Raw genomic sequence first — 55,976 nt, forward strand, 5'->3', positions numbered from 1 at the left:
GAAGACCGAACACGTGACGGACGCGGCCGCCCGAGTCCCCAACGTTTACTGACTGGAAGGGCGGTAAACGCGCGGACGTGGCACGCGCCTGGGCAATCGTCCGTTACGCGACAGGCGCACCCATTGCTGCAGCGCGAGCAGTCCGCCGATGGATTCGATGGTGGCGGCAGGCACCCACATGATCAGACCGCCGATCATCTGCCCCGTCAGCACATTCATGGTGAATGCGCGCCCGCAAATCTCGAAGATCGGATACAGATCGGTTTTCGAGAAGGTGACGAAGGCGCCCGCCACGATCTGCGGCACCATCGTGATCGCCGGCGAAAGAACGCGCATGCCCGGCGCCATCCGTCCCGGCGGACGCGGGCGGTGGTCAAGGATGATCGCCCAGTACGCCAGACCACTCACGATCATCGACCAGTTCATGGCGCGATAAATCCGCCAGTCGAGCATCGCCAGTGTCTGTACGGACGGAATCAGCCACACTAGGATCAGCGCGACAAACACGCCCGTGACGAGACCCGGATGCATCACCACATGAAGCAGCCCGCGCCACGCCCGCGAACGGGCAAGCGGACGCAGCCAGCGCGCGCGCAGACGCATTCCAAGACCTGCGCGCAGCACGGTCGCCGGATAGGCGGCAGCGATCAGTAACGGCGCCAGATGATGCAGCAGCACCTGCTGGATGCGGTGCATGAAAAACTCATGCTCCGCGAAGTAATCGAAGTAGCTGTGCAACGAGGCATAGATGATGACCATGCCCACCCAGAACGTGGCCTGCCGGGCAACCGGCACGCGCAGGCGGCGCGTACCGCGCACGTAAAGGACGCAGGTCAGCACGAAGGTCAGCAGGAACACCCATGAGAATTCCCAGGGCACGATCCATTTCAGGAACACTTCAACCTCCCTCCCCCCGTCGCGCGACGGCTCGTATCGCTACTGACCAGGACGACGCGCGCGGCGTTGACGACGCCATCCGAACAAAAGCCCGACCAGCGCCACCAGCACGGGAACCAGAACGATATTGATGAACTTCAGGCGCAGTCCGAGTGCGTCGATCTCCGCATTCAACTGATGCTGCACCTCACGCAGTTCTTTGCCGATGGCGAGCTTGCGCTGCAGATACTGCTCCACCTCGCGGCGCTGCTCGGCCGTGGCATTGGCTGCGCTGGACGTGCCCTTGCCCGGCTGCAATTCACTCAGGCGCCGCTGGGTTTCGTACAGCTCGCTTTCCAGCTCGCGCTTCTTGACCAGGAACTTGCGATCAGCCGCCGCCTGCAAGGCGCGCACCTTCGTGAAGGGGCGCTGCGAACTGGCGCGGCCGCGAATGGACAGGAGCGCCGACGAACCACTGAGGTTGTCCACCAGGTTGGCGATGAAGTCGCCATTGTTGGCGAACGCCGTCATCTGCTGCTGTCCGAGCAACGGCTGCACTTCCACCCAGAGGCGGTCGGTGAGCAGATCGGTATCGGCCACCAGCACCACCTCGCCGGGCGCGGCGGCCTGATCCAGATGCCCCTTCCCCTGACGCTCGGGAAACGCCGAGTGGAACGTGTCGCGCAGGCGCGCTGCAAGAATGTAGCGCTCGCGGGTCGGCGCGTAGTCGGCAAGAAGCGCCGATGGATCGCTGCTGGCCTCACGCACGCGATCCGCCGCAACCAGCGTGGCGTCGTCGGAGGTCTGCACCAGCGGCAACATCTGCGCGTGCGTGGTGGGCGCCAGCTCGAAGTGACCGGACGTCGAGAAGTTGAGGCGCTGCAGGCTGGCCGTCACCACATCGTCGTGGTTGAGATCCTGCGCGGACAGGCCCAGCATCGCCGGATGGCTGAGGCTGTTGCCGTTGAGTTCGATAGTCAGCGACTGCGACCGGTCCAGCACCACCTTGGTGGGGTCGTACACCACACCCCAGGCATCGAACAGGCGACGCAGATCGGAATCGTGGTCGTCGATCACGCCGTGCGTGTCCACCAGCGGCGAGGTATCCATTTCAGCGTCGGGATCGACGAACACCACAAGGTGACCGCCACGCAACACGAACTGATCCAGCGCGTACTGCGCATCCACTGGCAGATGCTTGGGATGAATCAGCAGCAATACCTTGAGGCGGTCATCAATTCGGGTGAGCCCCGAAGGGTCGATCATCTTCACGTCGGCCAATTGTTCCAGCTGCCGCATGATCGTCCACGGCTGCTCGCCCAGCACCACGTTGCCGTCGATCGGCAACGAGCTGATGACGCCGATGGTGGGCTTGCTGGGTGAGCTCAGCTCATACAGCAGTTTGGCGATGTCGTATTCGACAAACGCCTCGCGCCCCAGATCGAAGAAGGGAATGGCCTGCGTGGTCACGGAGTCCCCCGTGCCTGCCGTACCGACCAGACCGAAGAACACGCGCTCGCCGTTGCTGCCACCGTTGACGGGCATGAGACCGTAACTTTCAGCCGCATCTTCGTCGTCGGAATACGGCACCGGATCAATCACGCGCAGGCGAATGCGGCCATGTCCGCGCACCGCGATTTCGCGCAGCATTTCGTGCACGCGCTGCTCGTAGCTGCGCAGCTGCGCAAGGTCGCGGGTGGCGTGTTCGGAGAAATACAGGGTCAGGGTCAGCGGTCGCTGCAACCCATCCACGATGCCTGTGGTGCCGGGCGTCAGCGTGTAGATCTTGTCGGCCGTGAGGTCGATGCGTGCCGTACGCAGCGTGCGCGCACTCAAGGCAATCACCAGCAGGAAAGCCGCCGCGATGACCACCAGTATCAGCCGCAGAACGAAGGGACGACTGATGTGAAAGTGCCGCGGATTCATCAGCGGCTCCTTTTCAGGTCAATCAGCACGATGCCGGCGGCAAGCCACGCAACGATGCTGGCCACGAAGTACGTGACATCCCGCAGATCCAGTACCCCGCGTGCAATGGATGCCGCATGACGGGTAATGCTCAGCTGGCCGAGCGCGCCAATCACCCTGCCCGGCAACGCGTCCTGGAAGAAGTCCAGCACTTGCGGCTGGCCGGCAAGCAGCAGCAGGAAGCACACCGCCGCGGTGAGAATGAACGCGACAATCTGGCTGCGCGTGGCCGCGGACATACAGGCACCGATGGCCAGGAAGCAGCCGGACATCAGCCAGCTGCCAAGGTAGCTGGCGAAGATCACGCCATTGTCCGGATCGCCCAGATAGTTGACGGTGATCCAGATCGGAAAGGTGAGCATCAACGCAAACCCGAGGAACACCCACGCCGCAAGAAACTTGGCGATCATCGCCTGGGTGATGGTGATGGGAAGCGTCAGCATCAATTCAATGGTGCCCGAGCTTCGCTCTTCGGCCCACATCGGCATCGACACCGCAGGCACCAGCACAAGATAAAGCCACGGGTGCACATCAAAGAACGGTTGCAGGTCGGCCAGTCCGCGGTCGTAGAAATCGCCTGCGTAGAAGGTGAGCAAGCCGGCAAGCACCAGGAAGATCACGAGAAACACGTACGCCACGGGCGTGACGAAGTAACTCAGCAGTTCGCGGCGGGCGACAGCGAAAATCGCGTTCATGCGGACGCCCCCTGACCATGGGACGTGGTGATGTGACGAAACACTTCGTCCAGGCGGCCACGCTCAAGCTGGATTTCCGACACTTCCAGGTTCTGCGTCCGCAACAGGTTCTGCACGTCTTCCAGAATGGGCCGTCCTTCACGCGGAAACACGGTGACACGGCCATCCAGCGGGTCCACTTCCACCGAGGCCACCTGCGGGATGCGGGCCAGCATTTCGCGCGACACACCACTGCCAGCGGCACTGAAGGACACGGCGCCGTGATAGCGCGAGCGCTTTTCCAGTTCTGCCGGAGTGGCATCGGCCAGCAGACGGCCGTTGGCGATGATGGCCACGCGGTTGCACAGGGCGTGCACCTCTTCCAGCAGATGCGTTGAGATGAGAATGGTGCGATCACGCGCCATGGCGTCGATCAGCATGCGTACGGAATGTTTCTGGTTGGGATCCAGGCCATCGGTAGGCTCGTCCAGCATGAGCACCGGCGGGTTGTGCAGGATCGCCTGCGCCAGGCCCACGCGACGGCGCAGGCCCTTGGACAACTGACCGATGGGCTGGTCCAGCACCTCGTCCAGTTGCAGCCGTGAAATCACTTCTTCGAATCGCCGATAGCCCTTGTCGCCCCCCACGCTGCGCACGCGCGCAATGAAGGTGAGGAACTCGCGCACCGTCATTTCCACGTAGCCCGGCGCACCTTCCGGCAGATAGCCCAGCGCCTTGCGTGCGGCCAGCGGCTCGCGGCGCACGTCGTGACCGCATACGCGAGCGGTGCCGGAAGTCGGCGCGAGAAACCCCGCGATCATGCGCATCGCGGTGGACTTGCCCGCGCCATTGGGTCCCAGAAGCCCCAGCACCTGGCCAGGCTCCGCACGAAGCGTCAGTGAGTCCACCGCCGTGAGCGGGCCATAACAGCGCGTGAGTTTCTCGGTTTCGATCATGGCCTGCTGTCACATGGGGCGCCGGAGAATGTAACCCATCGGGGTGAACACGGCGCATCCGCACCACGGGCGAAGCAAAAAAAACCCGCCGTTTCCGGCGGGTTTTCTTAATCACCCGAAGGTGAAGATCACTGAGCGGCGGTGGACGCAGCAGCCGGGGTCGGCGCCGTACCTGCAGCGGCCGGAGCGGCTGCCGTGCCCGACGATGCCGGGGCATCTTCCAGCGACGGCTGCTTCACGCCAGCTTCCTGCTCCGGCGTCTGCGCCGGGAGGTTGTTGCCCGAAAGCGGCAGGTAGATCTCGAACTTCTGCTCGTCGTAACCCTCAACCGTACCGTGGTTGTTGGTCGGAGCCTTGACCTGGATGTCGTACGGACGGTTCACGAGGTCATCGAACTTGTAGCCGTGGGTCTGTGCGTAAGCGGCAAGCATCAGACGGGTCTGCGGGAGACCGGCGCCGGTGCCATTCCACTCTGCCTTCAGAGCCTTGCCACCGAAGGCGAGCACAGCCTTGACGTTGCCATCGACAACGACGCGACCAAACTTGTCCTTGCTACCCGGAGCGGCCGTGTCGGTCGCCTGAGCCGGATTGGCGGCGGTCGAAGCCTCTGCCGGAGCGGCCGGATCAAGCGACGGCGGAATAGCGGCAGCAAGCTGCACGTCCTGGCCGTTGATCTTCAGCGTGGCGCTGTCGATTTCGGCAGCAACGTCGAACGTGTAGTTCTGGTCGCCCCAGTTCGTGGTGAACGTGATGCGCGGGCTGACGACGTTCACGCCGAGCTTCTTGGCAGCAGCCTGGATTTCAGCCATGGCCTTGTCCGACGCGGTGTCCACGTCGTCAAGCGTGCGCGGAGCCGTGGTCGACACGAACAGGATCGGCTTCGCCGGCTGATCGGCCATGACCGGGACCAGCTTGCTGTAGTCGACGTTCGGGATCGACGCCATCATGTTCTGCAGGTTGCCCAGGCTGAACTGGATCAGCGAGTCCGGATCACCATGGATGTACAGGTCCGAGAAACGGTTGATCAGGTTGAAGCCGTAGGCGACGTCATAGGACCAGGTGACCTTGGTCAGCTTCTGGCCGCGACCGCTGCGCTCCATGTTGATCGTGAACTTCTTGTCCGAACCGCGCCAGCCGTTGGTGATGTTCCAGACGATGGTGCCCTTGCCGGCATCGGAAACCGAGGTGAAGGCCGGGTCGATCGAGGCGATTTCAAATTCGCCGTTGCCGACTTTCTTGTCTTCGCTGGTCCAGGCAATCTTCGAGCCCACGCCGTATGCATTGCCCGAGAGCTCGAACTGGATCTTCGGGTCGAACGAGCGCATCGCGGTGTAATCCGGGAAGCGGCGGAAGTTGCTGAAAACGTCGTAAACCTGACGGAGGTCCTTGCTGATCAACATCGAGCGCTCGACGTGACCGGAGGAAGGCATGGCCAATCCCACAACGACGCCGAGCACGGCGACGATGACGATGGCAACAATAAGTTCTAACAGACGCGTCATTCCACGGTTCTCCGAACGTCTTCTAAACGGGCGCCCCGAATGGCGACAAAGCCTTCCGGAAAAGCCCCTGATGAATCGGCCCGTAACGTGGCATCGTCCGTGCCGAAAGGACGGATGGTACTTGCTCGCGCACGGGAACGCTATTGGGTAGAGGCACTGGATTTGCGATTGATCGCAATGGCCTCTTGCCGCAGCGCAACGCGGTTTTTGACCCCCGCCGCGCGCAGGCGAAGTCAGACGATACCCAGTTCCAGTGCCTTCAGGACCGCGCGGGTACGGTCCCGGACGCCCAGCTTGGAGAGGATATTGGACACGTGGTTCTTCACGGTGCCCTCCGCCACGCGCAGCGAATTGGCGATTTCCTTGTTGCTGTAGCCGCCGGAAAGCAGGCGCAGGATCTCAGTCTCACGCTCGGTGAGCGGATCAGGCTGTTCCAGACTGGTGAACTGGTTCTGGATCCGGCCCACCCCGGCCAGCAGCCGCTGGGTCACCATGGGTGCGACCAGCGAGCCGCCTGCGGAAACCGTACGCACGGCTTCGACCAGTTGCTCCAGCGATACGTCTTTCAGCAGATAGCCGCGCGCGCCCGCCTTCAGGCCGGACAACACCAGCTGATCGTCGTCGAAGGTGGTCAGGATGATGGTGGGCGGCAGCTCATTGCGGGCGCCCAGGGCCTGAAGCACCTCAAGGCCGCTCATGTTCGGCATGCGCAGGTCCAGCAGCACCACGTCCGGGCGGACCTGCGGAATGGTCTGCACCGCCTGGGCGCCGTCGGCGCATTCGGCAATGACGCGGATGTCGCCCGCCAGGTCGAGCAGCGAGCGGATGCCCTGGCGGACCAGATTCTGGTCGTCAACGAGACAGACAGAGATCATTGCGAATCCTCAGCGTTAGCGCGGCATTGTGGCATGGGGGATGTCATGTCGATTCGGGAAGGCTGGTGTCCAACGCAGGGCGCGCAGGCGCGTGCGCCAGGGCCTGTTCTTCGCCGAGCGGCAAGCGGGCGGTCAGCGAGAATCCGCCGGCCGGGTCAGAGCTGAAATCAACGGTTCCGCCAAATTCGGCCAGGCGCTCGCGCATGCCCGTGAGGCCGTTGCCCGGGCGGAAATGCCCGGCGCCCCGCCCGTCGTCCCGCGCGTGCATGCACAACTCGTCCGGGCCGGTGTGGCGGAAGGTCAGCCAGAGGTGGCTGGCACCGGAATGGCGAACGGTATTGGTCAGTATTTCCTGTACACAGCGCAGCAACATCTGGGCGCGGCGGGGGTCTTCGACGCCAAAACGCGGCGGCAGCGACAGAATCACTTTAAGCCCCGGCACGCCTTCCATGAGGCTGCGCAGAGCCTGGGTCAGGTCGATGGCGTCGTCCTGGCGGAGTTCGCTTACCACCTCGCGGACGTCGGCAAGCAACTGCTTGGCCGTGGATTGCGCCTTGCGCACGTGTGAACCCGCCGCCTCGTTGGTGAGGTGGCTGGCCACTTCCAGGTTGAGAGTGAGTGCCGTCAGGTGGTGACCCACCAGGTCGTGAAGATCACGCGCGATGCGCATGCGCTCGGCGATGCGGGTCGATTCGGCCAGCAACGCGCGGGTGGCGCGCAATTCCGAATTGAGCCGGCGCTGTTCCTCGCGCTCTTCGGCCTGCTGACTGGCCACGGCCGAGGTGATGAAGCTCAGCGTGGAGAAGCTGCAATACAGGCACGACTGCATGAGCGCTGCCATGCCCCACCCCGGCAGCCACTGGAGCGTGGCGCCAAAAATGGGAATGAGGGCCGCATGGGCCAGCAGCATCCAGACAATGCCAATGGGCACACTGACCAGCCATGGGGTGATGGTGGCCACGATCACCAGCAACAGGGCAGCCAGGCCGCTGAGGCTCAGCCAGCCCACGGCCAGCGCAGAGGCCGTCAGAAAAATGAGGGCGGCCAGCTTGACGCTGCCTGCCATCGGCGCCCCGAGCTTTCGGGTCAGCAGCCAATAGACGATACCGAACGCCAGATAGCAGACCGTCCAGGTCAGCAGGGCGCCGTCGCTGATCTGACTGCCCCGCTGCATGGACAGCGGCATGCCGATGCACAGGTAGACGAAGTAGGTGCCATACCGGAGCAGGCGCGTGTGATTGAAGTGAGGCCAGGGCATGCGGCCATCATAGGGGTTGTGCGGCCCGCCACCATCTGACTGAAGTCACGGCCGGGCTCGCCCAAGCACGCGCTTTTACAAGTGTTTTACAAGTTGACCTGCTGTCATGCGTGGTGCCGCGTGCCATAATGCCGCGCATACGAAGGGCCGGTCTGCGGTCTTCCCTCGAAACGTTCATCTGCGGAGCAACGAATGGCCCTTGCCATCCGCGACGTGCGCGAGCACGACCTGGATGCCGTGCTGGCGCTCAACAACGCCGCCGGCACCGGCATTCTCGCCACCGACATCGCCCGACTGCACCACCTTTTCGATAACGCCCATTATTTCCGCGTCGCCGAGCTCGACGGCGCCATTGCAGGGTTCCTGATTGCCCTGCGCCCCGATGCAAACTACTCAAGCCCCAATTTCCGCTGGTTCCAGGCGCATTACGAAAGCTTCGTCTATATCGACCGCATCGTGATCGGTGCCGGATACCAGGGGCACGGGCTGGGTCGTGTGTTCTATTGCGATGTACAAAGCTATGCCGAGGTACGAGTGCCGCTTCTGACGTGTGAAGTTTTTCTTGAGCCGCGCGACGACATGGTCGTGCTTTTCCACGGCACCCTGGGTTTCCAGGAAGTTGGCCAGCAGCAAATGGGCGAAACCGGCCCGAAGGTGAGCCTGCTCGCCAAGGAGCTTCCCAGCTTCCCGTTCGTGCGCGAGCGTTATCTGGATAACGGCGGCCTGCCCGACGTGCCGTGGCTCGCCGAGCGTCACCGCCCCTGTAATGATCCGGCCCGGGAGACGCGCGCATGAACGCCCGCGCTGATTCCCTGGAAGCCGCCTGCGACCTGCGTTTCGGCCAGGTAGGCATTGCCTGCGTGCGCGTGCGTCGCCCGGACGCTGCTGCCCTGTGCGACGAACTGGAACGCCGCGTGCGTTCGGCGCCGCAGATGTTCACGCGCGCCGCGGTGGTGCTTGATCTGAGCCACCTGGCCACCCTGCCCGACGACGGCATGGTTGATGCGCTGCTGGAAGCGGTGCGCAGCGCGGGCATGCTGCCGGTGGGCCTGGCTTACGGCACCAGCGATATCGAGCAGCTGGCCGAACGGATGGGCCTGCCGCTCATCGCCAAGTTCCGCGCCGCTTATGAACCGGCGCAAGGCGATGCTCCGCCGCCTCCGGTGGCCGTGGCCCCGGTGCGCAAGCAGGCTCCGGCTCCCGAATCCATTCACGACGACTACGCCCCGCCGGCCGCGCACACCGCGCAGCATCACACCGGTAATGCCGTTCGTTCAGGCCAACAGATTTACGCTCGGGACCGCGACCTGGTTGTGACCGCTGCCATTGCCAATGGCGCGGAAGTGATCGCTGACGGTTCCATCCACATTTACGGCGGCCTGCGCGGACGCGCCATGGCCGGTGCACAAGGCGACGAGACGGCACGCATTTTCTGCTCGGATTTCCGCGCGGAACTGGTGGCCATCGCCGGGCACTACCGTGTATTTGAAGACATGCCCAAAGAATTTGAAGGCCAGGCCGTGCAATGCTGGCTCGACAATGGAAAACTGCTGATCGCACGGCTCTGAGCGCCTGCATCACACTCGCGGAGATATCCACTTGACTGAAATCATCGTCGTCACTTCCGGCAAGGGCGGAGTCGGCAAGACCACCACCAGCGCATCGCTGGCTACCGGTCTTGCCATGTCCGGAAAAAAAGTCGCCGTCATCGACTTCGACGTCGGCCTGCGCAACCTCGACCTGATCATGGGCTGCGAGCGGCGGGTCGTTTACGACTTCGTCAACGTCGTCCACTCCGAGGCCACGCTCAAGCAGGCGCTGATCAAGGACAAGCGCCACGAAAATCTGCACGTGCTCGCCGCGTCGCAGACCCGTGACAAGGACGCCCTCACCCTGGAAGGCGTGGAAAAGGTCCTGGACGAACTGACGAAGGAAGGCTTCGACTTTGTCGTGTGCGATTCCCCGGCCGGCATCGAGAAGGGCGCGCATCTGGCGATGTACTTCGCCGATCACGCCGTGGTCGTGGTGAACCCGGAAGTGTCCTCGGTGCGCGATTCCGATCGCATCCTGGGCCTGCTGGCCAGCAAGACCCGCCACGCCGAACGCGGTGACACGCCGGTCAAGCAGCATCTGCTGCTCACCCGCTACAACCCCGTGCGCGTGGAAGCTGGCGAAATGCTCAGCGTGAAGGACGTCGAAGACATTCTCGGCATCCCGGTCGTGGGCGTCATTCCAGAGTCGGAAAATGTGCTCGCGGCATCCAACGCTGGCGTGCCGGTCATTCTCGACGACAACTCGAATGCCGGTCATGCATACAAGGACACGGTGGCACGCATTCTTGGTGAAGAACGTCCCCTGCGCTTTACCGAAGTGCAGAAGAAGGGCTTTCTCAAGCGCGTATTTGGAGGCTGAGCATGGGTATCCTCGATTTCCTGCGACGCAAACCTGAGCCCAGTGCCGGCGTGGCGCGTGAGCGCCTGCGCATCATCGTGGCTCAGGAACGTTCGACCCGCGGCGGCCCGGATTATCTTCCGCTGCTGCGCAACGAACTGCTTGAAGTGATCCGCAAGTACGTCAACGTCGACGTCGAGGCCGTGAACATCAGCCTCGATCGCGACAGCGGTCATGAAGTACTGGAACTGTCGGTCGCCCTGCCCGACATCAAGCCGGCAGCACCGTAAGGTCTGACGGCATGAGTTCGCCCGATACCCCGGGGCAGGCATCGGCCCCACCTGAGGGCGACGGCGTCCTTCTGATTGGCGATATCGGCTTTGAAGCGCCCCGCGCGCTTCTGGCCGACTTCGGCCTCACGCTGATCGAAACCGCTCCGGGGCAATCCATCCCCGGCAGCTATTGGGGCGATTCAGAGGCCGGCATCATCGGCACCGATGTTTACGCACGGGCCGACACACCTGTCCATTCCCTGTTGCACGAGTCCTGCCATTTGCTGGTGTTGCCCGCCGACAGGCGCGCAGCCGTCCATACGGACGCCACCGACTCCATCGAAGAAGAAGACGCCACCTGCTATCTCCAGATCGTGCTGGGTGACCGGCTGCCCGGCGTCGGGCGCGGCAGGATCATGGAGGACATGGACCGCTGGGGCTACACGTTCCGGCTGGGCTCCACGCGCGCGTGGTTCGAGCACGACGCCAGCGAGGCGCGTGCGTTCCTTGAGGCACGCGCCCTACCCGTCTGAGCCTCAGCCCGGCTCCTGAAGCTCCGCTTCGGAGGTGGTGCGCGCCATGCTGACGGCCTTGTGCCGGGCCACGGCACGACGATCCAGATGGGCGTACCAGAGCCATCCGGCCAGTCCGACAAGGCACAGTCCCGTCGCACCAAACGCGAGCGTCGCCATGTTCAGCGACAGAAGGGGCGACAGCACCCCTGCTACCAGCGCGGTGGCCATCAGGCTGCCAAACGCCTGCACCGACGACACCGCGCCACGCTGTTCCGGAAAGCGGTCCAGCAGAAGCAGCGTCAGCGTAGGGAAGGCCATCTGGATGCCCAGGCCATACAGCGCCAGCGGCAAGGTGGACCACGGCACCATCGGCCGGGGCAATGCATACGCCAACACGATGTTGAGTGCGCACGAGCTCAGCATGAACACGTATCCGATAGCCACCGTGCGAGCGGCGGTCAGGCGGCCAGCCACCCGACCCGACAGATACGCACCCGCCACCATGCCCACCACCACCGGCACGAACAGCCACGGAAAGCCCTGCGCACCCAGTCCCAGCAGGTCGCGGATCAACCGGGGCGCCGAAGCGATATAGAGGAACAGCCCCGCGAAGTTGATCGAGCTGGCCACGGCCAGCGGCCAGAACGGCAGATCTTTCGCGATGCGCAGATAACCGGCCATCAGCGGACGAGGCCGGAATACCGTGCGCCGCTCCTTCGGATGGGACTCCACCAGCAGACGCGCCACGGCAATCGTCAGCAACACGGTAAACGCGGCCAGCGCCCAGAAAATGCCGCGCCAGCCGTCGATCACCAGCAGCCACGCGCCCACGATGGGTGCGATGGCCGGCGCGATGCCGAAGATCATCATCACCTTGGACATCATGCGCTGGGCATCTTCGTTGTTCATCGTGTCGCGCACCACGGCACGCCCCACCACGATGCCCGCGCCCGCACACACACCCTGCAATCCGCGGCAGGCCAGCAGGAAACCGTAGTTGGGCGCCATGGCCGCGCCAATGGATGCAGCGGCATAGACGGCCATACCCGTGACGATGATCGGCTTGCGGCCATAGGCATCCGAAAGCGCGCCATGGAAGAGGCTCATCACGGCATAGGACAGCAGGTAGACGCTGATGAGCTGCTGAAGAGCCACTTCGCCCACGCTGAAGTCCCGCCCGATGTCCGGAAAGCCCGGAAAAATGGCGTCAATGGAGAACGGGCCAATCATGGTGAGCGCCGCCAGCAGAAATGGCAGGTGACGCCGCGGATCGCGGGTGTCGGAGGTCATGAGCTGCGCTTGGAGCGGGGGAGTAGCAAGAGTATATCCGCAGGAAACCGCGCATATCGTTTGCGCGAACGCTGCGCCATAATCGGGCCATGGGTTCGCACAGGGCACGCAAGTGACTTACACGGGTTTCCTCGCCGTTGGTGTGGGAGGTGTCGTCGGCTGCTGGCTGCGCTGGTGGCTGGCCGTGATGTTCAACCCCCTCTTTCCGAATGTGCCGCTGGGCACGCTCGCCGCCAACCTGGTCGGCGCCCTCCTGATGGGCGTGACCCTTGGTGTCTTTGAACACTTCCAGGCACTGCCGCTTGAAGCGCGCCTCATGGTCGCTACCGGTTTCCTGGGCGGCCTCACTACGTTCTCCACGTTTTCGGCGGAAACCACCGGCTTGCTGCTCCGGCAGCAGTACCTCTGGTTTGGCGCCAACGTGTGCGCAAACCTCGTCGGTTCCATCACGTTGACGATTGTGGGCCTGATCGTCACCCGGGGAATTTTGCGACACGTGGGCTAAGCAACAGGATCAATCGCAAGCGAGGTCAGACGATGGGTGGTGATTCCCTGAAGGCACGCGCGCAATCCCTGCTGGAACATGCTGGCATCCGCCTCGGCGGCGACCGGCCCACTGACCTGATCATCCATGACGAGCGCACCTATGCCCGCGTGTTTGCGCATGGGTCGATGGGCCTGGGTGAGGCATACATGGATGGATGGTGGGACGTGGACGATCTGCCCGGGTTTTTCGCTCGCGTGCTCGACTCTCACATAGACGACTCCCTGCGCACACTGGACACCCTGATCGCGCACCTTAAGGCACGCCTTCTCAACATGCAGCGCGGCGAGCACGCGTGGGATGTGGGGCGCCAGCACTACGACCTCGGCAATGATCTTTTCGAGGCGATGCTGGGCAAGCGTATGGTGTATTCGTGCGGATACTGGGCCAGCGCAAACAATCTGGATGATGCCCAGGAAGCCAAGCTCGATCTCATATGCAGGAAACTGGCCCTGAAGCCCGGGCAGCGCGTGCTGGACATCGGCTGCGGCTGGGGGGAAGCGCTGAAGTACGCGGCAGAAAAATACGGCGTGAGCGGCGTGGGAGTGACCATCTCCCAGGAACAGGCCACCTATGCGCAGGAACTGTGTCGCGGCCTGCCCATCGACATCCGCCTGCAAGACTACCGGCAGATCGACGAACGTTTCGACGCCATCATGTCCATCGGCATGTTCGAGCACGTGGGCTTCCGCAACTACCGCACCTGGTTTGAGGTAGCCCGGCGCTGCCTCCCGGTGGACGGGCTGGCGGTGCTGCACAGCATCGGCAGCAACGGCTCGCCAGGAAGGCCCGATCCGTGGATCGAGAAGTACATTTTTCCCAACTCCGTGATTCCATCGTCCAGCCAGGTAACCACCGCACTGGAAAACCTCTTCGTTATCGAGGACTGGCACAACTTCGGCCCCGATTACGACCGCACCCTGATGGCGTGGCTGGCCAACTTCGACAAGGCATGGCCGCAACTCGCCGGCCGGTACGACGAGCGGTTTCGTCGGATGTGGCGCTTTTACCTGGCATGCTCCGCGGGCGTATTCCGCAGCCGGCGCGATCAACTGTGGCAGCTGACGCTGAGCCCGCACGGCGTTCCCGGAGGCTTCCGCGTGCCGCGCTGACATCACGTCGACCTGGTCGCCCGTAGTTTGGGGGCATGCCCGGCGCCTCCCCCGACCTTGTCGACACTGACGTTCCCGCGCGGCTGGACCGCCTGAGCTGGGGTCGCTTCCATACGCTGGTCGTGATCGCACTCGGCATCACGTGGGTGCTGGATGGTCTGGAAGTCACCATCACCGGCTCCATTGCCGGAGCGTTGAAGTCCAGCCCGGTGCTGCATCTGACGGACGCAGAGGTAGGCCTGGCTGCCAGCGTCTATCTGGTGGGTGCCGTGGTGGGCGCGCTGTTTTTCGGCTGGCTCACCGACCGCCTGGGCCGCCGCAGGCTCTTCACCATCACGCTGGGGCTGTATCTGCTCGCGACGGCGGCGACGGCGTTCTCGTTCCACTTCTGGACCTTCGTGTTCTTTCGCGCTTTGACTGGTGCAGGCATCGGTGGCGAATACGCCGCCATCAACTCAGCCATCCAGGAACTCATTCCCGCGCGTTATCGCGGCCATACCGATCTGGTCATCAATGGCAGTTTCTGGATCGGCGCGGCGCTGGGAGCACTCGGTGCCGTCGCCCTGCTGGGCAATCCATGGGTCAGCCCCGAGATCGGCTGGCGGCTGACCTTTGGCGTCGGCGCCGTGATGGGACTGGGCATCCTGCTTCTGCGCCGACATATCCCGGAGAGCCCGCGATGGCTGATGTTGCACGGGCGCGTGGAGGAAGCCGAAGCCATCATGGCGCAGATCGAGGCGCGTACAGGCGCGACGACGCCACCTGCGGATCTGCCGCGACTGCGCCTGCGACGACGCACGCTGCGCATGAATGACCTCGTGCGCACGCTGTTTCGCGACTACCCTCGCCGCACGGTGCTGGGCATGATCCTGATGGCCACGCAGGCATTTTTCTACAACGCGATCTTCTTCACCTACGCGCTGGTGCTGGGACGCTTCTATGGCGTGGCCGACGCCTCCGTGGGCCTGTATCTGCTGCCGTTTGCTGCGGGCAACTTCCTCGGCCCCCTGTTGCTCGGGCGACTCTTCGACACCGTGGGCCGCCGCCCCATGATCGCCCTGACCTACGCGCTGTCTGGCATCCTGCTGGCGGTGACGGCGTGGCTGTTCGTGCATGGCCGGCTCGATGCGCGCACCCAGACCCTCGCGTGGAGCGTGGTGTTCTTCTTCGCCTCCGCTGCCGCCAGCTCTGCCTACCTGACGGTAAGCGAGAGCTTCCCCCTGGAACTGCGCGCTCTGGCCATCGCACTCTTTTATGCCTTTGGCACCGCCCTTGGCGGCGTGGCTGGCCCATGGCTGTTCGGGTCGCTGATCGGCACCGGTGAACGCGCATCCATTGGCTGGGGCTACGCGCTCGGTGCCGTGCTGATGCTGGCTGGCGCCGTGGCGGCGCTGTGGCTGGGCATCGCTGCGGAACGCAAGCCACTGGAAGACGTGGCCAGCCCATTATCGAAGGCGTAAGACCTGACGAAGAGCATGTGGTCACATTTTGATCAGCGCAACGCAAGTCATTGGCCAGGCGGGCGCAACTGAACTTATCCACATGCTTATGCATCCGCTATCCACACCGGGTGTGGATAAACACGGCGTCAGCGCACGAGTTCAGCCCCATCGCACTCCGCCACACCCTGATGAAGATTCACGGGCACCTCCGCGTATACGCCATCCAGATAGTAGGAAAGCTCATTCTCGAACACCGCCGCATGCCCTTGCGCGTAGCGGATGTCGATCCGGTCCTCTTCGACAAATACGCAGTATCCATTGCGGACACCGGTCATGCGCAGCAAGAGCGGCTCACGCCGCTTCACGAATACGGGCGACAGGATGCGCGCGCGCACCTCCACCGCAAACGTATCAGGCAATGTGCGCGACCTGACCTCGTCCACCGTCAGCGCCACCGCACCGTTAGCCATGGGGTACTCAAGCACCGTCAGGCGCTCCGAACAGCCCGCCACCACAAAACCACAACCGCCAATTGCAGCAGCGCGCAACACAGAAAAGGCAACCATCGACTCGTCCTTGAGACAGTGGACAAACGCCCGCGACGCAGCCGTGCGCCGGGTAGCCAGCCGATGCTATGCGCCGTCATCCTCCCATTCTGCGACGTGGGGCACGTTGCGGGAGTTCGTGCCGTTATGCCGCTTCCTGTCGCTCATCGCCCGGCCCGGCTCGAAAGAAGAGGACGATGCGACCATCCGAACGACGAAGGCCGAAGCCTTCTTTCGGCATTGCCCGCGTCTGCAAGCCCAATCCGGTCTACACCCCTGAGACTCCTTTCTGGCAACATCCCCGGGTTAACGACGCGCCGATGCGCGCCTGCCGGATAGCTAAATCCATGAATCTGCAAGCCAATTACGAACAGATCCCGCTCAAGGACTACGCCGAGCGGGCGTATCTCGACTATTCCATGTACGTGGTGCTGGATCGTGCCCTTCCCTTCGTGGGTGACGGCCTGAAGCCCGTGCAGCGGCGCATCATCTACGCGATGAGCGAACTCAGCCTCGCCGCGACCGCCAAGCCGAAGAAATCGGCCCGTACCATCGGTGACGTGATCGGCAAGTTCCACCCCCATGGCGACTCGGCGTGTTACGAGGCCATGGTGCTGATGGCCCAGCCGTTCTCCTATCGCTATCCGCTGGTGGATGGTCATGGCAACTTCGGTTCGCCGGACGATCCGAAGAGTTTCGCGGCCATGCGCTATACCGAGTCGCGCCTTACCCCGATTGCCGAAGTGCTGCTTTCCGAGCTTGGTCACGGCACGGTGGACTGGGTGCCGAATTTCGATGGCACCATGGACGAACCTTCGTGGCTTCCCGCGCGCGTGCCCCATGTGCTTCTGAATGGTTCGATGGGCATCGCGGTCGGCATGGCCACCGATATTCCGCCGCACAACCTGCGCGAAATTGCGAGTGCGTGCATTCGCCTGCTGGAAGATCCCGACGCCACCATCGCCGACCTGTGCGAGCACGTGCGTGGACCGGACTATCCGACAAGTGCGGAAATCATCACGCCGCCGAAGGAACTGATGTCGATGTACCAGACCGGCAACGGCTCGGTACGCGCACGCGCCATCTACGAACGCGACGACGGCAACATCGTGATCACCGCCCTGCCGCATCAGGTGTCTCCGTCGAAAATCCTGGAGCAGATCGCCGCACAGATGCGCGCGAAGAAGCTTCCGATGATCGAAGACCTGCGCGACGAATCCGATCACGAGAACCCCATTCGCCTGGTGCTGGTGCCGCGCTCGAATCGCGTCGATGCCGACGAGATGATGCAGCATCTGTTCGCCACGACCGATCTGGAAAAGAGCTTCCGCGTCAATCTCAACATGATTGGCCTGGATGGTCGTCCGCAGGTCAAGGATCTGAAAACGATCCTCAACGAATGGCTGCGCTTCCGCACCGACACCGTGACGCGTCGCCTCACCCATCGCTTAGGTCGCGTCGAACGCCGTCTGCACATGCTTGAGGCGCTGCGCATCGCGTACCTCAACCTGGACGAAGTCATCCGCATCATCCGCAGTGAAGAAGAGCCCAAGCCGGTTCTCATCGCGCGCTTCCGCCTGTCCGAAGAGCAGGCCGACTACATCCTCGAAACGAAGCTGCGTCAGCTTGCCCGTCTCGAAGAAATGAAGATCAATGGCGAGACCGATCAGCTGGAAGAAGAGCGTGCACGTATCAACGTGCTGCTGAAATCGCCTGCCAAGCTGAAGAGCCTCATCAAGGAAGAACTGCGCAGCGATGCGGAGAAGTTTGGCGACGACCGTCGCTCGCCACTGATCGAGCGTAGCGCGGCGCAGGCGCTGGACGAGAGCGCGCTGGTGGCTTCCGAGCCGGTAACGGTGGTGCTTTCGCAGAAGGGTTGGGTGCGTGCCGGCAAGGGCCACGAGATCGACGGCGAAGCACTTTCCTATCGCGACGGCGACAGCCTGCTGGCCATTTCGCGCGCACGCACCACGCAGCAGATTGCGTTCATTGATTCCACGGGACGCGCGTATTCCACGGCGGCACATACGCTGCCATCGGCGCGCGGCAATGGTGAGCCGCTGACGGGCCGCTTCAGCCCGCCGGCAGGCGCGCGTTTCGATGCGGTGGTCGCTGGCGACAATGACACGCGCATCATTCTGGCCACCGACTTCGGCTACGGCTTTGTCACGCGTTTCGAAGCGCTGACCGGTCGCAACAAGGCCGGCAAGCAGATCATCACGCTGGGCGAGGGTGCGCGCGTGCTGGCACCCACCGCCACACCCGATCCGTCACGCGACCGCATCGTCGTGGTCACCACCGAAGGTCACCTGCTGATGTTCTCGGTGGCTGAGCTGCCGGAACTGGACAAGGGCAAGGGCAACAAGCTCATCGAGATTCCGAAGGCGAAACTGGCGTCGGGCGATGAGCGCGTGGCTGGCGTGGCCGTGGTTACTGAGGGCAAGGGCGAGGTCACGCTTTATGCAGGACAGCGCAAGCTCACCCTCAAGTGGGCTGACCTCGTGGAATACGGCGGCAACCGCGCCACCCGCGGCGGCGTATTGCCGCGTGGCCTGCGTCGCGTCGAACGCATCGAAACCACCGGCTGACGGTGCGTAGAACTATCGCGGCGTCACAGCCGCGATAGTCCCACGGGAAGTCCGGACACGCGGAGCATCTCCGCGTCGTCACGAAGGGCCGGATCAGTCAGCCATGCCAGCGCAAACTCGTGCGCGTCGGCTCCCCAGAACAAGTCCTCCCCCAGTTGCAGCGTCGGCACGCCGAATACGCCGGCCGCCATAGCGTGGTCGAAGTTGGCACGAAGTGTCGCCTTCACCTCCGGTGACGAGAGCGCGGCGTGTAGGTCGGTGATGCCCAGCGAATCGGCCAGCGACGCCAGCGCGTCAGGTGTATCTGCTGCCCGCCCCTGTGCCCATATCCAACTGAAAACAGCATCGGTGGCGGCAATCGTGGTGCCTGCCGCCACGCAAAGGCGCAGCGCTGGCAGCGGATTGAACGGGTGGGCAGGAGGGAATCGCATGGGCTGTCCTGCCTGGCGGGCGCGCCAAAGGGCATAGCGATAGGAAAATTCACGCTTGTGCGGAATTTCGGCAGGTCCGCGAATGTTGAGTTCGTTGAGCAGCGCACCGAACAGAAAGGGACGAAGCGTCACCTCGCGCTCATCGGCCAGCGCCTTGATCCGTGGCCATTGCAGCCATGCAAAAGGCGAAATGAAATCGAAGTACCAGACAGGCGTCACGGAGGTTTCCTTGAGAGAGGAAGGACGCCCGCTACAATGCCTCATTCCCTCGCCAGCCAGCCAGCCCATGCGCGACATCCGCATTCACGTCGACACCCCGCTTACCACCGGCCACGAGCTCATGCTGCCTGCCCAGGCGGGTGAACATGTGGCGCGCGTGCTTCGGCTGGAAGTGGGGCATCCGCTGATCCTGTTTTCCGGCGATGGGTGTGACTACGCTGCCACCATCACCTCCGTGGGCAAGCGCGAAGTCATCGTCAGCGTGGGCGACGCGCGAATGCTGGAGAACGAATCTCCGCTGGCACTCACGCTCGCCCAGGGCGTAGCGCGGGGCGAGAAAATGGATCTCATCGTGCAGAAGGCCACGGAGTTGGGCATCGCGCGCATCGTGCCGCTGATTACCGAGCGGTCGGAGGTGAAGCTGGATGCCGCGCGGGCTGAGAAGCGCCTGCTGCATTGGCGAGCCGTGGCGGCCAGCGCGTGCGAGCAGTCCGGGCGTGCGCGGCTTCCCGTGATCGAAGCGGCGCAGCCGCTGTCTGCCTGGCTGTCGGCTTTACAGGACAGCAACACGGCACGCCTCGCCTTGCTGCCGGAAGGGACGCACCGTCCGGGCGAGCTGGCACTCAGTGGGTCGGCGATGCTGGCCATCGGGCCGGAAGGCGGGTTTGGTGAGCGTGATCGTGCGGCGCTGGCCGCGGCATCCTTCACCGGCCTGCGACTGGGGCCGCGCATCCTGCGCACGGAAACGGCCGGGCTTGCCGCGATTGCGGCGCTACAGGCGCTTTACGGCGATATCTGAAAGGATGAAGCGAGCAGTCCATCGCTCGCAGGCTCCGTCCCGCAGAGTTGCGCTTTTAGGTGAGCGAGCTGGCTCCCGACGATTTACGAAAGCGCCTGCTCAATCCGCAGCATCGTCGCATCGTCCAGCTTCGCCACATGCTCCAGCGCGCCGAGGTTGTCCGCCAGTTGTTCCTTGCGGCTTGCCCCCAGCATTACCGTGGAGACGTTCGGATTCTTCAGGCACCACGCGAGGGCCATCTGGCTCAGCGGAATACCCAGATCCTGCGCAATGGGAGCCAGCTTGCGCACGGCCTTCAGACGCGCGCCATTGTCTTCCAGCATCAGGTCGCGCAACCAGCCGTAATCCGGTTGCGCCATGCGGGAGTCATCGGGAATGCCCTCGTTGTACTTGCCGGTGAGCAGTCCGGACGCCAGCGGCGACCATACCGTCGTGCCCATGCCGTAGCGCTCGTACAGCGACTCGTACTCCACCTCAACGCGCTCGCGGTGCAGGAGGTTGTACTGCGGCTGCTCCATGCTGGGTGCATGCAGATGTGCCGCCTGCGCCACGTCATGCGCCTCGGCGATTTCCTCCGCCGACCACTCACTGGTGCCCCAGTACAGGACCTTGCCCTGGCGGATCAGCGTATCCATCGCCCATACCGTTTCCGCAATCGGCGTTTCCGGGTCGGGACGGTGGCAGAAGTAGAGGTCCAGATAATCCACGCGCAGGCGCGTGAGAGCCTGATGGCAGGCCTCGGTCACATGCTTGCGGGAAAGGCCGCGCTGCGTCGGCGATGGATGCGTCGTGGCACCGAAATATACCTTGCTGGATACGCAGTAGCTGTCGCGCGGAAAACGCAGATCAGCCAGCACGTCACCCATCAGGCGCTCGGCCTCACCAGCGTTGTACGTTTCCGCGTTATCAAAAAAATTGACGCCACGATCATAGGCCAGCGCCATGATCTCGCGCGCATCGGTTCGGCCCACCTGACGCCCGAAGGTGACCCACGCGCCATACGACAGCGCGGACAGCTTGAGGCCGGTACGGCCCAGTCGACGGTATTCCATGGGGCACCCTTCAGCGGATGAAATGGAGAAGAATCGCCAGCACCAACGCGGCGAAGATACCTGCCAGCACGTCGTCGATCATGACACCCATGCCGCCCTTCACGCGCCGGTCCACCCAGCCGATGGGCCAGGGCTTCCAGACATCAAACAGGCGGAACAGGGCAAACCCTGCGACCACGGCCCACCACGGCGCCACAAGCGCAGGCAGCAACGCGATCCACTGGCCGATGAATTCGTCCCAGACCACACTGCGGTGATCCGCCACGCCAAGCGCACGACCGGCGATGTCGCAGACCCAGACGCCAAGCGCGAAGCCCAGCACGATCACAACAAGCCATGCGACCAGGGACAGGTCACGCAACAGCAGCCATGGCGCGATGGCAGCCAGCGATCCGAACGTGCCCTGCGCCTTGGGCGTCAGGCCCGAACCGAAGCCGCACGCGATCCATCCGGCGGGGGTGGCGAGCAGTCGGCGCCGCGCTGCGGCGTCCAGTACGTATTTGCCGGTCATGATGCAAAGTGATCCCAGCCATCGCGCGACGGCTGCAACACCTGGCCATCGGCATTCAGCACGCGCACGCCCTGCCCTTCCACGATGCGGCCGATGCGCGTGGCACCACAGCCCAGCGTCGCCAGATCAGCCGATACCTCGGCCGCCTGGTCGGCGGGCACGGTGAAGCAAAGTTCGTAGTCGTCGCCGCCGGACAAGGCGAACTCAAGCGTCACGGCCTCGTCGAAGTGGCTGAGCAACGCAGAAGAGCGGGGCAGCATCGGTGCGTCGATGTCGGCACCCACGCCGCTGGCCGTGCAGATATGCGCGAGGTCGGCGAGCAAGCCATCCGAGACGTCGATGCACGCCGTGGCAATCCCGCGCAGGGCCTGTCCAGCCGAGACGCGCGGCACAGGACGATTGAGACGCTCGATCAGCGCGGCGTACGGGGTGATGTCCGGTTCATCGAGGCAGCGCAGTCCTGCGGCGGCATCGCCCAGCGTGCCCGTAACCATCACCACATCGCCCACGCGTGCGCCGCTGCGCAGTAACGCTTCGCCGGGCGCCACAAAACCGTGCACCGCCACGCTGACCGTCAACGGCCCGCGCGTGGTGTCACCACCGATCAGCGACAGTCGATAGGACGCCGCCAATTGCGCGAAGCCGTCGGCTAATCCGTCAAAGAACGCCGCGTCGCCCGCAGGCACGGAAAGCGCGAGCAACGCCCACGCGGGCGTGGCACCCATGGCCGCAAGGTCAGAAAGATTGACCGCAAGCGCCTTCCAGCCAATGTCGGCGGGCGACGTGCCCACGGGAAAATGGATGCCTTCGACCAGCGTGTCGATGGCCACCGCGAGCTGACGCCCGGCGGGAACCGCGACGACGGCAGCATCGTCGCCGATGCCAGTGATCACGTCGTCGCGCGGGGTATCGGTGCGCTGGCGGATGCGCCCGATCAGATCGAATTCCATGCGAGCCCTCGGTATGTGGAGTGAGCGCGCTGGCGTCGATGCGCCCGGATCAGGAACGCTTTTCCGCGGTGCGCCAGTGCGTGGCGAGCTTGTCGAGCACGCCATTGACGTAGCTGTGGCCGTGATCGGCACCGAAACGCTTGGTGACTTCCACCGCCTCGTTGATCACCACGCGGTACGGCACGTCGGGACGGAACTTCAGCTCGTACGCACCCAGGCGCAGTGCTGCACGCTCGATGGGGTCGATCTGGTCGACTTCGCGGTCAACGAACGGCTTCATGCCTTCGTCCAGCTCCTTCACGTGACGCTCGACACCACGCAGGAGGTCTTCGAAGTATTCCTCGTCGGCCACTTCCATGTCCTGCTCGTGGCGGAACTGTTCGATAACCTTGCCCATGTTGCTGCCGCTCATCTGCCACGCATACAGCGCCTGGAGGGCACGGCGGCGGGCACGCGAACGGGCGGCGAGATCAATTCCGGAAGGCTTGTTCATGAGCCGAGCTTCGCGTACAGGTTGACCATCTCAAGCGCGACCATGGCAGCGTCGGCTCCCTTGTTGCCGGCCTTGGTACCGGCGCGTTCGATGGCCTGCTCGATGCTGTCGGTCGTCAGCACACCGAAGAGTACGGGCACGCCCGACACGTAGGCAGCCTGAGCCAGACCCTTGGCGGCTTCACCGGCCACGTAGTCGAAATGCGGCGTGGAGCCACGGATGACGGCGCCCAGGCCGATCACGGCGGCATACTTGCCGGACTGCGCGATCTTGTGTGCGGCAAGGCCGATTTCCCACGCGCCTGGCACGCGGATGAGGTCAATGGCGTCGTCGGCCACACCGTGGCGGACGAGGACGTCGCGGGCACCGGCAACCAGCGGGTCGACTACAAAACTGTTGAAGCGGCCGGCAACGATGGCGAAGCGGCCCTTGGGCGTGGCGAAATCGCCTTCGATGATGTTCATGCGTGCATTTCCTTCGATGGCGTCGGCAGCCAGGCGGCCGGGTATTTTACGGGTTTTCGGCCGGGCGCAGGTGAGGCTGCCCGGCGAAGGTGAGAACTGCCTCGTCGCCTTCCACCCTGAGACGGGCCGGAACGCCGAACGGCAGCGTGAACTTGCGGACATCGTGTCCAAACGGCAGCCCCTGGATCACCGGGATGCCGGCCGCCGCAGCGATGCGTTCAAACGCGATATCCAGGTCGTAGCCGTTGTCGTAGGGGCTGAGCCGGTAGCTGGTGAAATCCCCGAGGATCAGGGCCTTCTGGCGCCCCAGCACGCCGGCATACAGCAAGTGGTAGAGCATGCGCTCCACCCGGTAGGGCGGCTCGGCCACGTCTTCCACGAAGAGGATGCCGCCGTCGATGCCGGGGAAATACGGTGACCCCACCATGCCCGACAGCATGGCCAGATTGCCGCCCCAGAGCAGCCCTTCCACATCGACCACCGCGAGTCCGGACGGACTCCACGACGCGCGCCCCTGCGATGCACTGAGGGTTTGCCAGAAATGGTCCATGGTCATCTCATCGACGTCCGGTGCACCAAAGTCCGGCCCCAGCATGGGCCCGCCGAAGGTCACCAGGCCGGACTTCGCGTAAAGCGCACACTGGATCGCCGTGAAGTCGCTGTGCCCGACCAGCGGCACCGGCGACGCGCCGAGGCGCTCGCGCAGTCCGTCGTAGTCCAGCAGCGGCAGCACGGGGTGTGCGCCATAGCCGCCGCGCACGGCCAGCGCGAGATCCGGCAGGGCTTGCGAGGGGTCGGCCAGCGCATTGATGTCGGCCGCCCGCGCTTCGTCGCTGCCGGCAAAGCGCAGATAGCGCCGCTCGAGCACATCCATGCCCGAGACCCGGTGTCCCGATGCCTCCAGCCGGCCGATGCCACGCTGCATGGCCCCGGTATCGTGCGGGTAACCGGAAGGGGCAATCAGGCGAATGTCGCGGGATGGCTGCATCGGAATCCTCAGGCAATAACGAACGGGCGGGACATAGTGGCGCGGGACGCGCGCTCAGCCAACCTGCTCGACCACTTCCAGCCCGAAGCCCGCAATGCCTACCAGCTTGCGCGGGGTACCCATCACGCGCAGACGGCGTGCACCGAGGTCAGCAAGAATCTGCGCACCCAGGCCGTTTTCCCGCCACTCGCGGTGCTGGTCCTTCGGTGCAGGCACCGCCTCGACCTGACCCTTCAGCCGTGCCAGCAATGCATCAGCGGAATCTTCACCAGACAGCAGCACCAGCACCCCGCGACCTTCCTCGTCGATACGACGCAGCGCTTCGGTAACGGTATGCCCCAGGTCCGCACGACGCAGATGCAGTACGTCCGAAAGCGTGTTGCGTACATGCACACGGGTCAGCACGGGTTCGCCGTTGGACACCTCCCCGCGTGTCAGCGCGAAATGCAGATCACGGCGAATGGCATCGCGCCACGCAACGAGGTGAAAGCGGCCAAATTCAGTGTCCACGTCTTCTTCGTGCACGCGCTCTACCGTCTTCTCCGTTTCGAGGCGGTAGTGGATGAGGTCGGCAATGGTGCCGATCTTCAGACCGTGCTTTTGCGCAAACAGCTCAAGCTCCGGGCGACGGGCCATCGAGCCATCGTCGTGAAGAATTTCGATCAGGATGGACGAGGCTTCACCCATGCCTGCCAGCGCCGCCAGATCGCAGCCGGCCTCCGTGTGCCCCGCACGCGTCAGCACACCGCCCGCCTTCGCCGTCAGCGGGAACACGTGGCCCGGCATCACGATGTCCGACGGCCGCGCGTTGGCTGCGACTGCTACCTGCACGGTATGTGCGCGGTCATGCGCGGAAATGCCGGTGGTCACGCCTTCCGCAGCCTCGATCGAGACAGTGAAATTGGTGTGGTACGGCGAATGGTTGTCGTTGACCATCGGACGCAGGCCAAGCTGGCGGGTACGCTGCTCGGTCAGCGTCAGGCACAACAGGCCGCGCGCTTCGCGCACCATGAAATTGATGTCTTCAGGGCGCACCTTCTCGGCGGCCATGATGATGTCGCCTTCGTTCTCGCGGTCTTCATCGTCAAGAATGACGACCATCTTGCCTGCGCGAATGTCTTCGAGGATCTCAGGAATCGTATTGAACGGCATGGAGGTGTTCCAGAAAGGAAAAGCGTGGATCAGACGAACCCGTGCTGCTTGAGAAAGGCTTCATCCAGGCGCGGCGCGTCGCCGGATGCGAGCAGACGCTCCACATACCGGGCCACCACATCCACCTCGATGTTGACTGCATCCCCCGCGCGTCGAGCCACAAATGCCGTGTGTTCCACGGTATGCGGAATAAGGTTCACGCCAAAGCGCGAGCCGGCCACTTCGTTGACCGTGAGGCTGGTGCCATCAATGCAGACGGAGCCCTTGGCTGCGATGTAACGCGCAATGCCCGCAGGCACTTCGAACGTCCAGCGCTGCGAACGCCCGTCAGGCGTCACGGATACAACCTTGCCCACACCATCGACGTGACCGGACACCAGATGGCCGCCCAGACGGTCAGCCAGACGAAGTGCCTTCTCCAGATTCACCGGGTCACCCGGCTTGTGCTTGCCCAGCGTGGTGTGGGCCAGCGTCTCGTTGGAAACGTCGGCGGCAAAGCCGTCCTTGTCGAACGAAATTACCGTGAGGCAAACGCCGGACACAGCAATGCTGTCGCCGAGGGCGACATCGCTCATGTCGAGATTGCCGGTGCCGACCACCAGGCGAACATCGCCGCCCCGGGGTTCCAGCCGCGCAATGCGGCCCACGGTCTGAATGATGCCGGTGAACATCAGTGAACGCCTCCCGCTGGGGAGACGGTGTTGCGATACTGGTTTTTCATGAAACGTTTCCCGCGTTATGCCGTGCGAAAAACGCCCCAAGGCGCGTGGCGACACACCTTCCCTGCAAGGGAAAGCCTGCCGGCCGTCTTCTTTCATCCGGACTTTCGGGTGATTGCCCAAAGGCATCCACCTCAACCGTCGGCTCTGGCATCGGACCAGATCTGCTGACCCATCACCCAGGTGGCAATGGCGCTCGCGGGCTTGTCCCTTGTGAGGACCTACCGCCGGTGGGGAATTTCACCCCGCCCTGAAGACGTTACTTGAGAGCCGGCCTGGATCGACCGACGCTCACAAGGATACCACGTGGGGGTTGGCAGTCCGGGGCTCAAGCCCGGAGCACCTGATCCATGACCCACTGGGTCCGGGCGCCGGTCAGGGCCGTGGACGGGCTGCGCCCCGTGCCGGTGAGCTCGGCCACCACGGCTTCGATCAGGGGTTGCTGGATATGCGCCGGATTCGGAATGGCCCATTCCTGGGCCTGGCCGCCCGCTTCGAGCCGGATGGGCGACTCGCCGAACGTGGCAAACATGATCCGGCCAGCGTCGCCAATGATCTCGGTGCGGTCCTCACGCCGATCCGCGCCGAACGTCCAAAGGCCCGTGCCCAGCACGCCGCTGGCAAACGCGAAGCTCATCGCCACCGTGTCCTCCGCGGCATAGGCACCCAGCTGATTGGAGGTCATGCCGCGCACGTCGACTATCGGCCCCAGCAGGAAATCGAGGATATCCAGCGTGTGACAGCCAATGTCCACAAAGATGCCGCCGCCTGAAATGGCCGGCTGCACCGTCCAGGGCATGTTGGCCGGATCACGGTAGCGGTCTTCCAGCGGGTGATGAAGCATGGTGTTGACGATGCGCGGCTGGCCAATGGCGCCTTCAGCGAGTAGCTGCGCCACCTTGAGGAAACGAGGCAGGCGGCGGCGGTAGTAAGCCACGAATACCGGCACGTCAGCCGCTTCGCCCGCCGCGATGATCTCCTGGCACTGCGCGTGATCGAGCGCCATGGGCTTCTCGATATATACCGGCTTGCCAGCAGCGATGGCCATCAGCGCGTAGTCGCGATGCGATGAAGGCGGCGTTGCCACGTAGATGGCGTTGACCTCGTCATCGGCGATCAGGGCTGCTGCGTCGTCATACCAGCGGGGCACGCCGTGCCGGCGCGCGTAGTCGGCCGCCAACGCGCCATCGCGACGCATCACCGCCACCAGCGAGGAATGATTCACCAGGGAAAATGCAGGACCGCTCTTGACCTCGGTCACGTTGCCGCACCCGATGATGCCCCAGCGTACGTCGCGAAGCGGAATCATCCGCCGGGACGAAGGGTCAGGCGCATGTCATCACCCACCTGCCGGCGCTCTGTCGTGCGCAGCTTCCAGCGGGATGCCATGTCGTCCAGCGGCGGCAGATTGAGCAGCGGGCGGCCGGTGTGACCCAGCAACACAGGCGCGATATACAGAATCATTTCGTCGGCCAGACCGGCAGCAAGCAACGCACCGCACAGCGTGGGGCCGGCTTCGACGTGCACTTCGTTGATGTCGTGACGACCCATCCAGTGCATCACGGCAGCAAGGTCCAGACCATCGCCATCGCGACGGATGGCAGCTCGCTTCACATGTTGAAGGTGCGCAGGTACGGCGACGTCGTCGGCGTGCAGCAGCCACGTGGGCGCGGCATCATCAAGCACATGAGCGCCCGCTGGCGTCTTGAGTTCCCGATCCAGGATCACCCGCATGGGGGCCACGAAGGCATCGTCACCTGGCAAGCGAACCGTCAGGTGCGGATTGTCGGCGAGCACGGTGCCGCTGGCAGACAGAATTGCCGAGCTGCGCGCACGATAACGCTGCACATCAGCACGCGCATCTTCGCCCGTGATCCACTTCGATTCACCGTTCGCCAGCCCGGTACGGCCATCCAGACTCATGGCGAGCTTTACGCGTACCCAGGGCCGATGCCGTTCGATGCGACTGAAGAAGCCGATATTGAGTTCGCGCGCCTGATCGCGCATCAAACCCAGCTGCACGCCAATGCCTGCATCGCGCAGCTTCGCAATCCCAGCGCCATCAACCTGGGGAAACGGATCTTCCGCGGCGATCACCACGCGTCCCACACCTGCTGCAATCAACGCATCCGCACATGGCGGCGTGCGCCCGTGGTGCGCGCAGGGCTCAAGCGTCACGTAGGCGGTTGCGCCCCGGGCGGATTCGCCCGCCTCGCGCAACGCGAACACTTCGGCGTGCGGCTCACCCGCACGCGGATGCCAGCCTGTGCCCAGCACCGTGTCGCCGCGCGCAATGACGCAACCCACGCGGGGGTTGGGCTGGGTGGTGTGAAGGCCGTTGGCCGCAAGGCGCAGTGCGTGCGCCATGTGGACATGATCCAGGGCCGGAAAGAAAGGCCGCGTGGTCACGAGCCTTTCCTGCCCCGCTTCGCGGCGTCCAGCAATGGCAGCTGCAAGCCCTCCGACGCAGGGAGGTCGCGCTCCAGTTTTTCGATTTCCTCGCGGAACGCGTGCACGTCTTCAAAGCGCCGGTAAACCGATGCAAAGCGGACGTAAGCCACCTGGTCGAGTTTCTTCAATTCGCGCATCACCAGTTCACCCACCTGGCGGGAGGGAACTTCGCGATCACCACACCGACGCAGGTCGTTGGTGACGGCGCGCACGGCGACATCCACCGCGTCGCTGATCACCGGGCGCTTCTGCAATGCGCGCTCGAAGCTCACGCGTAGTTTCTGTTCGTCGAACGCTTCGCGCCGGTCGCCGGATTTGACGATGGCGGGAAGTTTGAGTTCCGCGGTTTCGAACGTGTTGAAACGCTCGCCACACTGCGGGCACTCGCGGCGACGGCGCACCGTGCTCCCGTCTTCGGTCAGACGGGAGTCGATGACGCGCGTATCTTCATGCTGGCAAAAAGGACAATGCATGCTCGGGCGTCAGGCCCCGGAGCCTCAGCCGTACACCGGGAAGCGTGCACACTGAGCCGTGACCTTTTCACGCACGGCAGCGATCACGGCCTCATCAGCCGGCGCATCCAGCACGTCGCAGATCCACTGGGTCAGTTCCACCGTATCGGCTTCCTTGTAACCACGCGTGGTGATGGCGGGCGTGCCAACGCGCAGACCGGAGGTGACGAACGGCGAACGCGGATCGTTGGGAACGGCGTTCTTGTTGACGGTGATGTGTGCCTTGCCAAGAGCGGCTTCCGCGTCCTTGCCCGTGACGTCACGACCGATCATGTCGATCAGCATCAGGTGGTTTTCGGTGCCGCCGGAGACAATGCGGTAACCGCGTTCCATGAAGGTCTTCGCCATGACCTTGGCGTTCTTCACGACCTGAGTCTGGTATTCGGTGAACGCAGGCTCAAGCGCTTCCTTGAACGCGACAGCCTTCGCGGCGATCACGTGCATCAGCGGGCCACCCTGAATGCCGGGGAAGACCACGGACTGCAACTTCTTCTCGATCTCTTCGCCAGCACCCTTCGCCACGATGATGCCGCCGCGCGGACCACGCAGCGTCTTGTGCGTGGTGGAGGTCACCACGTGGGCGTGCGGCACCGGGCTCGGGTACACGCCGGCGGCCACGAGACCGGCGATGTGCGCCATGTCCACGAACAGGTAGGCACCGACCTTGTCGGCAATGGCGCGGAAGCGCGCCCAGTCCAGTACCTGCGAATAGGCCGAGAAACCGGCCACGATCATTTTCGGCTTGTGTTCGACGGCAAGCTTCTCGACTTCGTCGTAATCGACCAGGCCGGTGTCCGGCTGGATACCGTACTGAATCGCATTGAAGATCTTGCCGGACAGATTGACCTTGGCGCCGTGGGTCAGGTGACCACCGTGGGCGAGGCTCATGCCCAGGATCGTGTCGCCCGGCTGCAACAGCGCGAAGTACACAGCCTGGTTGGCCTGCGAGCCCGAGTGCGGCTGCACGTTGGCGTAGTCGGCGTCGAACAGCTGCTTCAGGCGGTCAATCGCCAGTTTCTCGGCGATATCCACATATTCGCAGCCGCCGTAGTAACGCTTGCCCGGATAGCCTTCGGCGTACTTGTTGGTCAGGACGGAGCCCTGGGCCTCCATCACACGCGGGCTTGCGTAGTTCTCCGAGGCGATCAGTTCGACGTGATCTTCCTGGCGACGAGCTTCCAGGGAGATGGCCTTGGCCAGTTCGTCGTCGTAACCGGCGATGGTGCAATCCTTCGGGAACATCGAAGACCTCAATCGTGGGATAGGGGAAGACCGAAAGTGTAACGCCCACGGGCCTTTGCGGCCACTGGCGCCGGGGCGGGGCGGTGGCTGCGCCGGAGGGGAGTTAGCAGAGCGCTCCCACCCTGCCTTGAGACTGCCCGGAAGGGCTTTTGAGGGCGCCAGCCCTAATCCGTGTAAGGCGCCGCCTCGCGATGACAGTTGGGCGCGTACGTGGGCATAGCTCTCAATTACGCTTCGCCGCGGGCGCTTCCCGCTCATCCCCACAACCGAAATCCCCTTGAAGGAATATCTATGAATCACATGGATCGTAAGCGCGTGCGCGCCATTTGCGCACTCAGCCTGTGCATCGGCGCCTCCCTGAGCCACGCATCCCCTCCCACGGACCCTGCCCGCATGGTCGAGGACTTCGACGCCCAGGTTGCTGCCCGCGACTCCGGAGCCCGCCTGCGCCGCCCGGCTGCCCAGCCTTCTGACTCGTCCCTCCGCCTCGTCGAGCGCCTGAACAGCCAGGTCCTGCTGTCCGACGGACGGGATGCGACGATCTGGGAAGTGAATGACGGCGGCCGCGAGGGCTTCGCCATTCGTGCCGGCGACACGCTGTCCGTGTCGGTTGCCGAAGAAGATGGTTTGCACGTGACCGGCTACACGCGCGGCAGCCGCCGCGTGGATCACAACACGATCCCCAACGCCCCGGAGCAGTTCATGCCGGAGTACAAGGACGACACCGTTGAAACCGGTGATCAGCAGGGCGACCAGACCGATTCCCAGGACGGCAAGCCACCGGAAGTCCGGGTCGCCGCGCTCGTGCATGATGATGTCGAGCTCTCGGACGAAGCGATCCTTGCCGCGCAGTTCACGCGATGGATCAAGCATATGGAAACCGAGGTCATGCCGGAAGGAAAGGTGTACGTGGAGCTTCGTCGCCGCGTCGCCGGCGTAACCGACTTCACTTACGGGTATGACCGTGCACTGTACGATTGGCGAGACGCTGTCACCAAGATCCTCTCTCCCCAGGAGCCCTTTGGCTACGTGCGCCACCTGTTGCTGGTCAACGGCAAGCACGTCGAGCCGGGCGCCGCAGGATATGCCTTCCTGAAGGGCTATTCGGGCATGGCATCCGTGGCCTACAGCAGCGATGTGGCCGCGCATGAAATTGGCCACATGCTGGGGGGAGTTCATGAGCGCGCCGCACAGCGCGAAGCCGGGCTGCTTCAAAGCTGCGTCACCACCATGTGGAAGGAAGCAGGCAGGCGTGTCCCCTGCTACACGTACAGCGTCGGCAACACCGCCCTGATCCGCGAATACCATCACCTGCCGCCGCTATAGTCTTCACGCTGCGGGATGAAATGGCGCGTCAGCTGACGCGCCATTTCATGACGGGAAAAACGCCCTACGGAAGAAACCTCCCTCCCGAAGGACATGCAGAGGAATAAGCCTGCAAGGAACGGGCGCGACGTTGCGAATACTGGTCAATTGCACGCCGCCCGGCGTGCTGCAACCACGCATGGCAAGGAGACCTCATGCGCACATTCACACGGACACGCTCTCTCATTTTCATCGCTATCGCAGGCATCCTCTCCTGCACCGACGCGCTTGCATCCATGGGCAACGCTACCCTCGAAGCTTTTGATCACGCGGTTGCCTCCGGCCTTCCCGCAAGCGTGGCCATACCGGGCCATGCCACGCGCGCTACGGGCCGCACGATGCCGGAAAACCTCGTCATCCACGAAGAGATCCATGCCGATGTCATTTTCCCTGACGGAACCTCTGCGTTGATGTACAACGCCACGTATGACGCGAAGCCCGCCATCGCCATCCGCTTTGGCGATCACCTGGACATATCGGTTGCGACGGAACACGGTATCGAGCGCACGGGTTTTGACGGAAATTCCGCCGAAATCGAGCACAGCGGCCCAGGCAAAGTGGACACACCGACGCCCGCACCGCGCATGACAACAGCAGCACGCGGCCCGGCGGCGCAGGCTCTGTCACATAACGCAATCATCGACCCGGAGCGGCTGACCTTCAACGTGGTGATCCACGATGACACTGGAATCACGTTCCCGGCGCACGTGCATGCGGACTTTGTCGCATGGTGGGTAGCGGATCTCTCGATGAATATTCTCCGGAACGAGCCCGTCATCCAGAAGCAGCGCCCGCTCATTTACTACCGCGCCAACATTCCCGACCTGACCGACATCGCGTACGGGCACGAGCAGTCGCTGGAAGACTGGACCAGTGCCGTGAGCGCCTATGTGCACCGTTACGACATCCCGCTGTCTCCACTGCACCGTTATGTGCTTCTCGTGAACGACGGCGTGACGAAAGACATCGCCGGCCAGGCATGGGTCCGGGGTTCCGCCGCGATTGCATCCATCGGCATCGGCCGCTACAGCGTCGTGGCGCACGAACTGGGCCACACGCTGGGCGCCACACACGACCACGCTGAAATTCGTCGCGATGGCTGGTGGGCGTGCGAAACCAACATGTACGAACCACCCCTTCTGTGGCGTGCCAACTGCTACCGGTATGCACGCGGCAACGAAGCGGCGATACGCGAGTATGTTTCCACCATGGCCAGCGAACCGGTGGATGAGGACCTGAAACGCGGTGTGCGGATTCATTGACCGGCGCTGACCGGAAGGAACCCACGAACGCATGCGCAATGTCTGCGCACGCGTCACTCACGCCACGGAGCACTTCATGAGTCCTACCCATACGCGGGCCGCCACGGCCGCCGCCATCGCCCTGTTATGGATTACCGGGCCAGTCAGCGCGCACGCGCCCGGAAATCACAACGCCCACGGCAATGCACTCACCCAGGCCGGCGATACCGTCATTGATGCGTTCGATGCCGCCGTCTCGCACGATCTACCCCATACGCTGACTATCCCGCAAAGTGCCCACGACGACCATGCGCGCCAGGCTCCCCTTTCACTGACCGTCATCGCGCCTCTTCCCGTGACAGTAAACCTGCCCGATGGCAGACAGGCTCACATGTATGAGGGCGAGCTTCATGGCGCACCGGTGTCCATCACCCGCTCGCCGGAGCGACTGGATATCACTGAGGTCACTGCGGACGGCGTATCGGTCATCAGTTTCGCCTCAGGGCAGCCGTCGGGCGACTCGTCGCGTTGGCCAGACGTCCGCACGACAACCAGACGACAGGAGGCCAGCGGCCATCCGGACAATCAGGAAAACGAAGAGGACGACGTTCTTGACGACGACACGGTTCCCCCGCCCACCGCCGAGGCCGATATCAGCGAGCCCATCGAGTTCATGCTGGTCATGCACGATGAAATTCGCGCATCGCGGACGCCATTCATTCACGCACGCTACGTGGCGTGGTGGCTGAGTGACCTGAAGAAGAACGTGCTGCCGTACGATCCGGTAGTGCTCTCCTATGTTTCTACGCCCAGCCTGAGCGATGTCCCGTATGGCCATCCGCAAATGCTGTCCGACTGGGGCGCCAGGGTCGGCCAATACCGCGCTGAGCGAGGGCTCCGTCACACGTGGAAGCGGTTCTACATACTTCTGACTGACGGCGATCCGGTCAAGGGAAGACTGGGAGTAGCCATGCCTTCTGCGGGCGTGGCGGCCGCTTCCCTCCAGGCACGCTACCGGACGCTGGCGCACGAAGCGGGGCATCTGCTGGGTGCCACGCACAGGGACGGACTGACCCAATGGGGCTCGTGGCTCTGGCCCTGCCAGACCAACATGCGCTCGCCCGACGCCCCGTTGCTGCATAACTGCTATGTCTACTCACCCGCCAACATGGCGCGTATCGCACGCCATGTGGAGTACATGGGACGTCCACCTGCGGATTGACGCCAGACCTGCGCCGTGCCGGCAGCCACGAAGTCATGGCGGCACGGCACAGGTCGCCTGTTACGGCAGATCCTGAACTTCGCGCACCGGCGAATCGCCGTGCCCATCGGTCACAGCGGGGCCATCAAAGTAATGCGCCGCCATGCGCCCCAGGTTGCCGGTGCTGTACCGGTAGCAATTGGTGCGAAGCAGGATGGGCGCCGCGTACGTGTTTGTTTCGCACGGCCACGGATTGAACTGCAACTCGGCCTGCTCATGGGAGGCATCCATCGTGTGCCCGATCTCATGCGCCACCACCGTGTACGGGCCGCGCAGTGACGCCAGCGCTGCATTGCCACCCTGAATTGCCACACCTGCCACGCCCGGATAGGGCAACTCTCTCACCAGCAACACATACTTGTGCCGCCACGAACGGGACTCGGTGGGCAGGCCTTCGATCACCGCGAAGTTGTGCGCCGTATCCGCCCACCGATCCAGGGTTTGCCTGTCCCCGTAGCGCATGTCCGTGACCCCATCCACGTGCCCGCTGAAAAGCACATGGATGGGCCGCCCCGGAAACAGCCGCCGCATGTCGGCCGCCCACCAGGCAACAAAGTCGGCGTGAATGTCCTCGACCTTTCGCCCCCGGATGTCGTCATGGGGAAAGAAGTAGAACGTGAGTTCATTGTCGGGGTATCGGGGTGCCGGACCCGGCCCTTCGGGCAATGACGCCCGCGTCAGAGCGGCTTGGGTCGGTACGTTATCGTTTCCCGCCTCTCCCGCAGCATGGGTATGCGGGGTTTCGGAGTTATCGGTGAACCCGGACACCGTCACCCCGCCCTCCCCCACAACGGTGATGTCCAGGTGTCCGCGGGAATACGTCATGACAGCGGGCTCGCCCTGCCACAGGCCCGCATACATGCTTCCGGGCGGTTTGCCCGGGAATACGACGTCGATATCCAGCGATTCCTCGACCACCAGGTCGCCTGCCGCGGGTCCGGCCATGCTGTCGCTACCGGCTTCCCCCTTTCTGGTCATGCCGCTCCCCACGTTGAAATGCACGGCAGCAGGCAGGCCAGCCTGCACGGCGGCCTCGAATTGCCGTAGGGGATGGGCTGCGATGGCCGCCCGTACGCCGGCGCCGGGCCAGCAGGCGGCCACGGCCAATGACAGCAGCGAAGCCCTGAGGATGAGGGGCGAATTCATGAGCATTCCTTAGGATGTAACCGGTTGGCGTCCATGCGACGCCCGGCCAACCTACTTCCAGGAAACCCAGGGCCACCGCGGCCTGACGCCCTTCACTGGCCCCGCTGACCCATGCGCCCGGGCATGCCCGCGACCGCCCGCCCCGCATCAGACCAGTTACAATAAGGGTTTGCCCACCCGGCCCTCAGCCGGGGGCGCGGCATTGCCTGACGGAGCGCCCATGCAATACATCTACACCATGAACGGGGTCAGCAAGATCGTCCCCCCGAAGCGTCAGATCATCAAGGACATTTCCCTGTCCTTCTTCCCCGGCGCCAAAATCGGCCTTCTGGGCCTGAACGGCGCCGGCAAGTCCACCGTCCTCAAGATCATGGCCGGCGTGGATACCGATTTCCAGGGCGAGGCTCGCGCCGCGCCGGGCATCAAGGTCGGCTACCTGGCCCAGGAGCCGCAGCTGGACCCCGAGAAGACCGTCCGCGAGGCAGTTGAGGAAGGCGTGTCCGAAGTGCTGGACGCCCAGAAGCGCCTGGAGGAGGTCTACGCGGCCTACGCCGAAGACGGCGCCGACTTCGAGAAGCTGGCTGAAGAACAGCAGCGCCTCGAAAACGTGCTGGCCGCCAACGACGCGCATGCGCTGGAACGCCAGCTCGAAGTGGCGGCCGACGCCCTGCGCCTGCCGCCGTGGGATGCAAAAATCGGCCCGCTGTCCGGTGGTGAAAAGCGTCGCGTGGCACTCTGCCGCCTGCTGCTTTCCAAGCCGGACATGCTGCTGCTGGACGAACCGACCAACCATCTGGATGCTGAATCGGTCGACTGGCTTGAGCAGTTCCTTCAGAACTACCCGGGCACCGTCGTGGCCGTCACCCATGACCGCTACTTCCTTGAGCACGCTGCCGAATGGATCCTCGAACTGGATCGCGGCCGTGGCATTCCCTGGAAGGGCAACTACACCGAGTGGCTGGAACAGAAGAGCGAGCGCCTCGCCCGCGAAGAAGCCGCTGAGAAGGGCCGCCAGAAGGCGCTTGCCCGCGAACTGGAATGGGTGCGCTCCGCCGCCAAGGGACGTCAGTCCAAGGGTAAGGCGCGTATCAACCGCTTCGAGGAACTGAACTCGGTCGAGTACCAGAAGCGCAACGAAACCAACGAACTCTACATTCCGCCGGGCGAGCGCCTGGGCCAGGAAGTCATCGAGTTCAAGAACGTGTCCAAGTCCTTCGGCGACCGCCTGCTGATCGACGATGTGTCGTTCAAGGTGCCGCCGGGCGCCATCGTCGGCGTCATTGGTCCCAACGGTGCGGGTAAGTCCACGCTGTTCAAGCTCATCACGGGCCAGGAACAGCCGGACAAGGGCGAAGTGAAGCTGGGCCATACGGTGCAGCTGGCCTACGTCGACCAGTCGCGCGACAGCCTCGACCCGAAGAAGAACGTGTGGGAAGAAGTGTCCGATGGCGCCGACATCATCACCATCGGTCGCTACGAACTTCAGTCGCGCGCATACATCGGCCGCTTCAACTTCAAGGGCACCGACCAGCAGAAGATCGTGGGCAGTCTGTCCGGTGGTGAGCGCGGCCGTCTGCACCTGGCCAAGACGCTGATGCAGGGTGGCAACGTGCTGCTGCTTGACGAACCGTCCAACGATCTGGACGTCGAAACGCTGCGTGCGCTGGAAGATGCGATGCTGGAATTCCCCGGCTGCGCCATGGTCATTTCCCATGACCGCTGGTTCCTTGATCGCATTGCCACGCACATCATCGCGTTCGAGGGTGACTCGCACGTCGAGTTTTTCCCGGGCAACTACAACGAATACGAAGCTGACAAGAAGCGCCGCCTCGGCGACGATTCCGGCCCGAAGCGTGTGAAGTACAAGAAGCTCGTCTGAAGAACTTCCAAAGGAGGCGGGCCACGTGCCCGCCTCCTGCGTTTTGCTCTCAAGCCACTCTCAAGCGCCAGATTTTTGCGGGGTACACCATGCGCTTCATGCAGTCTTTGAAGGACGCCTCGCGTCGTAACCACTCACTGGTTTGTGTCGGCCTCGATCCGGAGCCCGGCCGACTGCCTGCATCGCTCGCAGGCGACAGCGATGCCATATTCACGTTCTGCCGCGACATCGTCGATGCCACAGCCGATCTGGTCTGCGCGTTCAAACCGCAGATCGCCCACTTCGCCGCACAGCGCGCGGAAGACGCCCTGGAACGCCTCATTGGCCACATCCATGATCGTCACCCCGGCGTCCCGGTCATCCTTGATGCCAAGCGCGGCGACATTGGCTCCACCGCGAAGCACTACGCCAGCGAGGCGTTTGACCGCTACGCCGCCGACGCCGTCACGCTCAACCCGTACCTCGGTCACGACTCGGTCGCGCCCTTCCTGGAACGCGCTGACAAGGGTGTGATCCTGCTCTGCCGCACATCCAATCCTGGCGGTAAAGACTTCCAGGCACTCGACTGCGGTGGCCAGCCGCTGTATCTGCGCGTGGCTGAAACCATCGCCCGCGAATGGAACAGCAACGGAAACTGCGCACTCGTAACGGGTGCCACATGGCCAGAAGAGCTTGGCAAAGTGCGCGCCGTTGTAGGCGACATGCCATTGCTCGTGCCGGGCATTGGAGCACAGGGTGGCGACCTTGAAGCCGTCATGCGCCACGGAAAAACCCAAACGGGTGAAGGCCTGATGATCTCCTCCTCGCGGGCCATCCTTTATGCATCCAGCGATGAGGACTTCGCAGCCGCGGCGCGCCAGGCAGCCGACAAACTGCGCGTGTCGATCAACGGATATCGGGGCTGAAGAGACAAACCATGGACAACTTGCCGAGTTCCACAACCTGAAAGCGACGATGATCGCGCGTTGCTAACGAACAATAGCCGGGTCAAGGACGCGATCGCATTGAACCGGAGTTGTCATGCCCTCTTGTAACCGAGGTTTTTCCCAGCGCCTGCACATGGCGCTTGATATGGCTGGACTCAAGAAAGGCCGCGGGCGTACCACTCAGCTCGCGGACCTTTTCGACGTCAGCCGTGAAACCGCTCGCAAATGGCTGAATGCCGAAGGCCTGCCAGAACTGGCAAGGCAGATCGACATGGCCGTACGTTTCGGGGTCAATTTTGAATGGCTGGCTACAGGCAGAGGTGCACCCGATGGTGCAACCGGCGTTCGGGAGGCGCCCGCCATGTACCGCCCGGAAACCCGCGATCAGCTACGGCTGGTTGGCCTCGTCACCCGGTTACCACGGGAGCGACGCAACGCACTTCTGGTGTTGGTTGAAGCGCTGGCCGAGGTCTGAGGTCAGCTGATTTCAACGCCCTTCCAGAATGCCACCCGGCCCCGAATGGCGCTGGCAGCTTCAGAAGGCTCGGGGTAAAACCACGCGGCGTCGGTGTTCACGTCCTCGCCGACTACCACGTCGTAATAGCTCGCGATGCCCTTCCACGGGCATCGTGAGTGTGTGTTGCTGGTGCGGAAAAATCCCGTTACCAGCGACGCCTCCGGGAAATAATGATTCCCCTCTACCACGACCGTATCGTCGCTTTCCGCAAGCAGTTGTCCTTTCCACATGGCACGCATCACCTATCTCCTTATCGTGTGGGCCCGGCGTCCACGCCAGGAGGGTCAGTCGTCACCCATATCCTGTCCGGGGAACAGCACATCGGTGTAGCCGAATTTTGCGAAGTCGGTAATTCGCGAAGGATATAGCCGTCCAATCAGGTGATCGCATTCGTGCTGCACCACGCGCGCATGAAAGCCTTCGGCCGTCCGGTCGATGGGCGCACCCGACGGATCAATGCCCTGATAGCGGATCAACGAGTAACGATTGACCGCACCACGCAAGCCCGGCACAGACAGACAGCCTTCCCAACCCTCTTCCATGTCCTGGGACAGCGGCGTGATGACAGGGTTGAGCAGAATCGTGCGGGGCACGGCCGGCGCGTCCGGGTAACGCTCGTTGCTGTCGAAACCGAAAATCACCAGTTGCAGGTCCACGCCGATCTGCGGAGCGGCAAGGCCGACACCGCCTGCGTCGTGCATCGTGTCGAACATGTCCGCAATCAGCGTTTCCAGTTCGGCGCTGCCCACCATCGAGGGCGGGACAAGAGGCGCGATGCGCAGCAGGCGCTCGTCACCCATTTTCAGAATGTCGCGAATCATGCTGACTCTCACGAAGGTCAATGCGGACACTATGCCACCGTTGGGGCCCGGAAAGCGCAGGCCCCGCCGCGTAAAAGCCACAGGACGCTGCGGTGCAGCACGGCAACCGCGGTGACGCCATACGACCAATGGCTAATACGGGCGCCCCGGGATTGGCATTGACCACCGACACGCACGGGACGACCCTTACTGCATCCGCAAGGGGAGTTACCACATGCAAACCGCCATTCCGAAACCGAGTCCAGCAGGCAAGATCCTCTGGGCCGCCATCGCCATTGTGGGCGCGTGGTGTCTGGGCGTGGTCGCGCTCAGGCGCGGCGAACCGATCAATGCCATCTGGGTGGTGACAGCCTCGGTAGCCGTCTTCCTGATCGGCTACCGGTTCTACAGCCGGTTCATCAACACACACGTGCTGAAAATGGACCCGTCGCGCGCCACACCCGCCGTGCTTCGCAACGACGGTCTCGATTACGTGCCCACCGACAAATGGGTAGTTTTCGGACACCATTTCGCGGCCATCGCTGGCGCGGGCCCACTCGTCGGACCTGTTCTCGCCGCGCAGATGGGCTACTTGCCCGGCACGCTCTGGATCCTGATCGGCGTGGTCTTTGCCGGTGCGGTGCAGGACTTCATGATTCTGGGCCTCTCGCTCCGGCGCGATGGCCGCTCGCTGGGCAACATGCTGCGCGAGGAACTGGGCGAAGTGCCTGGCGTCATCGCGATGGTGGGCGTCCTCGTCCTCATGATGATCGTTCTGGCGGTGCTGGCACTGGTGGTAGTCAAGGCGCTAACCCACAGCCCGTGGGGCACCTTCACTGTGGCGTGCACCATTCCCATCGCGGTGCTGATGGGCGTGTACCTGCGATATATCCGCCCCGGCCGTATTCTCGAAGTGTCGATCATCGGCCTGGTACTGCTGCTGGGCTCCATCTGGTACGGCGCCACGGTCTCCACGTCGCCGACGATGGCCCCACTGTTCGACTTCGGCCCCAAGGCGCTCGCCTGGCTGCTGATCGGTTACGGCTTCTTCGCATCCGTGCTGCCTGTGTGGCTGTTGCTGGCCCCGCGCGACTATCTGTCCACCTTCCTCAAGATCGGCACCATCGCCCTGCTGGCGCTGGCGATCTTCCTCGCCGCGCCCACGCTGCAAATGCCCGCTGTCACGAAGTTCATCGACGGCAGCGGCCCGGTGTTCTCGGGCAACCTGTTCCCTTTCCTGTTCATCACCATCGCCTGCGGCGCGGTATCGGGCTGGCACTCCATCATCGCCTCGGGCACGACGCCCAAGCTGCTTGCCAGCGAAGGTGAAGCGCGCATGGTCGGCTACGGCGGCATGCTGATGGAGGCGTTCGTCGCCATCATGGCGCTGATTGCCGCGGCCTCGCTGCACCCGGGCGTCTATTTCGCGATGAATTCTCCCGGCGCGCTGATCGGTACCACGGTGGAACATGCTGCGGCCACGATCAGCCAGTGGGGCTTCCTCGTCACGCCTGCGGAGCTCAGCGACACGGCGCGCAACATCGGCGAAGGCACGATCCTCAGTCGCGCTGGCGGCGCCCCCACGCTTGCCGTAGGCATGGCACAGCTGCTGCACGGCGTGTTGCCCGGCGAAGGCATGATGGCCTTCTGGTATCACTACGCCATCCTGTTCGAAGCCCTGTTCATCCTCACTACCGTGGATGCCGGCACCCGCGTCGGCCGCTTCATGATTCAGGAGATTGCCGGCCTGATACACGCGCCGCTGAAGCAGACCGATTCGTGGGCCAGCAACGTCATTGCGACGGTGATCTGCGTCGGCCTGTGGGGTTATTTCCTTTATCAGGGAGCCGTCGATCCGCTGGGTGGCATCAATACCCTGTGGCCCCTGTTTGGTATTGCCAACCAGATGCTCGCAGCCATCGCGCTCATGCTGGCCACCGTCGTGACGGTGAAGCTCAAGCGCGAACGCTACGTGCTGGTGCCAGCCGTACCCGCGCTGTGGCTGGTGGCCTGCACACTGACCGCCGGCTGGCAGAAGCTGTTTGACGACAGGATCAGCTTTACCGCCGCCGCTCAGAAGTATGCGGACGCCATTGCAGCAAACACGCTGCTGGCCCCGGCCAAATCGGTCCCGGAAATGCAGCAGATCGTCACGAACAACCGCGTGGACATGGCGCTTACCGGCATTTTCATGCTGCTGGTGCTTACCATGGTGTTCTTCGGCCTGCGCGCCATCGTGCAGGCCTGGCGTGCCAACCACCCGACGGCACACGAAGAGCCTTATGTGGCGCTCAGCAGCGTCACGCCGTAAAGGACGCAAGCTCATGAACGAGACAGTGACACGACAACGCGGGTCGTTCTGGCGATGGGCGGTGCAAACCGCCCGTCTGTGCTGCGGCGTGCCGGACTACGACGTCTACGTGCGCCATCTGCGCGAGCACCATCCGGAGCGTCCGGTGCCAACGTACAGCGAGTTCTTCAGGGAACGGCAGATCGCACGCTACAAGGGTACGGGCGGACGCTGCTGCTGAGCGTCACACCTCGTGGTGCAACGCTTCAGAGGATGCCTCGCCGCGACGGCGGGGCATCAGTTCCACCATGTACATGGCGCCCAGCACCATGAGGCCGCCCATGGCCATCCGCCAGGTCAGCGCATCCACGCCCAGCAGCACGGCGAAGCCCGCGGCAAACACCGGTTCGGTGGTCATGACGATGGCCGCACGCGTGGCCGGCAGATGCGCCTGGGCCCAGGTCTGCATCAGCATGGCCCCCGCGCCAGCTACCAGCGCCATGTAAAGCACGGCCAGCCACGCGGCATTGTCCGGAGGCAGCGAAGGGCCGTGGGGTACGGTGGCGAGCAGCGTCACCAGGGCAATGCCCGCGATCTGCACTGCCGACATGCCGAACGCCTCGTCGGGCTTCGACCAGCGACTGAGGCCGATGATGTGCAACGCATACAGCCCGGCGGACGCCAGCGTGAGCCAGACCCCCAGATCGACCTCGAAGCCATGCAATGCCAGCACACCCAGGCCGACGGTGGCCAGCGCCACCGCAGCCCAGGCGACCGTCGGCATGCGCTGCCGCAGGAGTACCCAGGACAGGAATGGGGTAAACACCACGTACATGCCGGTGACGAAACCGCTGACGCTCGGCGAAGTCAGTGACAGACCCTCTGTCTGCAACCATTGTGCGACACCGTAAAGCACGCCAAGACCCAGGCCACGCATCAATGGCAAACGACCCAGTCGCGCAACGTGACGGCCGAACAGGAGCAGCATCACCGCCGCCGCGATGCTGAATCGCACGGCAAGAAAATCGACAACGGACATGCGCCCGACGACGTCCTTGATGAGGACAAAGGTAGAGCCCCATACCGCGGTGACCGCCAGCAATCCGAGGGTTGCCAGCCGGGAGCTTCGCGCCGCCGACGCGCTCATCGACGTGCGAGGCGCCAGAGCTGCCCGGGAATCTTGAGGACGAAGTGCGTCCAGATTCCCAGCCACACGATAGCGGCTACCAGCGGGCGCCGTGAGGCGGGATCGTGCAGACGAAACCAGCGCCACATGCCGCGATGCTTGAAACGACTGACGAACACCGGACGATGCCGACTGGAACCGCCCTTCCCGTGGAGCACGCGCACGTCACCGGCAAGAATCACTTCGTAACCGGCATCCCGCGCGCGACGGCACAGGTCAAGGTCTTCGCAATGCAGAAAATAGGCTTCGTCGAAACCATGCAAGGCCTCGAACACACGACGCGGCATCAGCATGATGGCGCCGGACACGGCTTCCACGTGCTCGGGACCGTCCGGCAATGCGCCGGGAATGTTCACGCCCGGATAGCGTGCGTCGTCGCGTGCACGGCCGGTCATCGTGTTGATGGCGCGCGCCACCAGCGGGTCGCGGCGGCGGGAAGCGGGATCGGGCACCCCCTGGTTGTCGCATACCACGGCGCCCACGATGCCGGTGTGCGTGCCTGTGTAGGCCAGCATGCGGGCAAGCGTGTCTGGCTGCAGCAGGCAATCAGGATTCAGGATCATCAGCATGGGCGCCTTCGCCAGCGCGGCCCCGCGATTCATGGCCGGCCCGAACCCCAGGTTGGCGCGGTTGTAGATGACCCGCACCCGGTCGTCGTCGGCATAAGCGCGATCAATCGCCTGCGGCACGCCATCGGCTGAACCGTTGTCGACAAGAATGACTTCAACCGACACGCTCGACTGGAGCGCGTGTTCAACGCACTCGCGCGAGAAAGGGCCGCTATCGGCCAGAACGACGATAACGCTGACGTCGGGTTCGCGCTGCATGGAAATATTCACCTGCCGATTATGTCACGTACCCACGCCGCCTCCTTATCGGAGACGGCGTGCGTTTGACGACGATCAGCCGCACCAGACCCGTGCGTTGCGGAACATGCGCATCCAAGGCGAATCTTCGCCCCAGGCTTCCGGGTGCCAGCTGAGCTGGGCGGTGCGGAACACGCGCTCCGGGTGCGGCATCATGATGGTGACGCGACCGTCAGCGGCCGTGAACGAGGCCAGGCCGCCGGGCGAACCGTTGGGATTCAACGGATAGCTTTCGGTCGGGCGACCGCGGTTGTCCACAAAGCGGGCGGCAGCGTGGCTCTTCGACGGGCTGCACACGCTCGGGAAATACACGCGCCCCTCGCCGTGAGCCACGGCCACCGGAATGCGCGAACCGGTCATGCCACGGAAGAAGATGCTGCCCGAGTCCAGAATTTCCAGCGTGGCCAGGCGCGCTTCGTACTGCTCGGACGCATTGCGCAGGAACTGCGGCCAGTGCTTCGCATCAGGGATGATGTCCTTCAGACCGGACATCATCTGGCAGCCGTTGCACACGCCGAGCGCAAACTTCGAGCCATCCTCGAAGAACGACTGGAACTGCGCACGCAGCATGTCGTTGTACAGGATGGACGTGGACCAGCCACGGCCGGCGCCCAGCACGTCGCCATAGGAGAAGCCGCCGCAGGCCGCAAAGCCGCGGAAGTCATCCAGGCGCAGACGGCCGCTGGCAAGGTCGGACATATGGACGTCCACTGCATCGAACCCTGCGCGATTGAATGCAGCGGCCATTTCCACCTGACCGTTGACACCCTGCTCGCGCAGGATGGCCACGCGCGGACGGGCGCCCGTGCCGATGTACGGCGCGGCGATGTCCTGGGCGGGATCAAAGGTGAGCTTCGGCGTGATGCCCGGATCGGCATCGTCCTTGCGCCATTCGTTTTCGGAATCGGCGCTGTGCGGATTGTCGCGCAGGCGCTGCATCGCGTAGCTGGTTTCGTTCCACGCGGTGAAAAGTTCCGACCAGTTCCACTTGAACACGGTCTCGCCACCGAGGAACAGCTTGATGCCAAGCTTTTCTTTCGGACGGCCAATCGAATGCGTCATGCCGGCGAGGTTGTACTTCACCAACAATGCTTCAAAGGCTTCACGATTGGCGCTGGCTACCTGCACCACCGCGCCCAGTTCTTCATTGAAGAGTGCGCGCAGCGTGGCGTCAGCCCAGCCGTCCAGACGGATTTCGAGGCCGCAGTGACCAGCAAACGCCATTTCCAGCAGCGTGATGATCGCGCCACCGTCGGAACGGTCGTGGTACGACAGCAACAGGCCGCCCGCATTGGCTTCCTGGATCAGCTCGAACATGGCACGCAGGCGCTTCGGATCGTCCAGATCCGGCGGCACGCCGCCACCACGGTTGAACACCTGCGTCAGCGCCGAACCACCGAGGCGGTCACGGCCTGCGCCGAGGTCAATCAGCCACAGTTCGGTGTCGCCGCGATCCAGCTTCAACTGCGGAGTCAGCGTGCGACGCACGTCTTCCACGCGACCGAAACCGGTGATGACCAGCGATACCGGCGAAACGGTTTTCTGTTTCTGTTCGCCGTCCATCCACACCGTGCTCATGGACAGCGAGTCCTTGCCCACGGGGATGGCAATGTTGAGGTCCGGGCACAGTTCCATGCCCACGGCCTTAACGGCGTCGAACAGCGCGGCATCTTCACCGGGGTGATTGACGGCGGCCATCCAGTTGGCGGACAGGCGCAGCTCGTTCAATTTGAGCGGCGCGGCGGCCATGTTGGTGATGGCTTCACCGACCGCCATGCGTGCGGCATCAGCGCTGGACAGCAGCGCGATGGGCGCGCGCTCGGCCATGGCCATGGCTTCGCCGGTGTAGCCGTCGAAGTCCGTCATGGTCACCGCCACGTCCGCCACGGGCACCTGCCACGGGCCGACCATCGGGTCGCGCGCATTCAGGCCACCCACCGTACGGTCGCCGATGGTGATGAGGAAGTTCTTGCTGCCGACCACGGGCAGGCGCAGCACGCGCATCAGCGCTTCGTCCATGCCGATGCCGGTGAGGTCGGCCACCAGATCCACACGCGGCTTGATGCGCACGGAGTTGCGATGCATGCGCGGCGGCTTGCCGAACAGCACATCCATGCGCAGGTCGATCACGGTGATGTCGCGGCGCGGATCGCGCACCAGCAGGCGCGGATCGGCCGTGGCTTCACCCACCACCGCATACGGGCAGCGTTCGCGCGCGCAGAATGACTCGAACAGAGCGAGGTCTTCGCCACCGATGGCAAGGACGTAGCGTTCCTGCGACTCGTTGCTCCACACCTGCATCGGCGACAGCGTCGGGTCGTCGCACGGCACGGCCGACAGGTCGATCACGCCGCCCATGCCCGCATCGTTGAGGATTTCGGGAATGGCGTTGGACAGACCGCCGGCACCCACGTCATGGATGCTGACGATGGGGTTGTTCTCGCCGCGCGACCAGCATGCGTCGATGACCTGCTGCGCGCGACGCTCCATCTCGGCGTTGTCGCGCTGCACGGAGGCGAAGTCGAGTTCCGCGCTGGAGGTACCCGAGGCCACGGACGAAGCGGCACCACCGCCCAGACCGATCAGCATGGCCGGACCACCAAGCACGATGACCTTGTCACCGGCACGCACGGCGCGCTTGTCGACATGGTTCGGGCGAATGGCGGCCAGACCGCCGGCGATCATGATGGGCTTGTCGTAACCACGACGCACACCCTTCTCACCGGTTTCCTGCTCGAACGTGCGGAAGTAACCGCCCAGAGCCGGACGGCCAAACTCGTTGTTGAAGGCAGCGGCGCCCAGCGGGCCGTCGCGCATGATCTCGAACGCCGACGCCATGCGCGGCGGCAAGGGACGATCGGTTTCCCACGGGCGCTTCAGGCCCGGGATGCGCAGATGCGACACCGAGAAACCGGTGAGGCCAGCCTTGGGCTTGCCACCCCGACCGGTAGCACCTTCGTCGCGGATTTCACCACCGGCACCGGTAGCTGCACCCGGCCACGGCGCGATGGCCGTGGGATGGTTGTGCGTTTCCACCTTGATCGCATACGGCGCGCGCTCGGCATGAGCGCGATAGACGCCATCGGCCGGATCGGCGAAGAAGCGGGTACCTTCATAGCCGTCGATCACCGCGGCGTTGTCGTGATACGCAGACAATGTGTGCTCGGGCGACTTTTGGTGGGTGTTCTTGATCATGCCGAACAGCGACAGGTCCTGCTCGGCACCGTCCAGTGTCCAGGTGGCATTGAACACCTTGTGACGGCAATGCTCGGAATTTGCCTGCGCGAACATCATGAGTTCGGCATCCGACGGCGCGCGGCCCATCTCGGCATAGCGCGCGGCCAAATAGTCGATTTCGTCGTCAGCAAGCGCGAGACCAAGATCGACGTTGGCACGTGACAGCGCAGCCTTCGCGTCCGTACCCAGATCAATGCGACCGAGCGGGCCCGGCTCACCGGCAAGGAACAGCCCGTGCGCTTCGTCGATGGCCGACAGGACCGACTGGGTCATCGGATCGAACAGCGCCGCCATCACCACATCGTGATCGGGCTCACCCGCCGCCGGAAGGCCCGTGATGCGCCAGGCCTGACCACGCTCCACGCGGCGCACGTCGAAACCGGCACCGTGCAGGATGTCCGTGGCCTTGCTGGACCATGGCGAAATGGTGCCCAGACGCGGCACCACCCAGAAGGTGGCCGCTTCAGGCGAACCGTCCCGGGCTTCCAGCACCTGGAGCAGTCGCGCACGCGCGTCGCCCTCGGGCGCTGCGGCCACGTCGATGAAATAGACATGCCAGGCCGCCTGCACGCGGGTGCCGTGATGCAGGGCATCCAGGCGGGCGTTAAGACGTTCGAGGCGGAAAGGCGAGAGGGCGCTTTGCCCGTCGAGTGCGATCATGCGGGGGAGATGGCGCTGCGGGAAAACGCCCATTCTACACGATGCTGCAAAACAGCATCGTGGCCCCGGAAGCCGCCAAAGGCCTCGGCGTTCAGGCCATCGGGCAGTTGCCCGGCGCCTTCACAGGCCTGACGGCCGGGTCGCAAGGCCGGGCGAGCCCGACCCTGTGGCCTTGAGGGTCAGCCGCCCTTGGAGCCGGCCGGCTTGCTCAGTGACTTCAGCAACTGCGCCGGGGTAACGTAACCGCCGACCACATCGCCGTTTTCGGTGAGGATGGTGGGGGTGCCATTCACGCCCAGGCGTTCGCCCAGCTCGAATTCATCCTTCACCGGGTTCTCGCAGGTGGCCGGCTTCACCGCGCCGCCCTTCATGGCTTCGTTGAATGCGCCACGGCGATCCGCCGCGCACCAGACCGACACGGCCTTGGTGTAAGACGGCGTGTCGCTGCCCGAGGTGGTCTGCAGGCCTTCGCGCGGCCAGAACAGATATTCAACGGCGATGCCCTGCTTGTTGAATTCCTCGATGTGCTTGTGCAGTTCGCGGCAATAGCCGCAGTCCACGTCGGTGAAGACGGTGACGGTGTGCTTCGGGTTGGCCGGGGCGAAAACCAGGCGACGCGAGGCCGGAACCTTCGCCAGTGCAGCCTTGCGCGTGGCAGCCCAGCTCTGCGCGCTCAGGTCAGTCTGAGACTTGAGATCGACCAGGTTGCCATTGAGCATGTAGCGGCCATCGGCGCTCACATACACCATGCGGCCGGACGCCACCACCTGGTAGAAACCCGGCATGGGCGCGGGCGTGACGCTGTCCACCTGAATGCCCGGACCAAGGGCCTCGATAGCGGTGCGCACGACTTTCTCTTCCACTTCCGAAGCAACGGCTGCGACGGCAAACAGGCTGACGGCAACGGCCAGCAGGGTCTTCTTGAACATCGGGTACTACTCCATGTCGAACCGACGATTGGGCCTGCCGCCTTCGACAACCCAGACGGCAAATCGGTTCCTCATTGTGACACGGGATGGCGTCGTCACCCGCGGGGATGGTGTTGCGCATGAAGGCGCTTGAGGCCTTCGCGCGCCACCAGCGTATATATCTGGGTGGTGCTGAGCGCGCTATGACCCAGCAGCATCTGCAGCGCACGCAGGTCCGCACCATGGTTCAGCAGATGCGTGGCAAACGAATGACGCAGCACATGCGGCGACACCCTCTTGCCGGGGATGCCAACCTGCATGGCGTAGCGCTTCACCAGCGTCCAGAACATCTGCCGGGTCATGCCTTCGCCCCTCTGGGACAGAAACAACGCCACCGGCTGACGACCGCGCGCCAGTTGTGGCCGGGCGTCCCTGAGGTAGGCGTCCATGTGGGCCAGCGCTTCCTCACCCACCGGCACCAGCCGGTCCTTGCCGCCCTTGCCGGTTACCCGGAGCACACCCTGACGGGTGTTCAGGCCAGACAACGGCAACTCCACGAGTTCGGAGACACGCAGGCCCGAGGCGTACATCAACTCCAGCATGGCGCGGTCGCGCAGGCCAAGCGTGGTGCCGCTGTCGGGCGCGGTAATCAGCGCTTCGATGTCGCGCTCAGGCAACGCCTTGGGCAACCCCCGGGGCAAGCGGGGCCGCTGCATCAGAAGGGTCGGATCGTCGCGCTCACCGTCATCGCGGGCGCGCTGGGCATAGAATCGCCGGAAGGCCGACTGACGCCGGGCCATGCTGCGCACCGCCACAGGCTGCTCGCCGTGGTAAGCCGAAAGGTCTTCCCGACCGGCATCGGCGAGGCTGCGACCACGCGCAGCCAGCCATCGCGCCAGGCCTTCGAGGTCGCGCCGGTAAGCTTCCAGCGTGCGATCGGCCAGGCCGTCTTCCGACCAGATCTTCTCGATGAAGCGCGCGATGAGGGTTTCATCGGCGGGGGCAATATTCGGAGCGTCTGACATGGGTGAAGTCTAGCCCACCGGGTCCGCAGGCTGACCCCGCGCGCATCGTCCACGCAGAGTGCGCCGATCAGGGCGACCTTTCTTCTACACTCCGGACCCATGCCCAATCCGATGCCCACCGCCCCGCTCTGGCGCCGCCTTGCCGCCATCGTCTATGACCTGCTTGCCGTGATCGCCATCGTGATGGTGGTCGGATTGCTTGCGCAGATGGCCACTGGTGGCCGCCTCGCCGACGAGCATGGCCAGTTGCTGACCTGGTGGTATCAGCCGCTTCAGGGGTTGGTGGTGGGCGCGTATTTCTTTATGTCGTGGCTGCGGGGCGGGCAGACGCTGGGCATGCGCCCGTGGCGAATCCGGGTTACCGATCAAACCGGTCGGCCTCTGACCTGGCAGCGCACGCTGCTGCGCCTGTTGATCGCCGCGCTGCCCGTGGCTCTGCTGACGATTTACCCGTTCACCTCATTGCGCGTGGCGGCATGGGCTCCCGTGGTCGGCTGGGCGGTGCTGATTGCGCCGGCCCTGCTGGATGCGCGTGGCCGCACGCTCTACGACCGAGTGGCGGGCACCGAAGTGCGGCCGCTGTCTACTTGAACTGATCGCTGGCAGGAACCCACGAATCGCCGGGCTTCGGCGTCGGTCGAACCACCTGCACGTCGGCCTCGCAGCCCGGCGGCAACGGACCACCTGCGATGCGCGCCGTAGTGCACAGAGCTGAATTGTCCAGCGCGATGGGCGCGGATGCGACCGACGCGGCGTTGGCAGGAGGCAGATTGTCAGCCAGTGGTTTGGACGGTGCCATCGTCTGGTTCTTCGCCAGCGCATCCTGCGCGACGGCCTCGCCCGGCTTGTCGCCGTGACAGCCAAACGACAGCAGCGAAATCGCCTTCATCGCCGTATTGGGCGTTCCCGGGCCGCCGGAGCAATCCACGCGGATGCCACGCGGCAACGAAATCGTCGATTTGACCGTGCTGCCTTCCACGCCGTGCCGGACGGCCGTATCCACCGAACTCTCGCCCTTGGGCGTCCACGCGCCGTCGAAGCGCGTGGCCTGGTAATCCACATGCACCTTCCCGCGCGTCATCACGTCGGTGTTGCCATGCGGGCGAACCTGCACATACGTGCCCACGGCGCCCTGCTTGTCCCCCTGCCCGCCCTGTACACCATCCTCGCGCTGGGAGGTGCCGTTGGCGCCGGTGACATTGCGTCCGCTATCCGCACCCTTCGCCGCGCCCGGATTGCCGTTGTCTGCCACCGCACCGGGCGTGTTCGAACCACCCGCAGCAGCCGCCTTGTCGCCCGCCGACGCGCCGGAGCCATCCGACTTCGCCGGGGAGGAATCGCCGGCTGCCTTGCCCTGGCTTTGTTGCGTCTGTGCCGTCGACTCACCGGCAGCCACGTCGCCGGGCGCCTGGCCAGGTTGGGTGGCCGAGGTGTCGATACCTGCAACCGGGCGCTGCATGTCACCCGGCGCCACACGCGGAGCCTGCAAGGCGGGCTTGTCCAGTGTCTGCACCGGAGCTCCGACGACCGGGCGGGCCGTGGCGTCAGGCAGCGGAATCGCCTCCAGATCGGCAGTCGCTTCCACGGGAGGCGCCTTCACCGTTTCCACCGCGATCTTAGGCGGAACAGCACGCATGTCGGCGGTAACCTCGACCTTCGGAGCGGCCGGCTCGATGGCTACGTTGGGAAGCGGCTCGTCCTGTGGCGTCGGCGGTGCGGAGGTGGCTTCCACCTCCGGACGCGGCACCGTCGCCAGCGTCATGGCGGTCGTGGGCACCTTCGCTGCCGTGTCGGCCACGATGCGCGGCGGCTCCGGCGTCACATCCTGCTGGGACGCCGGCACCGGGGGCATCGCCAGTGAAGCAGGTGGCGGCATGGGTGCGGTGCCCTCGGCCTGCGCACGGCGTACCGGCTCCGGCTGGAAGCGCGGCGGCACGACGGTTGGCTGCGGTTTGTCCATCGCCAGATCCGGCGCGGGCAACTCAGGCACGGGCACTTGCTGAAGATCGGGCTGGCGGGGCGGCGCCTTGGCCTGAACCACGGGACGCTCAGGCGTGGCCTGCACGCTCGGCGTGGGCGCACTCACCTTCGTGTCCAGCTTGATCTGCGGCGGTACAGCGGCAGGCACCGCGATGGCAGGCATCGTCGAGCGCGTGTTCGCCGCCACCGCAGCCGCACGCGTATCCCGCGACGCCTTGCTTGCCGTCGCGCTGGCGTTGGCGCGCCGCGAATGATCGACCGGCGCTTTGGACGGCGTGCCGCGCACCGGAGGCACCGGCGGCGGGGGCTTGTCGATCAGGCGGACTTCAAGCGGGGTTTCATCGCTGTGGTCGGGCGGTGGTGGCAACACCTCGTATGCCGGCCCGAGAATCATGCCGAACAGGAAAATGAGATGGATGAGCAGCGTGCCGACCATGGCCGCGATACGCAGCAACCGGTCGCGCGGACGCTCACGCAAACGCCGCCGATAGACGAGCGCATGCATCGCTGCGTCCCGCGGCGATACGGGCAGCGACGTCATGTTCGGCTTGTCGCTGTCCTGCGATGGCGGGGTTGGCATGGCGGTAGTGTGGGCACTCACGCCCGCCGTGACAACGACGAATTACCTATTGCCCGGCGCGCCTGCGAAGTTCCGCGTTTTCCTGGTCCATGGCCTTGAGGGGCGTGTCGGTCGCACAGCCCTGCGGCAGCGGTTTATCGGCACGGAATGCCGCGATGCACTGTGCCTCGGTGAGCTTCGGCGGCGCATCCGGATCGGCCGGCATGTCCTTCACCAGCGGATTGGCCGGTGCCATGTTGAGCCGGACATCGCCGTCTTTCTTAGACGGCGGCGCGGGATCTTCGCCACGACAGCCCACTGGCAACACGAAGAAAACGGTGGCGCATTTGATACGGCCGCCGCCCTTGGGCAACGCGATGGTGGTGGACTTGGTCGTGGTCTCCATGGCGCGACGAATGCCCTTGTTGATCACGTTTTCGTCACGCGGCGCCCAGGCTTTTTCGAAACGCGTTTCGGTATAGGTCACCGCATGCCTGTGATCCATCACCTGGCTGTCGCCTTTCGGCTTCGGCGGCGCGTAATCGGACATCGGTTTTCCCGTTGCCTGGGGCACGGCAACGCTGCCATCCGCGCCGTAGAGATTGAGCGTCGGCGTCCTGGCCGGTTCGGGTGGCGTGGCCGGAGCCTGTACGGTCGCCGTCATGGCGTCCTTCGAGGGCGCTTCCTGATGAGGCACGGGCCGCGGCTCCGGACGGGTAGCTTCAGGCGAGCGCACCTTTGGCGGAGGGGGCGGTGGAGGGGGTGTTTCGGTCTGCGCCGCTTCCGGCGGACGCGGCGCATCCATCAGGCGCACCTGAAGAACATCTTCGTCGTTTGGCAGGGGCTCGGCGGGAAGCGCGTAACGCGGCTGCATCTCGTAGCGGGCCACGAGCAGCAGCAGGATATGGAAGACCAACACCAGCGCGAACATCAGCCCGAAACGGAACGGGTTGCGCGGTGGCTTGCGCCAACGCATGCCGTGCAGCAGGTTCCGCGTATCCGCATCCAGCGGCGCCAGCCCCGAACGGCCGCCCGTCACCGACGGTTCCAGCCGGTGATGCTGCAAGAATTCGGGAGATTCCTTACCGGGATATTGCATGCGTCAGTTTGCGCCCCGGCTGTTGACTGCCTTGTTCAATATCGTTTCCCGCCAGGTGTCCAGGTGCGCCGCCGAGTGTAAAGGGTCGCTATGAGTCCCCGTTGAATGACCCCGGCATGCGCAAAAAATTCCCCATCGGTGGCCGAATACCGCGGCGCCCCTTGATTCTGCGCCCGATTGAGAGAAATCTACGAATGGGCACCCGCCGCCCGCTTCCCGCCATGACCGTCCGCTCTGCCGGACGACCGTGACGGCCCGCTCATCGTCACGCTGGAATGCAGACGACAAGCGACGCCGTTTACGACGCCGCCCCGTCGCTTCCTTGTCAGGAGGAGGGTCGCATCGTGTCTCACGTCACGGAACACATCCGCAGCCTCGCGCTCGCCGGCCATGCCGGCGCCGGAAAGACCACGCTTTTCGAAGCCCTGCTTCACGCCGGTGGCGCCATCTCCGCCAAAGGCTCAGTGGAACGAGGAAGCACACTGTCCGACACCGATCCACAGGAAAAAGCACGCGGACACTCCATTGATTCGGCCATCGCGTCCATCGAACACGACGGCTATCGCATCCACCTGATCGACACACCCGGATACGCAGATTTCCGCGGCCAGGCATTCGCCGCACTGACGGCCGTGGACACCGTCGCCATCGTGGTCAATGCAGCGCACGGCGTGGAGCACGGCACACGAACCATCATGCAGCACGCGCGCGAACGCGGCCTCGCGTGCCTCATCATCATCAATCGCATCGACGCCGCACCTGCCACGCTGGCCGATGTGGTGCTCGCGCTTCGCGAAGAATTCGGATCAGCCTGCCTGCCCGTGAACCTGCCTGCGTCGCGTGGCCAGGTTGTGCGCGATGCGCTGATGCAATCCAGTGGCGACAGCGACTTCTCCTCACCGGGAGAAGCCCATCAGCACATCATTGACCAGGTGGTGGAAATCGACGATGAGGTGATGGAGCACTTTCTCGAAGGCGGCGAAAACGTATTGCGTGCGGACGAGTTTCACGATGCCATGGAACACTGCCTTCGCGATGGCCACCTCATCCCCATCTGCTTCACAAGCGCCCGTGACGGCATCGGCGTCCCGGAACTTCTGCAATTGATTGAGCGCATGCTGCCTTGCCCGGCCGAGGTCAACCCACCACCATTCCGCGATGAAGCCGGTGCCGCAGTCGAAGTCAGCGCGGATCCTGATCGACATGTCATTGCCGACGTCTTCAAGATCATCAACGATCCGTTTGTCGGAAAACTTGGCGTGTTCCGCGTGTGGCAGGGAACCGTGCGCAAGGATGCCCAGCTTGTGGTGGACGACGGACGCAAGCCGTTTCGCGTGGCGCACCTCTTCCGCCTGCAAGGCAAGGAACACATTGAAATTGACGCGGCGCTGCCGGGCGATCTTGCGGCGGTAGCCAAGATCGAGGATGTGCATTTCGACGCCATCCTGCATGACGCCGCAGACGGACGGCGCATACATCTGGAACCTGTCGCCTATCCGCAACCCATGTTCGGGCTGGCCGTGATCCCTGCACACAAAGGTCAGGAGCAGAAGCTGTCGCAGGCGCTGGCGCGGCTGGCCGAAGAAGATCCATGCTTCCGCGTGGAACACCACAAGGAACTCAACGAGACCGTGATTCGCGGCCTTTCCGACCTGCATCTGCGCCTGATGCTTGAACGCATGAAGACGCGCTACGACGTGGATGTGACCGCGCACCCGCCGCGCATTGCCTATCGCGAAACCATAGGTGGAGCCGCCGAAGGCCACCACCGGCACAAGAAGCAGACCGGCGGCGCGGGACAGTTTGGTGAAGTGTTTCTGCGTGTGGAACCACTGTCACGCGGGGAGGGATTTCTGTTCGCCGACGAAACCAAAGGTGGCGTGATCCCCGGCCAGTTCATGCCAGCCATCGAAAAAGGGGTGCGTCAGGCATTGGACGGCGGCGCAGTGGCCGGCTTTCCTATCCAGGATATTCGCGTGGTGGTCTACGACGGAAAACATCACCCGGTCGATTCCAAGGAAGTGGCATTTGTGAGCGCCGGGCGGAAGGCATTTCTCGATGCCGTGGGCAAAGCGCACCCTCAGGTACTGGAACCGATCGTCGATCTCGAAGTGTCCATCCCGGAGCACAACGTGGGCGATGTCACCGGCGGTCTCGCGGCCAAGCGCGCGAAGATTCTCGGCACCGACGCACTGCGTGGCGGAGAAATCATCATTCGCGCGGAAGTGCCATTGGCGGAACTG

Annotated in this window: 53 protein-coding genes and 1 riboswitch (2 of these 54 cut by a window edge); of the genes, 21 read left to right on the plus strand and 32 right to left on the minus strand. The window is 64.0% G+C overall.

Annotated elements, in window-relative coordinates; genetic code table 11:
• On the plus strand, positions 1 to 52 hold the 3' end of the coding sequence (gene ppk2 / locus FHW69_RS10280) for a polyphosphate kinase 2 (protein WP_183422964.1). Its footprint begins 725 nt before the window's first position; only the last 52 of its 777 coding nucleotides appear in the window; its start codon lies off the left edge, out of view; it ends in the stop codon at positions 50 to 52.
• On the opposite strand, the gene FHW69_RS10285 is transcribed toward ppk2, so the two are convergent.
• The 7 genes from FHW69_RS10285 to FHW69_RS10315 form a co-directional block, all read right to left on the minus strand.
• A complete protein-coding gene (locus tag FHW69_RS10285; protein WP_183422965.1) occupies positions 46 to 897 on the minus strand; it encodes a cytochrome c oxidase assembly protein in 852 nt (283 codons plus the stop codon). The two genes, ppk2 and FHW69_RS10285, sit on opposite strands and share 7 nt — an antisense overlap.
• 39 nt (positions 898 to 936) lie before the next feature.
• Positions 937 to 2,802 carry a GldG family protein gene (locus FHW69_RS10290; protein ID WP_183422966.1) on the minus strand — a complete coding sequence of 622 codons (1,866 nt, stop codon included), beginning with the start codon at positions 2,800 to 2,802 and terminating at the stop codon, positions 937 to 939.
• On the minus strand, positions 2,802 to 3,536 hold the full coding sequence (locus FHW69_RS10295; protein WP_183422967.1) for an ABC transporter permease subunit: 735 nt from the start codon (positions 3,534 to 3,536) through the stop codon (positions 2,802 to 2,804). Before FHW69_RS10295 ends, FHW69_RS10290 begins: the two co-directional genes overlap by 1 nt.
• On the minus strand, positions 3,533 to 4,471 hold the full coding sequence (locus FHW69_RS10300) for an ABC transporter ATP-binding protein (protein WP_183422968.1): 939 nt from the start codon (positions 4,469 to 4,471) through the stop codon (positions 3,533 to 3,535). The genes FHW69_RS10295 and FHW69_RS10300 overlap by 4 nt, the downstream gene beginning before the upstream one ends.
• 128 nt (positions 4,472 to 4,599) lie before the next feature.
• Positions 4,600 to 5,973 (minus strand): polyketide cyclase, encoded by a 1,374-nt coding sequence (locus FHW69_RS10305; protein WP_183422969.1) that lies wholly within the window; start codon positions 5,971 to 5,973, stop codon positions 4,600 to 4,602.
• A 233-nt stretch (positions 5,974 to 6,206) separates the two neighbouring features.
• A complete protein-coding gene (locus FHW69_RS10310; RefSeq protein ID WP_183422970.1) occupies positions 6,207 to 6,848 on the minus strand; it encodes a response regulator transcription factor in 642 nt (213 codons plus the stop codon).
• Positions 6,849 to 6,891: 43 nt separating this feature from the next.
• Positions 6,892 to 8,106, minus strand: a complete 1,215-nt coding sequence (locus tag FHW69_RS10315; protein WP_183422971.1) for a sensor histidine kinase — start codon at positions 8,104 to 8,106, stop codon at positions 6,892 to 6,894.
• A 192-nt stretch (positions 8,107 to 8,298) separates the two neighbouring features.
• Between FHW69_RS10315 and FHW69_RS10320 the strand changes: the two genes are divergently transcribed.
• From FHW69_RS10320 to FHW69_RS10340, 5 genes are read left to right on the plus strand one after another with little or no spacing between them, the layout of a single operon-like run.
• Complete coding sequence (locus tag FHW69_RS10320; RefSeq protein ID WP_183422972.1) at positions 8,299 to 8,901, plus strand: GNAT family N-acetyltransferase; 603 nt, start codon at positions 8,299 to 8,301, stop codon at positions 8,899 to 8,901.
• Positions 8,898 to 9,674, plus strand: coding sequence for a septum site-determining protein MinC (gene minC / locus FHW69_RS10325; RefSeq protein ID WP_183422973.1), 777 nt, complete (start codon positions 8,898 to 8,900; stop codon positions 9,672 to 9,674). The genes FHW69_RS10320 and minC overlap by 4 nt, the downstream gene beginning before the upstream one ends.
• 31 nt (positions 9,675 to 9,705) lie before the next feature.
• Positions 9,706 to 10,518, plus strand: a complete 813-nt coding sequence (minD, locus tag FHW69_RS10330; RefSeq protein WP_183422974.1) for a septum site-determining protein MinD — start codon at positions 9,706 to 9,708, stop codon at positions 10,516 to 10,518.
• Between the two features lie 2 nt (positions 10,519 to 10,520).
• Positions 10,521 to 10,787, plus strand: a complete 267-nt coding sequence (minE, locus tag FHW69_RS10335; protein ID WP_183422975.1) for a cell division topological specificity factor MinE — start codon at positions 10,521 to 10,523, stop codon at positions 10,785 to 10,787.
• An 11-nt stretch (positions 10,788 to 10,798) separates the two neighbouring features.
• Positions 10,799 to 11,302: a hypothetical protein gene (locus FHW69_RS10340; RefSeq protein WP_183422976.1), complete on the plus strand. Its 504-nt coding sequence runs from the start codon at positions 10,799 to 10,801 to the stop codon at positions 11,300 to 11,302.
• Between the two features lie 3 nt (positions 11,303 to 11,305).
• Here the strand turns inward: FHW69_RS10340 and FHW69_RS10345 are convergent, their stop codons facing one another.
• Positions 11,306 to 12,574, minus strand: coding sequence for a multidrug effflux MFS transporter (locus FHW69_RS10345; RefSeq protein WP_183422977.1), 1,269 nt, complete (start codon positions 12,572 to 12,574; stop codon positions 11,306 to 11,308).
• A gap of 112 nt (positions 12,575 to 12,686) precedes the next feature.
• Between FHW69_RS10345 and crcB the strand changes: the two genes are divergently transcribed.
• The 3 genes from crcB to FHW69_RS10360 are packed head-to-tail and all read left to right on the plus strand — an operon-like array spanning position 12,687 to position 15,690.
• The gene (gene crcB / locus FHW69_RS10350) at positions 12,687 to 13,079 is read left to right on the plus strand and encodes a fluoride efflux transporter CrcB (RefSeq protein ID WP_183422978.1); all 393 of its coding nucleotides are present in this window, start codon (positions 12,687 to 12,689) and stop codon (positions 13,077 to 13,079) included.
• Between the two features lie 32 nt (positions 13,080 to 13,111).
• Positions 13,112 to 14,230: a cyclopropane fatty acyl phospholipid synthase gene (gene cfa / locus FHW69_RS10355; RefSeq protein WP_183422979.1), complete on the plus strand. Its 1,119-nt coding sequence runs from the start codon at positions 13,112 to 13,114 to the stop codon at positions 14,228 to 14,230.
• 35 nt (positions 14,231 to 14,265) lie between these two features.
• Positions 14,266 to 15,690, plus strand: a complete 1,425-nt coding sequence (locus FHW69_RS10360) for an MFS transporter (protein ID WP_183422980.1) — start codon at positions 14,266 to 14,268, stop codon at positions 15,688 to 15,690.
• 128 nt (positions 15,691 to 15,818) lie between these two features.
• On the opposite strand, the gene FHW69_RS10365 is transcribed toward FHW69_RS10360, so the two are convergent.
• Entirely contained in the window at positions 15,819 to 16,238 is a 420-nt protein-coding gene (locus FHW69_RS10365) for a hypothetical protein (RefSeq protein ID WP_183422981.1), read from the minus strand.
• A 326-nt stretch (positions 16,239 to 16,564) separates the two neighbouring features.
• On the opposite strand from FHW69_RS10365, the gene parC reads away from it, so the two are divergent.
• Positions 16,565 to 18,805: a DNA topoisomerase IV subunit A gene (gene parC / locus FHW69_RS10370; protein WP_183422982.1), complete on the plus strand. Its 2,241-nt coding sequence runs from the start codon at positions 16,565 to 16,567 to the stop codon at positions 18,803 to 18,805.
• A 23-nt stretch (positions 18,806 to 18,828) separates the two neighbouring features.
• On the opposite strand, the gene FHW69_RS10375 is transcribed toward parC, so the two are convergent.
• The gene (locus FHW69_RS10375; RefSeq protein ID WP_183422983.1) at positions 18,829 to 19,455 is read right to left on the minus strand and encodes a 2-hydroxychromene-2-carboxylate isomerase; all 627 of its coding nucleotides are present in this window, start codon (positions 19,453 to 19,455) and stop codon (positions 18,829 to 18,831) included.
• Positions 19,456 to 19,522: 67 nt separating this feature from the next.
• Between FHW69_RS10375 and FHW69_RS10380 the strand changes: the two genes are divergently transcribed.
• Positions 19,523 to 20,254: a 16S rRNA (uracil(1498)-N(3))-methyltransferase gene (locus FHW69_RS10380; protein ID WP_183422984.1), complete on the plus strand. Its 732-nt coding sequence runs from the start codon at positions 19,523 to 19,525 to the stop codon at positions 20,252 to 20,254.
• An 83-nt stretch (positions 20,255 to 20,337) separates the two neighbouring features.
• Here FHW69_RS10380 and FHW69_RS10385 read toward each other — a convergent pair whose 3' ends face one another.
• The 12 genes from FHW69_RS10385 to glyA all read right to left on the minus strand — a co-directional run bounded on the left by FHW69_RS10385 (position 20,338) and on the right by glyA (position 30,788).
• Complete coding sequence (locus FHW69_RS10385) at positions 20,338 to 21,306, minus strand: aldo/keto reductase (protein WP_183422985.1); 969 nt, start codon at positions 21,304 to 21,306, stop codon at positions 20,338 to 20,340.
• A gap of 10 nt (positions 21,307 to 21,316) precedes the next feature.
• Complete coding sequence (locus FHW69_RS10390; RefSeq protein WP_183422986.1) at positions 21,317 to 21,817, minus strand: phosphatidylglycerophosphatase A; 501 nt, start codon at positions 21,815 to 21,817, stop codon at positions 21,317 to 21,319.
• A complete protein-coding gene (gene thiL / locus FHW69_RS10395; RefSeq protein WP_183422987.1) occupies positions 21,814 to 22,767 on the minus strand; it encodes a thiamine-phosphate kinase in 954 nt (317 codons plus the stop codon). The genes FHW69_RS10390 and thiL overlap by 4 nt, the downstream gene beginning before the upstream one ends.
• Positions 22,768 to 22,816: 49 nt before the next feature.
• Positions 22,817 to 23,260 (minus strand): transcription antitermination factor NusB, encoded by a 444-nt coding sequence (nusB, locus tag FHW69_RS10400; protein WP_183422988.1) that lies wholly within the window; start codon positions 23,258 to 23,260, stop codon positions 22,817 to 22,819.
• Positions 23,257 to 23,724 (minus strand): 6,7-dimethyl-8-ribityllumazine synthase, encoded by a 468-nt coding sequence (gene ribE / locus FHW69_RS10405; protein WP_183422989.1) that lies wholly within the window; start codon positions 23,722 to 23,724, stop codon positions 23,257 to 23,259. The genes nusB and ribE overlap by 4 nt, the downstream gene beginning before the upstream one ends.
• A gap of 46 nt (positions 23,725 to 23,770) precedes the next feature.
• A complete protein-coding gene (ldcA, locus tag FHW69_RS10410) occupies positions 23,771 to 24,712 on the minus strand; it encodes a muramoyltetrapeptide carboxypeptidase (protein WP_183422990.1) in 942 nt (313 codons plus the stop codon).
• Between the two features lie 54 nt (positions 24,713 to 24,766).
• On the minus strand, positions 24,767 to 25,864 hold the full coding sequence (gene ribB / locus FHW69_RS10415; protein ID WP_183422991.1) for a 3,4-dihydroxy-2-butanone-4-phosphate synthase: 1,098 nt from the start codon (positions 25,862 to 25,864) through the stop codon (positions 24,767 to 24,769).
• Positions 25,865 to 25,893: 29 nt separating this feature from the next.
• Positions 25,894 to 26,535: a riboflavin synthase gene (locus FHW69_RS10420; protein ID WP_183422992.1), complete on the minus strand. Its 642-nt coding sequence runs from the start codon at positions 26,533 to 26,535 to the stop codon at positions 25,894 to 25,896.
• 131 nt (positions 26,536 to 26,666) lie between these two features.
• A riboswitch (FMN riboswitch) is annotated at positions 26,667 to 26,845 on the minus strand.
• Between the two features lie 66 nt (positions 26,846 to 26,911).
• Complete coding sequence (locus FHW69_RS10425; RefSeq protein WP_343204012.1) at positions 26,912 to 27,889, minus strand: Gfo/Idh/MocA family oxidoreductase; 978 nt, start codon at positions 27,887 to 27,889, stop codon at positions 26,912 to 26,914.
• Positions 27,889 to 28,950 (minus strand): bifunctional diaminohydroxyphosphoribosylaminopyrimidine deaminase/5-amino-6-(5-phosphoribosylamino)uracil reductase RibD, encoded by a 1,062-nt coding sequence (gene ribD / locus FHW69_RS10430; protein WP_183423241.1) that lies wholly within the window; start codon positions 28,948 to 28,950, stop codon positions 27,889 to 27,891. Before ribD ends, FHW69_RS10425 begins: the two co-directional genes overlap by 1 nt.
• Positions 28,951 to 28,988: 38 nt before the next feature.
• Complete coding sequence (gene nrdR / locus FHW69_RS10435; protein ID WP_183422994.1) at positions 28,989 to 29,507, minus strand: transcriptional regulator NrdR; 519 nt, start codon at positions 29,505 to 29,507, stop codon at positions 28,989 to 28,991.
• A 24-nt stretch (positions 29,508 to 29,531) separates the two neighbouring features.
• On the minus strand, positions 29,532 to 30,788 hold the full coding sequence (gene glyA / locus FHW69_RS10440; protein WP_183422995.1) for a serine hydroxymethyltransferase: 1,257 nt from the start codon (positions 30,786 to 30,788) through the stop codon (positions 29,532 to 29,534).
• 291 nt (positions 30,789 to 31,079) lie between these two features.
• On the opposite strand from glyA, the gene FHW69_RS10445 reads away from it, so the two are divergent.
• The 3 genes from FHW69_RS10445 to FHW69_RS10455 all read left to right on the plus strand — a co-directional run bounded on the left by FHW69_RS10445 (position 31,080) and on the right by FHW69_RS10455 (position 34,616).
• On the plus strand, positions 31,080 to 32,114 hold the full coding sequence (locus FHW69_RS10445) for a reprolysin-like metallopeptidase (protein WP_183422996.1): 1,035 nt from the start codon (positions 31,080 to 31,082) through the stop codon (positions 32,112 to 32,114).
• A 194-nt stretch (positions 32,115 to 32,308) separates the two neighbouring features.
• Positions 32,309 to 33,415 carry a reprolysin-like metallopeptidase gene (locus tag FHW69_RS10450; protein WP_183422997.1) on the plus strand — a complete coding sequence of 369 codons (1,107 nt, stop codon included), beginning with the start codon at positions 32,309 to 32,311 and terminating at the stop codon, positions 33,413 to 33,415.
• A 76-nt stretch (positions 33,416 to 33,491) separates the two neighbouring features.
• Positions 33,492 to 34,616 carry a hypothetical protein gene (locus FHW69_RS10455; protein WP_183422998.1) on the plus strand — a complete coding sequence of 375 codons (1,125 nt, stop codon included), beginning with the start codon at positions 33,492 to 33,494 and terminating at the stop codon, positions 34,614 to 34,616.
• A gap of 60 nt (positions 34,617 to 34,676) precedes the next feature.
• On the opposite strand, the gene FHW69_RS10460 is transcribed toward FHW69_RS10455, so the two are convergent.
• Positions 34,677 to 35,801 carry a hypothetical protein gene (locus tag FHW69_RS10460; RefSeq protein WP_183422999.1) on the minus strand — a complete coding sequence of 375 codons (1,125 nt, stop codon included), beginning with the start codon at positions 35,799 to 35,801 and terminating at the stop codon, positions 34,677 to 34,679.
• 220 nt (positions 35,802 to 36,021) lie between these two features.
• Here FHW69_RS10460 and ettA point away from each other — a divergent pair, with 220 nt between their 5' ends.
• From ettA to FHW69_RS10475, 3 genes are all read left to right on the plus strand, one after another.
• Positions 36,022 to 37,680 (plus strand): energy-dependent translational throttle protein EttA, encoded by a 1,659-nt coding sequence (ettA, locus tag FHW69_RS10465; protein WP_183423000.1) that lies wholly within the window; start codon positions 36,022 to 36,024, stop codon positions 37,678 to 37,680.
• Positions 37,681 to 37,769: 89 nt separating this feature from the next.
• Positions 37,770 to 38,585: an orotidine-5'-phosphate decarboxylase gene (gene pyrF, locus FHW69_RS10470; RefSeq protein WP_183423001.1), complete on the plus strand. Its 816-nt coding sequence runs from the start codon at positions 37,770 to 37,772 to the stop codon at positions 38,583 to 38,585.
• 166 nt (positions 38,586 to 38,751) lie between these two features.
• Positions 38,752 to 39,081, plus strand: a complete 330-nt coding sequence (locus tag FHW69_RS10475; protein ID WP_183423002.1) for a helix-turn-helix domain-containing protein — start codon at positions 38,752 to 38,754, stop codon at positions 39,079 to 39,081.
• A 2-nt stretch (positions 39,082 to 39,083) separates the two neighbouring features.
• On the opposite strand, the gene FHW69_RS10480 is transcribed toward FHW69_RS10475, so the two are convergent.
• Complete coding sequence (locus FHW69_RS10480) at positions 39,084 to 39,362, minus strand: DUF427 domain-containing protein (protein ID WP_183423003.1); 279 nt, start codon at positions 39,360 to 39,362, stop codon at positions 39,084 to 39,086.
• Between the two features lie 45 nt (positions 39,363 to 39,407).
• The gene (gene def / locus FHW69_RS10485; RefSeq protein WP_183423004.1) at positions 39,408 to 39,944 is read right to left on the minus strand and encodes a peptide deformylase; all 537 of its coding nucleotides are present in this window, start codon (positions 39,942 to 39,944) and stop codon (positions 39,408 to 39,410) included.
• Positions 39,945 to 40,158: 214 nt separating this feature from the next.
• Here def and FHW69_RS10490 point away from each other — a divergent pair, with 214 nt between their 5' ends.
• Together FHW69_RS10490 and FHW69_RS10495 are read left to right on the plus strand one after the other, a co-directional pair.
• Positions 40,159 to 42,234 (plus strand): carbon starvation CstA family protein, encoded by a 2,076-nt coding sequence (locus tag FHW69_RS10490; protein ID WP_183423005.1) that lies wholly within the window; start codon positions 40,159 to 40,161, stop codon positions 42,232 to 42,234.
• 13 nt (positions 42,235 to 42,247) lie between these two features.
• Positions 42,248 to 42,454, plus strand: coding sequence for a YbdD/YjiX family protein (locus FHW69_RS10495; RefSeq protein ID WP_183423006.1), 207 nt, complete (start codon positions 42,248 to 42,250; stop codon positions 42,452 to 42,454).
• 3 nt (positions 42,455 to 42,457) lie between these two features.
• Here the strand turns inward: FHW69_RS10495 and FHW69_RS10500 are convergent, their stop codons facing one another.
• From FHW69_RS10500 to xerD, 5 genes are all read right to left on the minus strand, one after another.
• Entirely contained in the window at positions 42,458 to 43,360 is a 903-nt protein-coding gene (locus FHW69_RS10500; protein WP_183423007.1) for a DMT family transporter, read from the minus strand.
• Complete coding sequence (locus FHW69_RS10505; protein WP_183423008.1) at positions 43,357 to 44,226, minus strand: glycosyltransferase family 2 protein; 870 nt, start codon at positions 44,224 to 44,226, stop codon at positions 43,357 to 43,359. The genes FHW69_RS10500 and FHW69_RS10505 overlap by 4 nt, the downstream gene beginning before the upstream one ends.
• A 75-nt stretch (positions 44,227 to 44,301) precedes the next feature.
• Complete coding sequence (purL, locus tag FHW69_RS10510; RefSeq protein WP_183423009.1) at positions 44,302 to 48,162, minus strand: phosphoribosylformylglycinamidine synthase; 3,861 nt, start codon at positions 48,160 to 48,162, stop codon at positions 44,302 to 44,304.
• A 179-nt stretch (positions 48,163 to 48,341) separates the two neighbouring features.
• Positions 48,342 to 49,091 carry a DsbC family protein gene (locus FHW69_RS10515; protein ID WP_183423010.1) on the minus strand — a complete coding sequence of 250 codons (750 nt, stop codon included), beginning with the start codon at positions 49,089 to 49,091 and terminating at the stop codon, positions 48,342 to 48,344.
• A 95-nt stretch (positions 49,092 to 49,186) separates the two neighbouring features.
• A complete protein-coding gene (gene xerD, locus FHW69_RS10520) occupies positions 49,187 to 50,095 on the minus strand; it encodes a site-specific tyrosine recombinase XerD (protein WP_183423011.1) in 909 nt (302 codons plus the stop codon).
• 99 nt (positions 50,096 to 50,194) lie between these two features.
• Between xerD and FHW69_RS10525 the strand changes: the two genes are divergently transcribed.
• Complete coding sequence (locus tag FHW69_RS10525; RefSeq protein WP_183423012.1) at positions 50,195 to 50,686, plus strand: RDD family protein; 492 nt, start codon at positions 50,195 to 50,197, stop codon at positions 50,684 to 50,686.
• Here the strand turns inward: FHW69_RS10525 and FHW69_RS10530 are convergent.
• Positions 50,679 to 52,676: a hypothetical protein gene (locus FHW69_RS10530; protein ID WP_183423013.1), complete on the minus strand. Its 1,998-nt coding sequence runs from the start codon at positions 52,674 to 52,676 to the stop codon at positions 50,679 to 50,681. The two genes, FHW69_RS10525 and FHW69_RS10530, sit on opposite strands and share 8 nt — an antisense overlap.
• Positions 52,677 to 52,701: 25 nt before the next feature.
• On the minus strand, positions 52,702 to 53,733 hold the full coding sequence (locus FHW69_RS10535; RefSeq protein ID WP_183423014.1) for a hypothetical protein: 1,032 nt from the start codon (positions 53,731 to 53,733) through the stop codon (positions 52,702 to 52,704).
• A gap of 344 nt (positions 53,734 to 54,077) precedes the next feature.
• Between FHW69_RS10535 and fusA the strand changes: the two genes are divergently transcribed.
• Positions 54,078 to 55,976 carry the 5' portion of an elongation factor G gene (gene fusA, locus FHW69_RS10540; RefSeq protein WP_183423015.1) on the plus strand. Its footprint extends 141 nt past the window's final position, so the window shows 1,899 of its 2,040 coding nt (coding positions 1–1,899); its start codon is at positions 54,078 to 54,080; its stop codon lies off the right edge, out of view.

This window comes from Luteibacter sp. Sphag1AF (assembly GCF_014192715.1).
Classification (GTDB): domain Bacteria; phylum Pseudomonadota; class Gammaproteobacteria; order Xanthomonadales; family Rhodanobacteraceae; genus Luteibacter.

What these genes read in the sequence shown, in the direction of transcription:
- FHW69_RS10290 (WP_183422966.1), bottom strand. Translation starts at nt 2,802, where the DNA reads ATGAATCCGCGGCACTTTCACATCAGTCGTCCCTTCGTTCTGCGGCTG.
- FHW69_RS10295 (WP_183422967.1), bottom strand. Translation starts at nt 3,536, where the DNA reads ATGAACGCGATTTTCGCTGTCGCCCGCCGCGAACTGCTGAGTTACTTC.
- FHW69_RS10300 (WP_183422968.1), bottom strand. Translation starts at nt 4,471, where the DNA reads ATGATCGAAACCGAGAAACTCACGCGCTGTTATGGCCCGCTCACGGCG.
- FHW69_RS10305 (WP_183422969.1), bottom strand. Translation starts at nt 5,973, where the DNA reads ATGACGCGTCTGTTAGAACTTATTGTTGCCATCGTCATCGTCGCCGTG.
- FHW69_RS10310 (WP_183422970.1), bottom strand. Translation starts at nt 6,848, where the DNA reads ATGATCTCTGTCTGTCTCGTTGACGACCAGAATCTGGTCCGCCAGGGC.
- FHW69_RS10315 (WP_183422971.1), bottom strand. Translation starts at nt 8,106, where the DNA reads ATGCCCTGGCCTCACTTCAATCACACGCGCCTGCTCCGGTATGGCACC.
- FHW69_RS10320 (WP_183422972.1), top strand. Translation starts at nt 8,299, where the DNA reads ATGGCCCTTGCCATCCGCGACGTGCGCGAGCACGACCTGGATGCCGTG.
- minC (WP_183422973.1), top strand. Translation starts at nt 8,898, where the DNA reads ATGAACGCCCGCGCTGATTCCCTGGAAGCCGCCTGCGACCTGCGTTTC.
- minE (WP_183422975.1), top strand. Translation starts at nt 10,521, where the DNA reads ATGGGTATCCTCGATTTCCTGCGACGCAAACCTGAGCCCAGTGCCGGC.
- FHW69_RS10340 (WP_183422976.1), top strand. Translation starts at nt 10,799, where the DNA reads ATGAGTTCGCCCGATACCCCGGGGCAGGCATCGGCCCCACCTGAGGGC.
- FHW69_RS10345 (WP_183422977.1), bottom strand. Translation starts at nt 12,574, where the DNA reads ATGACCTCCGACACCCGCGATCCGCGGCGTCACCTGCCATTTCTGCTG.
- cfa (WP_183422979.1), top strand. Translation starts at nt 13,112, where the DNA reads ATGGGTGGTGATTCCCTGAAGGCACGCGCGCAATCCCTGCTGGAACAT.
- FHW69_RS10360 (WP_183422980.1), top strand. Translation starts at nt 14,266, where the DNA reads ATGCCCGGCGCCTCCCCCGACCTTGTCGACACTGACGTTCCCGCGCGG.
- FHW69_RS10365 (WP_183422981.1), bottom strand. Translation starts at nt 16,238, where the DNA reads ATGGTTGCCTTTTCTGTGTTGCGCGCTGCTGCAATTGGCGGTTGTGGT.
- parC (WP_183422982.1), top strand. Translation starts at nt 16,565, where the DNA reads ATGAATCTGCAAGCCAATTACGAACAGATCCCGCTCAAGGACTACGCC.
- FHW69_RS10380 (WP_183422984.1), top strand. Translation starts at nt 19,523, where the DNA reads ATGCGCGACATCCGCATTCACGTCGACACCCCGCTTACCACCGGCCAC.
- FHW69_RS10385 (WP_183422985.1), bottom strand. Translation starts at nt 21,306, where the DNA reads ATGGAATACCGTCGACTGGGCCGTACCGGCCTCAAGCTGTCCGCGCTG.
- FHW69_RS10390 (WP_183422986.1), bottom strand. Translation starts at nt 21,817, where the DNA reads ATGACCGGCAAATACGTACTGGACGCCGCAGCGCGGCGCCGACTGCTC.
- thiL (WP_183422987.1), bottom strand. Translation starts at nt 22,767, where the DNA reads ATGGAATTCGATCTGATCGGGCGCATCCGCCAGCGCACCGATACCCCG.
- nusB (WP_183422988.1), bottom strand. Translation starts at nt 23,260, where the DNA reads ATGAACAAGCCTTCCGGAATTGATCTCGCCGCCCGTTCGCGTGCCCGC.
- ribE (WP_183422989.1), bottom strand. Translation starts at nt 23,724, where the DNA reads ATGAACATCATCGAAGGCGATTTCGCCACGCCCAAGGGCCGCTTCGCC.
- ldcA (WP_183422990.1), bottom strand. Translation starts at nt 24,712, where the DNA reads ATGCAGCCATCCCGCGACATTCGCCTGATTGCCCCTTCCGGTTACCCG.
- ribB (WP_183422991.1), bottom strand. Translation starts at nt 25,864, where the DNA reads ATGCCGTTCAATACGATTCCTGAGATCCTCGAAGACATTCGCGCAGGC.
- FHW69_RS10420 (WP_183422992.1), bottom strand. Translation starts at nt 26,535, where the DNA reads ATGTTCACCGGCATCATTCAGACCGTGGGCCGCATTGCGCGGCTGGAA.
- ribD (WP_183423241.1), bottom strand. Translation starts at nt 28,950, where the DNA reads ATGGCGCACGCACTGCGCCTTGCGGCCAACGGCCTTCACACCACCCAG.
- nrdR (WP_183422994.1), bottom strand. Translation starts at nt 29,507, where the DNA reads ATGCATTGTCCTTTTTGCCAGCATGAAGATACGCGCGTCATCGACTCC.
- glyA (WP_183422995.1), bottom strand. Translation starts at nt 30,788, where the DNA reads ATGTTCCCGAAGGATTGCACCATCGCCGGTTACGACGACGAACTGGCC.
- FHW69_RS10445 (WP_183422996.1), top strand. Translation starts at nt 31,080, where the DNA reads ATGAATCACATGGATCGTAAGCGCGTGCGCGCCATTTGCGCACTCAGC.
- FHW69_RS10450 (WP_183422997.1), top strand. Translation starts at nt 32,309, where the DNA reads ATGCGCACATTCACACGGACACGCTCTCTCATTTTCATCGCTATCGCA.
- FHW69_RS10455 (WP_183422998.1), top strand. Translation starts at nt 33,492, where the DNA reads ATGAGTCCTACCCATACGCGGGCCGCCACGGCCGCCGCCATCGCCCTG.
- FHW69_RS10460 (WP_183422999.1), bottom strand. Translation starts at nt 35,801, where the DNA reads ATGAATTCGCCCCTCATCCTCAGGGCTTCGCTGCTGTCATTGGCCGTG.
- ettA (WP_183423000.1), top strand. Translation starts at nt 36,022, where the DNA reads ATGCAATACATCTACACCATGAACGGGGTCAGCAAGATCGTCCCCCCG.
- pyrF (WP_183423001.1), top strand. Translation starts at nt 37,770, where the DNA reads ATGCGCTTCATGCAGTCTTTGAAGGACGCCTCGCGTCGTAACCACTCA.
- FHW69_RS10475 (WP_183423002.1), top strand. Translation starts at nt 38,752, where the DNA reads ATGGCTGGACTCAAGAAAGGCCGCGGGCGTACCACTCAGCTCGCGGAC.
- FHW69_RS10480 (WP_183423003.1), bottom strand. Translation starts at nt 39,362, where the DNA reads ATGCGTGCCATGTGGAAAGGACAACTGCTTGCGGAAAGCGACGATACG.
- def (WP_183423004.1), bottom strand. Translation starts at nt 39,944, where the DNA reads ATGATTCGCGACATTCTGAAAATGGGTGACGAGCGCCTGCTGCGCATC.
- FHW69_RS10490 (WP_183423005.1), top strand. Translation starts at nt 40,159, where the DNA reads ATGCAAACCGCCATTCCGAAACCGAGTCCAGCAGGCAAGATCCTCTGG.
- FHW69_RS10495 (WP_183423006.1), top strand. Translation starts at nt 42,248, where the DNA reads ATGAACGAGACAGTGACACGACAACGCGGGTCGTTCTGGCGATGGGCG.
- FHW69_RS10500 (WP_183423007.1), bottom strand. Translation starts at nt 43,360, where the DNA reads ATGAGCGCGTCGGCGGCGCGAAGCTCCCGGCTGGCAACCCTCGGATTG.
- FHW69_RS10505 (WP_183423008.1), bottom strand. Translation starts at nt 44,226, where the DNA reads ATGCAGCGCGAACCCGACGTCAGCGTTATCGTCGTTCTGGCCGATAGC.
- purL (WP_183423009.1), bottom strand. Translation starts at nt 48,162, where the DNA reads ATGATCGCACTCGACGGGCAAAGCGCCCTCTCGCCTTTCCGCCTCGAA.
- FHW69_RS10515 (WP_183423010.1), bottom strand. Translation starts at nt 49,091, where the DNA reads ATGTTCAAGAAGACCCTGCTGGCCGTTGCCGTCAGCCTGTTTGCCGTC.
- xerD (WP_183423011.1), bottom strand. Translation starts at nt 50,095, where the DNA reads ATGTCAGACGCTCCGAATATTGCCCCCGCCGATGAAACCCTCATCGCG.
- FHW69_RS10525 (WP_183423012.1), top strand. Translation starts at nt 50,195, where the DNA reads ATGCCCAATCCGATGCCCACCGCCCCGCTCTGGCGCCGCCTTGCCGCC.
- FHW69_RS10535 (WP_183423014.1), bottom strand. Translation starts at nt 53,733, where the DNA reads ATGCAATATCCCGGTAAGGAATCTCCCGAATTCTTGCAGCATCACCGG.